The sequence below is a fragment of the uncultured Tateyamaria sp. genome, assembly GCF_947504105.1.
Classification (GTDB): domain Bacteria; phylum Pseudomonadota; class Alphaproteobacteria; order Rhodobacterales; family Rhodobacteraceae; genus Tateyamaria.
Window position 1 is genome coordinate 1 of the sequence record NZ_CANNGP010000004.1, and the last position, 55,686, is coordinate 55,686.

Consider the following 55,686-nt stretch of genomic DNA (forward strand, 5'->3'; position numbering starts at 1 on the left):
TTGGGGCTCACGCCACGCAACCATTCCAGTGGTGGCAAAGAACGGTTGGGCAAGATCACGAAGATGGGTGACAGGTATCCTTGTCGGACATCATAGCGAAGGGCGGCACCGCCGCGCGCTCGAACGGTCCCATGCGGCTATGGAACGAGGTGTAGAGGCGTCAAAGCGGGCGGATGAATTGCGCAGCCGTGCGGCCAGTGTCGGAAACGGAGGTATCAGCAGTGACGACCCCGACGCGTTGGACCTCCTGCGCGATAAGCTGGCAAACCTGAAACAGTCTCAAACCAACATGAAGAGAGCCAACAAGGTTGTGCGGAAGTGGCACAGGAAGGGTGTCACGCATGAGACCGAGGGCGAGCAGTTTGCAGCTTACTCCGCAGATTTAGAGGCCGTCGCACCGCACTACAGCGCAGCCCTTGCCCGCGAAATGCTGGTTCCGAAGTATGGCCGCGTCGTCGCCTTTGAAAGTTTCAGGCTGACCAACAATAACGCCCGGATCAAGGCCACAGAGCAACGCATCTCGCAGCTTGAACGGGGGGCAGAGGCAGAAACCACCGAACGTGAGATTTTCGAAGGCTGCACCATCGTTGAGAACACCGAGGAAAACCGGCTGCAAATCATCTTCGATGGGAAGCCCGCCCCGGAGGTTCGCACAATCCTGAAAAGCCATGCTTTCAAGTGGGCACCGAGCAAAGGCGCGTGGCAACGGCAGATGACCAATGCGGCCCGCTTAGCAGGCCAACAGGTCGAGCGGCAGCTAAAGGCGCTGAATAAATAAAGCGGCTTAGGTCAATTCGTGCTATCGGGCGCGGATTGACCATCCTCACAAAACAACCGAAAGAAAATACGGCAACGCCGTATTTATTGCTTGCAGAAGGTACGGCATTGCCGTATATTGAGACTATGCAAACCGTTGTATCAACATCCATGTTTCTGACGCAGGCAAAGCGATGTGGCCTGACCGATGACGAGCTACAAAGTATCGTTTCGGCTATCGCGTTTGACCCCGAGGCTGGGGCAATCATGCCGCAGACCGGTGGCGCGCGGAAGGTGCGTCACGCGCGGCAGGGACAGGGTAAAAGCGGTGGCTACAGAACCATTCACTACTTTGGCGGTGGTGACATCCCGGTTTTCATGCTGGCGATCTATGGAAAGAATGACAAAGCCAATCTGACGAAGGCAGAGCGCAACGAACTGGCCCGCATCTTGCCAAAACTGGCAGACGCTTATCGCAAGAGAAAGGATCAATCATGAGCTTTGGAAAAGAACTGATCGAGAGCGCCCAAGAGGCATTGCAAATCGCGGAAGGCAAGGCAGAACCTGCCGCCGTCTTTGTGCCCGAAGCCGTCGATGTGGCGGAAATTCGGAAAGCCCAAGGGCTGACACAAGCAGGGTTTGCCGAACGCTATGGACTTGCCGAAAGCGCCATTCGCGATTGGGAACAAAACCGGCGTCGCCCAGATCGGGCTGCTACACTTCTGTTGAAGGTCATTCAGCAGAAGCCGGAAGTCGTTGCCGAAGCCATCAGGGCATAGCTCGCACGTCCCGTCTTGCACAATGGAGTAGGAAGGAAAACGCAATGTCTATGCACTACAGATTGACCTACCTGGGCGCGTCGCAAGATGGCGAGAAAACAGAAATTGCCACCGTTAGAGAGGGGAGCGACCACCCGTTTCTGACGGTGATCGACGGAATGATTGCATCCGGCGCTTTCAAGTTCGACGACGATATCGAAGATTGGCAAGGCTTCCCAGACGGTGAAGGCTTTGCCAAGCCGTATCAGGCCGCACAACTCTTGGCCGTCACAAAGCAAATCGCAAAGACCGAACAGTTTGTGTTTCCAGAATTGTTTCGAGCTATGCAGGCTATGGACAGGGCCGCTTCAGGAGCGGGACGGATCTACATATCTTACTCCTAGGCGTGCAGCTTGACAGGTTGCGCGCAACGTCCAGTCAACGGGGACAGCCGCCCGCTGTCTTGCTCTGCAGAGTTGACGGGTTTCAATTTTTGGGTCATGAAGGAGGGGTAACCGGAACAAAACGATTACACCGACACGGTCGCCGAAGCTGTAACTTCTGCGGCCGTTTCTATTTTTCAGATCCATGTCATTTTGAGCCTCCGTTTTTGCCGAGGCGCAAAGGCATTCAATACTGGCCCCTCCCCTATCGGGGACCGCGCCCTAGGCTCCGGCCGACAAGCGGCCTCCGCCCCGAGCCCCCGCCCGCCACCAGCCTCCCCGATGGCCATCAAGGAAACCGACCGCCCCTATCTTCTCAGAGAATAAAACAGAGGCAATGGAATACGCATAACCTCGGGAGTTTGGGGGCAGAGCCCCCATTCCCAACACTGAATCGCGTCGCCGCAAGGCGCCCTTTGGATCAGCGCTCCGTCACTGCACGATAATCTCCGGCCCCATCATCAGGGTCGGCAACCAGATCGAAATGGCCGGGATATAGGTCACCATGATCAGGAACACGAAGAGCACGGCCAGGAACGGCAGTGCCGCCCGCACCACCCGCATCATCGGCATCCCCGCCACGCCTGAAGTGACAAACAGGTTCAGCCCCACAGGTGGTGTAATCATCCCGATCTCCATGTTCACCACCATGATGATGCCCAGGTGAATGGGGTCGATCCCCAGCTCAATCGCGATGGGGAACACCAGCGGTGCCACGATGACCAACAGGCCGGATGGCTCCATGAACTGACCGCCAATCAGCAGGATCACGTTCACGATGATAAGGAACACCACAGGGCCAAAACCCGCATCCAGCATCGCACCGGCAATCTGCTGCGGGATCTGCTCGTCCGTTAGAACATGCTTCAGGATCAAGGCATTTGCGATGATGAACATCAACGTAACGGTCAGCTTACCGGCTTCAAAAAAAGCGTGCTTCGTGTCGCGGTGCACCAGCGCCAGCGGCATCCGGGCAAAGTCAGTGGCAATGGAGACAGGGTTCAAATCCAACCCACGCACGATCCGCTCGGCCACCGCGCCCACGGCCGCCAGCGCAAAGCCAATCAGGACAGAGGTGGTCAGATCCAGACCTCCCGACACCAGCCAGATGACGATCCCAAGCGCCAACCCGCCCATCAGCGTGATGCCAGTGAAATTGCCCGCCCTCGGCGCAGCTTTCGAAAACGGCCCCATGTCGCGGTAGATGAAACTGGCGATCAGGAAGGAATAGACCGCGGCCACAGCCGCCGCCTCGGTCGGGGTAAAGATACCGCCATAGATACCGCCCAGAATAATGATGATCAGAAACAGACCGCCCGACGCCGCACCAGCAGAGGAGGCAACTTCGCCCCAGCCCAGCCAGTCGCCCTTGGGCAGGTTCTTGATCTTGGCGATGGCATAGATCGTGACCATCAGCATGGTGCCCGCCATCAGACCCGGAATGACGCCTGCAAGGAACATCCGCCCCACGGACACATCCGTGGCCGAGGCATAGACCACCATCACGATGGATGGTGGGATCAGGATGCCCAGCGTGCCCGCATTGGCGATAACGCCCGCCGCAAAATCCTTGGAATAGCCCACCTGCCGCATACCCGCGATCACGATAGAGCCGATGGCGACAACAGTAGCCGGCGATGATCCGGAGAGGGCCGCGAACATCATGCAGGCGAACACGCCCGCGATGGCCAGACCACCGGGGAAGTGGCCCACAACGGCGATGGAAAAGCGGATAATCCGTTTCGCCACCCCGCCCGTCGACATGAAGGTCGAGGCGAGGATGAAGAAAGGGATCGCGAGCAGCGTGTAGTGCCCCGCCATCGCCTGAAACAACGTCTGCGCAATTGAGGCGAGCGAGGTGTCACTCAGCACCAACAGGAACACGATGGACGACATGCCAAGGGCCACGGCAATCGGCACGCCGATCAGCATCATCCCCACGACGAGGGTAAAGAGAATTGCAACTTCCATGGTCTCAGTCGTCCCGGTTCAGATGTTTGACGTCTTCGATTGCCTCTTCGGCCTCGTGGCTGACAATCAGGCTGGTGGTTTGTCCCCGCCAGACCCGCACCGTCGCCTGCACGAAACGGAACAGCAGCAGACCCATGCCGAAAGGCAGAATGGCGTAGGGAATGAAGCGCGGGATTTTCTCGTAGGCTTCGCCCTCATTCATCAGCGGTTCGATCCATTTCAGCCAGACGGGATGCGGAATATCGACCGTCTCGTACCAACCACGATAGGACGAACGCTTCATCTCTTCGAACCCCGTGGGGAACCAGCGGCCCGTGGTTTGTGGCAGGTTGGCGAAGTTCGCCCAGTAGTCCCACGCGCCTTTGAAAACGAGAAAGGCGTAGGCGATGCAGATGACCCCGGCGACCAATGCGATGACACGACGGACCGGAGCAGAGAAAAGGTTGATGACGGCGTCAACGCCAAGGTTCGCGGTGATCTTGACCGCGTAACTGACCCCGAACAGGACCAGCCAGGCAAAGAGGAAGGTCACCATCTCGAGGCCCCAGATCAGGCCGGTGTTGTAGCCGTAGCGCAGCACCACGTTGATGAAGGTGATGAGTGTCATCAAGGCCAGCAGGATCGCGATGGCCGTTTCTTCGATTTCGTTGACCCAGCGGCCAAAGCCCGAGCCGGGATCATAAGCGCCTGCCATGGTCCTGCCCCCTTCCCCAAATTTTCAAGAAAAGATGGGCCCGGCGGATGTCCCCGCCGGGCCGCGTCGCGTGACCTTTAGTTGGTCGCGGCGTTGATGGCTTGCGCCGCGTCGATATTGTCCTGACCCACGTCGTCCTTGAACTGGTCCCAAACGGGTTTCATCACGGACACCCAGGCTTCGCGCTGTGCGGCGTCCAGCTGGCGCACAGTACCACCGGCGTCGATGATGGCCTGCTTGGCCTCTTCATTGACTTCGAAGGCTTGCGTGTTGCGCGTCGTGGTCACCTCTTCGACGATTGTGGCCAGCTGGGCACGTGCGTCGTCGGGCATGCTGTCCCAGAAATCCGTGGACGTCACGACGAGGTAGTCGATGATGCCGTGGTTCGTCTCGGTGATCCCATCCTGCACTTCAAAGAACTTCTTGCCGTAGATGTTGGACCAAGTGTTTTCCTGACCGTCCACAACGCCGGTTTGCAGCGCGCCATAGACTTCGGAAAAGGCCATGGGCTGGGGCGAGCCACCGATGGCTGCCATCTGCGCCTTGAGCACGTCGGAGTTCTGGACGCGGAACTTGAGGCCGTTGGCATCCGCAGGTGTCATCAGCGGCTTGTTGGCCGACATCTGCTTCATGCCGTTGTGCCAGAACGCCAGCCCTAGCAGACCGCGGCGGGTCATCGATTCCTTCATCGCCTGACCAGTTTCGGAGGCCTGGAATGCGTCAACGGCGTCGATGTCCTTGAACATGAACGGCAGGTCGAAGATGCGGAACTGCTTGGTGAACTGCTCGAACTTCGACAGCGACGGCGCGGCCATCTGAACGTCGCCCTGCAGCAGTGCTTCGAGCACCTGGTCGTCGTTGTAGAGGGTCGAGTTCGGGAACACTTCCATACAGGCGGTGCCGTTCATTTCCTCGTTCACGCGCTCTTGCAGCAGCGAGGCGGCGATGCCTTTGGGGTGTTTGTCAGTGTTGGTGACGTGGCTGAACTTGATGACGATTTCGCCATCGTCACAGGCAGCGGCCACGGCGCCTGCGCTGACGGTCAATGCCAGAGCGGCGGCGGTCAGGAATTTCATTGTCTGTCTCCTCCCAGAGATCGTGTTTTTGGTAGTGTCCCCGCGGGGACAGCGATTTCGATAAAAGCAGAGCGTACGGTGGGGTACATAGAAGGAAGTTCTTAACTTCTTTTTTGAGTTACTTATTTGTTTATTTTCAAAGCACTGGAGTACACAATGAAAGTGGTTTGAGTGTTGCGCCTCCATGGTATGTGCGGAATTTCGCACTGCACCATGCAACACTGTGTGGAAATCCACACAGTGTTAGCGCCGGTAGTCCTCGGGCCGAATCCCGTACTTCTTGAGCTTGTCGTAGAAGGTCTTGCGCGGAAGTCTCAGCGTTTCGGCAGCCGCGCTGGCATGCCCATTCTGTCGCCCAAGCGCCGCAACGAGCAATGATCGCTCAACCCGCGCCATCTGTTCGGCCAAGCCGAGATCAACGGCCTTGGACGCGTCCTCGGGCATGCCCAGCACAAATCGCATGGCGGCACTCATCAACGATCGCGCGTTGCCGGGCCAGTCCTGTGCCATCAGGGCGGCCATATGATCCGGGGCCAGTTCCGGCGGGGTCAGGCCCGCCTGCTCTGCCGCCTGGGCGACATAGTGGCGGAACAGGATGGGGATGTCCTCGGGACGTTCGCTCAGCGACGGAATGCGGATCGGGAACATCTCGATCTTGTAGTAGAGATCGGCGTTCAAGGCCCCCTCTTCCACGGCTGTGCCAAGGTTGCGCGTGCTGCCTGCGATCAGTCGCGGGCCTTCGCCCGCCTCAAGTGCTTCGAGCAGGGCGAGCTGGCTGGCATGGGGAAGCCCGGTGATTTCATCCAGAAACAGGCTGCCGCCCTTGGCCTTGTCCATCGCCTCGGCCAGAGCGTTCGGGCGCAGATCGGCGGCAGCGCGTTTGACAAAAGGCGCCTTGGACCGAAGAGAACTGAGGTGAATGACCTCGGCCACCTTTGAAATACCTGTGCCGGGCGCGCCGGTCACAAGCACCTCGGTTTCCAAAGGGGCCAGCAATCGGACGCGGTCGCGCAGGCCGTTGGCAAGATCGCTTTCGCCAAAGAGCATACGGGCAGCGGGGTCGCCGCTTTCCACCAGTTGGCGCAGGCGGCGGTTTTCCAGAACCAAGGCGCGGGTTTTCACGGCGCGCTCAAGAACGGCCAGCAACTCATTGGGTGCACAGGGTTTTTCGAGGAAGCCAAATGCACCGTCGCGCATCGCCTGCACGGCCATCGGAATGTCACCTTCACCCGTCAGCAGGATCACCGGCAGGTCCGGGTCGATCTTGCGCGTATGTGCCAACAGGTGGAACCCGTCACGCCCCGGCATGCGGATGTCCGACAGGATCACACCGTCAAAGTCGCGTGTGATGTGATCCTTGGCGACCACGAAAGAGCCCGCCGGGATCGGCTCAAGATCTGCAAGCTCCAACGTTTGGGCCAGCGCGTCACGCACGGCGGCGTCGTCATCGACAAGCAGCACCCGAGTGGTCATGCGGCCACCTCTTGCGTCCAGGGTTGCAGATCGACCGTGAACACGGCGCCGTCCGGACCATTTGCGCCATGGATTTCGCCCCCAAAGCTTTGCACGATGCCGTACGAGATCGAGAGACCGAGCCCCATCCCTTCGGATGCGCCGACCTCTTTGGTGGAATAGAACGGGTCGAACACCCGGTCCGGCGTTTCGATGCCGGGGCCAGTGTCGGAGATGATGACTGATGTGCTTTGGATGTCGATGGTCAGAGCGCGTGTGTCGCGCCCGGCCATGGCATCAACGGCATTCGAAATCAGGTTGACGAACACCTGACCCAGCCGCACCTCGCCCCCCGAAACCCAGACGGGTGCATCGGGCAGGTTGACCACAAGCGTAACATCCTCGTTCCTTATGCGGGGTGTGGTCAGTTCGACGGCGCTTTGCACCACTTCGACAAGATCCACGCGCAGCGCAGGTTCGCTTTCTTGCCGGGCAAAGGCGCGCAGGTTCTTGATGATGCGCCCCATGCGGCGGGCCATGTCGGCGATGCGGCCCAGATTATCCTCGGCCCGGTCGGGTTTGTCGCGCTGCAGGAAGGCTTGGGCGTTGTCTGCATAGGTCTGGATCGCCATGAGTGGTTGGTTGAGTTCATGGCTGAGCCCCGCGCTCATTTGCCCCAGCGCACTGAGTTTGCCCGCCTGGACAAGGTCAGCCTGCGCCTGTGCGAGGGCGGCTTGCGCCTCTTCCCGCTCCTCGGCCTCGCGCCGGAGCTGGGTGTTGGTGTCCGACAGCGCGGCGGTGCGTTCGGCAACCCGTTGTTCCAGTTGTGCGTTCGCTTCGGCCAGGGTGCGGCGGCGTTCAGTGGCAAGGAACAGAAGCGCACCGAAGGCAAGGCACAGCCCGGCCACCGCTGCGGCCTGCAGCGTTGCAAGACGGCGTGCCGGAGCGACGTCGACAAGCGCCTCGCCCGTCATGCCGATCACCGGCAAGGGCCGCACAAGGTGCAGGGCGTTTTGCGGCAGATACGGCCCCCAGCCCAGTTGCCAGACCTCGTGCCGGCCCAATTCGTAGCTGTCGAACGGCAGCGCGGGCCCGGTGGCTGGTTGTAGTCCGGGGCCCTCATCCGAGCGCTGCCAATAGACGATTTCGGAACGGTTGGTAATGAACACCCTGTCCCTTGCATCCGTGAAGAATACCGCCGGGTTCGACCCGACCCAATCCCATTCGATCCCGGCCAGGTCCGCCGTCACAACCACGATGCCAGTGATGCGGGATCGCGCATCAAATACGGGTGCGGCATAGGCAAAGACGCGGGTGCCTTGGGCCGTGCGCCCGTTGCCCCAGCCAAGCGCGCCTTGGGCCGCACGGGTCACAAGGGGCGCGATGTCGAGACCAGGCTGATCGGGGCGCGCGGCGGCCAGCACGAGGCCGTCTGCATTGGTCAGACGGATGTCCTGTGCCGCCGTTTTGTCCGCGATTTCAAGGAACAGCGCCTCGGCTTGACTGACATCTTCCCCGGCGAGTGCCGCGTTGACACGCGGGTGATCGGCCACCAGAACAGCCAGTTCACGGTAGCGCTGGAGCTGTCCGGTCAGCCGGTCCGAAGCCAGCGCAAGGTCCGATTGTCCCTGCCGGGCCAGCTGGTCAAGCGCCTGGAAATATCCGTAGCGCCACACGCCCATTGCCGCCGCCGCAACCAACGCAACAAAGCCCAGCACCACACTGATCCGTCTGAGGTATCCGTTTCCCATGACGGCCACATTATCCGCGTGCGTGAAGGCTTGCCAAGGCGCGTCCCGCCTGAGACATGTGCCCCATGTTGATCCAGTCCCCGCACGACCCCGCCTTTGTTCAAGACCCCTATGCCTTTTACGACCGTGCGCGAGCAGATGGCCCGGTGCTGTTCTGGCAGGACTATGGGATGCATGCAGCCTTTGACCACGCCACTGTGCACGCGCTGCTGCGGGACCGCCGCCTGGGGCGTGCTGTGCCGGGGCGCGGGGCGGCCCCCGCCCACCTGACAGATTTCGACGCGGTGGAACGCTATTCACTGCTGGAGTTGGAACCGCCTGAGCATACCCGCTTGCGGCGTCTGGTCCTGCACGCCTTTACCTCCCGCCGGATCGCGGGGTTGGAGGGGGATATCCGCGCCGTCTGCGCCGATGTGCTGGCGAGTTTGCCTGCGGGTACGTTTGATGTGATCCCCACCTATTGCCAGCTTGTGCCCGTGCGCGTAATTGCGCGCCTGCTGGGTGTGCCGGAGGAGATGGGCCCGGACCTGTTGCTGTGGTCTTCCGCGATGGTGGCGATGTATCAGGCGGGCCGTGATCGGGCTATCGAGGATGCGGCGAATACTGCTGCTGCGGAGTTCTCTGCGTTTCTGCGCAGCTATATCAAGGAGCGACGGAACGACCCGCGCGATGATCTGATCACCGAGTTGATCGCGGCCGAGGAAGACGGTCAGACGCTAAGTCACGACGAGATGATCGGAACGTGCATCCTTCTACTGAACGCAGGGCACGAGGCGACGGTGCATAGCTTGGGCAACGCCGTGAAGGCGCTGGTTGAGACCGGACAGACCGATGCACTGGCCCCGGGCCGCGTGGACAGGACGGTGGAAGAGGTCATGCGTTTTGACCCTCCGCTGCATATGTTCACACGCCACGTCTATGAGTCCATCGAAGTGGGTGGTCACAGCCTTGGCCCGGGTGACGAGATTGCCCTGATGCTCGGGGCAGCGGGCCGCGACCCGGCCGTGTTCGACGCGCCTGAGCAGTTCAATCCAGCGCGGGTCAAGAACACCCATGTCGCCTTTGGCGGCGGACTGCATTTCTGCGTGGGGGCACCGCTTGCGCGGCTCGAGATGCAAATCGCCCTGCCCATGTTGTTCGAAACGATGCCAAATCTGCGCATTACCGAAGCCCCGAAATACGCAGACAGCTACCACTTCCACAAGCTGGACCAGCTGATCGTCGCAGCGTGAGTCGGGACCGGGTCAAGGATGGCCGGAGGCCACCGCCAGAGGCGGCTTGTCCTTGATGCGGGTGCGACTCACATCACACTTGATCAGGTCGCTTAAGACGCAAAGCGCCTTAAGCGACCTCTCAGCAAAACTCCCAAACCTTTCAACCGCCACATCACCGAAGGTAAAGCGTCGCGTCTCCACTGGCAGAATATGAAATGCGCGGTAGCGCACATTTTTGAGGCACGCAGCGACGCGCGACTGGATCACGTTTCCAAAGGGAGCATCGTGGTGGATTTGATCTCTTCCATCGACAAGAGCGCCGTGACGTTGTGCACCCGCACCTCGGAAATCAGCGCCTGATAAAACGCATCATAGGCACGTGCGTTTTTCACTCGCACTTTCAATATATAATCGATGTCGCCCGCCAGCCGGTGTGCCTCCTGCACCTCCGGGCGCTCCTGAAGCGCACGCAGGAACTTGGCTTGCCAGTCCGCCTCATGCTCAGACGTGCGGATCAGGACAAAGAAACAAGCCTCGAACCCCAGCGCCTCTGCATCCAGCACAACGGTCTGCTGACCGACCACGCCCGCCTCGCGCAGCTTGCGAATCCGGTTCCAAACGGGGGTCTTCGAAGACCCCACTGCCTTGGCAATATCGTCCAGAGACTGGCTGGCATCGCGCTGCAGCTCGGCCAGAATTTTGCGATCCACCTCATCGATGCGAACAGACATTCCAAAGCGCTCCAAATCGGGAAACAGATGTTCTGCACCTGCACAGAGATAGAACAATCATCCTTATCTGCGCCGCTGTCTAGCAGAAAACCGGGATAATTTCCTATATTGGAGGTCAGTTTTACGGGATTGAGGCCGATATGAACCATTTCCCCATCTTCCTGAACACCGCCGGACGGCGGATCGTGCTGTCAGGCGGCGGCGATGCGGCGCTGGCCAAGCTGCGGCTCCTGATGAAGACAGCGGCCCATATTACCGTCTTTGCGCCAGACGCCGATAACCAGATCAAGGCATGGGCCCAGGACGGCAAATTGCGCCTGATCGACCGCGCCATGGAGCCCGGCGATGCGATGTGCGCAGCCCTCTTCTATGCCGCCGACGAAGATGAGGCGGAAGACAAGCGCACCGCCGCCATCGCCCATGCAGACGGCGCACTGGTCAATATCGTGGACAATCTGGCCGACAGCCAGTTCATCACCCCCGCCATCGTGGACCGCGACCCCGTGACCGTGGCCATCGGCACCGAAGGGGCCGCCCCGGTTCTGGCCCGTGCGATCAAGGCCGATCTGGAAGAGCGCTTGCCTACGTCCCTCGGCACCCTTGCCCGCATTGGCAAGGCATTCCGCAAGGCAGCAGATGTCCTGCCCTTTGGCCGCCCGCGCCGCGACTTCTGGCGCGACTACTATTTCAATGGCGGGCCCAAGGCGATGAGTGATGGCGAAGATGCCGTGCAGCCCGCCCTTGATGGTCTGCTGGCGGATCATCTGATGCGCGACACCCGCAAGGGCCATGTCGCCTTTGTCGGCGCTGGCCCCGGTGACCCGGAACTGCTGACCCTCAAAGCCCGAAAGGCCTTGGATGAGGCAGACGTGGTGATCTACGATCGCCTGATTTCAAAGGAAATCCTGGAACTGGCGCGCCGCGAAGCCACGATGATCGACGTGGGCAAAGAGGCCTTTGGCCCCTCGACCCCACAGGAGACCATCAACGATCTGATCGTGAAACATGGGCTGAAAGGTGCGCAGGTCGTACGCCTGAAATCCGGTGACGCCACTGTCTTTGGTCGTCTGGACGAAGAAATGGATGCAGTGACCGAGGCCGGTGTGGACTATCACATCGTACCGGGTATCACGGCGGCCTCGGCTGCTGTCGCTTCCATCGGTCAGTCGCTGACCAAGCGGGGCCGCAACTCCTCCGTCCGGTTCCTGACCGGCCACGACACCCGCGGCTTTGCCGATCACGATTGGAAGGCGTTGGCCCGCCCCGGTGAGGTGGCGGCCATCTACATGGGCAAGAAATCGGCCCGTTTCATTCAAGGTCGCCTAATGATGCATGGCATTGATCCGGCAACGCCCGTGACCTTCGTGGAAAACGCGAGCCGCGCCGATCAGCAGGTCCTCTCCACCACGGTGGCCGAGATGGAACCGACCCTCACCGAGGCCGGTCTGGGCGGCCCTGCCCTGACCTTTATTGGCCTTGCCCCATGTGCGGCCATCGCCGCCATCCCCGAGATCCCCATGCCCCACATGCAGGAGGCACACTGATGCCCAAAGCGTTCACCCCCAAAGTTGTCACCGCCAACCACTTGCTGGCAGGCGATGTGATCTACCAAACGGCTGATGGCTGGACCCGCAATTTGTCAGACGCCGAAGTGTTGACCGATGTGGCTGATGCCGACTTGCGCCTGATCGAAGCGTCGCAGCAAGTCGACGAGGTTGTAGGTGCTTACCTGGCCGATGTGGCGGTTGAGGACGGTGTGCCTGTTCCCACGCATTTCCGCGAAACCTTCCGGGCCACAGGCCCCAGCAACTACGCCCATGGCAAGCAAGTGGAGCTGTCCTGATGTATAGCTATTCCGAATTCGACACCGCCTTTCTGGCCGAGCGCAACCGCCAGTTCCGTGGGCAGGTGGAACGCCGCGTCTCGGGTGCACTGACCGAAGATGAGTTCAAGCCGCTGCGCTTGATGAACGGCCTCTATCTGCAACTGCACGCCTATATGCTGCGCGTCGCGATCCCCTATGGCACGCTCAACAGCGCCAAGATGCGCAAGCTGGCCGAGATCGGGGAGCGTTGGGACAAGGGCTATGGCCACTTCACCACGCGCCAGAACATTCAATACAACTGGCCCGAGCTGAAGGACGTGCCCGACATGCTGGACGCGCTGGCCGAGGTGGGCATGCACGCCATCCAGACTTCTGGCAACACAATCCGCAACGTGACGGCGGACCATTTCGCAGGCGCTGCGGCGGACGAGATTGCCGACCCGCGCCCCGTGGCCGAGCTGATGCGTCAGTGGTCCACAGATCACCCTGAGTTTCAGTTCATGCCGCGCAAGTTCAAGATCGCCATCACCGGGTCGCCCAATGACCGTGCCGTGACCAAAGCACACGACATCGGCATCCGCATGGTCGAGCGTGACGGTGCGCGCGGCTACGAAATTATCGTGGGCGGCGGTCTGGGCCGGACCCCGATGATTGGCAAAGTTATCAATGACTTCCTTCCCGAAGCTGATCTTCTGCCATATCTTGAAGCCATTGTGTCCGTCTGGAACCAGATCGGCCGCCGCGACAACAAGTACAAGGCGCGGATCAAGATCACTGTGCATGAACATGGCATTGATGAAATACGCCGCCTTGTGGACGAACGGTTCGAAGAGACGCGCAAGACGTTCTCGGGCGTGGACGTGCAGATGCTGCGCGAGATTGAAGAGCATTTCGCGGCGCCTGCGTTCGTTGCAAAGTCGGAGGCACCATTCAAAGACGCCTATCACAACGATCCCGTGTTCCGGTCATGGGCAGATATGAACCTGACGGCGCACAAGGCGGATGGGTACAAGATCGTGTCGATTTCGCTGAAGAAACATGGCGATACCCCCGGCGACGCCACGGCTGACCAAATGCGCCTGATGGCGGACCTTGCCGAAGAGTTCGCCCATGACGAGCTGCGCGTCAGCCACGAGCAAAACGTGATCCTGCCGCATGTGCATGTGTCCGACCTGCCCGCGATCCACGCGCGGCTGAAAGAAGCTGGCCTCGCCACTGCCAATATCGGTCTGATCAGCGACATCATCGCCTGCCCCGGCATGGATTATTGCGCGCTGGCCACCGCCCGCTCGATACCGATTGCGCAAGAGATTGCAACCGCCTTTGACGATCTGAAACGCGAGCACGAGATCGGCGCGCTGAAAATCAAGATCTCGGGCTGCATCAACGCCTGTGGCCACCACCATGTGGGCCATATCGGCATTCTGGGTCTCGACCGTGCAGGTGTAGAGAACTACCAGATCACGCTGGGTGGCGATCATACCGAACAGGCCAAGGTTGGCGATCGCGTCGGCCCCGGTTTCTCGGCTGATGACGTTGTGCCAGCGGTCGAGCGGATCGTGGACACATATCTCGACCTGCGCACCGACGAGACCGAGGAGTTCATCGACACCTACCGTCGCACCGGCCTCACACCCTTCAAGGCCGCTCTCTATCCCGAAACCAAGGTGGCAGCGGAATAATATCCCATGCTTCATCTTGCCAAGAAAACTCTCCCCGAAGGGCCCGCCCGCCCGGACGCCGCCGCGATGGTCAGCGCGCTGAATGCGCAACTGACCCATCACGGGGCAACGGACGTACTGCGCGCCGCGTTCGAGGTCGTGCCTGATCTGGCGCTGGTGTCGAGCTTCGGGGCGGAGTCGGTGGTGCTGCTGCATCTGGCGGCAATGGTGAAGCGGGACGTGCCGGTGATCTTTATCGACACCGAGATGCTGTTTGCCGAAACGCTGGTCTATCAGCAGGACGTGGCCGAGCGGCTGCGGCTGGAGAATGTGACCGTGATCCGAGCAGATGACATCCGTGCATATGACCCCGATGGCACGCTGCACCAGCGCGATACCGATGCCTGCTGCAGCTTGCGCAAGACCGTCCCGCTGCAAAAGATGCTGGCGCCATATGGCGGCTGGATGACCGGTCGGAAACGCTATCAATCAGGTACGCGCGCCAACCTTGAGTTCTTTGAAGCCGAAGTGGACACGGGTCGTATCAAGGTCAATCCGCTGGCCCGCTGGGCGCCGGAGGACGTGCGCGACTACATGGAAGAAAACCGCCTGCCCCGGCATCCGCTGGTGGCCAAGGGATATCCCAGCATCGGCTGTGCACCCTGCACGTCACCGGTGGCCAAAGGGGAGGACCCGCGCGCCGGGCGCTGGCGGGATCAGGACAAGGACGAATGTGGCATCCACTTCGTCGATGGAAAATTGGTGAGAACTGGAGCACCGACATGACGATCGTAGTGACAGACCAGGGCTTTGGGCCCGACACGTGGGACGGTGGCTATGCCCCGCTGGGCGAGGCTGCGAATGATGCCGCGGCGCTTGATGTGCCAAGCGACGCAGACCCCGAAAACATCCCCTTGAATGCGGATATCATCCGCGTGGACTTCCCCAGCTTTGCCGATGGGCGTGGGTTCACCATTGCCCGGATGCTGCGCCTGCGCGGCTATCAGGGCCGTTTGCGCGCCAAGGGGCACGTGATTTCGGACCAATACGCCATGGCGCGCCGGTCGGGCTTTGACGAGGTTGAGATCAGCCAGGCACTGGCCGCCCGTCAGCCCGAGGACCAATGGCAGTTCCGCAGCGACTGGCAAGCCCATGATTATCAGGCCCGGCTGCGCGGTGCGTCCAACCACTAAAGCCCCGTCATCTGACCCAGATCAAGGCGCGCGACCTTTCGCGCACTTACCCAGCTACAAAATTCTTCCCAAATAGAGAGGCGCGGGTGTAAACCCGCGTTGACATATACATGACCGAGCAAACACCCGTGAACGAGACAACCGCCGTCAAGGCAACCCCCACCCTGCCCGACGCCCAGACGGTGACAGAGATCGAGCATTACACCGATCGCCTGTTCCGCTTCCGGTGCACGCGCCCCGCATCCTTGCGCTTCCGCTCGGGTGAGTTCGTGATGATCGGCTTGATGGGTGATCCGCACCCCGAGACCGGCAAACAGAAGCCGCTGTTGCGAGCCTACTCCATCGCGTCGCCATCCTGGGACGAGGAACTGGAATTCTATTCCATCAAGGTACAGGACGGCCCGCTGACCTCGAAGCTGCAGCACATCCAGCCGGGCGACGAAATCATCCTGCGCCCCAAGCCCGTGGGCACACTGGTGCATGACGCCTTGCTGCCCGGCAAGCGTATCTGGTTCTTTGCCACCGGCACCGGCTTTGCGCCTTTCGCGAGCCTGCTGCGCGAGCCGCAGACCTATGAGGATTATGACGAGGTCATCATCACCCACACCTGCCGCGAGGTGGGCGAGCTGACCTATGGCCGCGACCTGATCGAGAGCCTAAAGCACGATGAGTTGTTGAACGAGGTCATTGGCGAAGGGTTCTGGAAGAAGATCAAGTACTACCCCACCACCACCCGCGAAGAGAGCCCCAAGATGGGCCGCATCACCGACCTGATGAAATCCGGTGAAGCCTTCAAGGATCTGGGCGTGGAACCGCTGAACCCTGAAAGCGATCGCGCGATGATTTGCGGCAATCTGGCCTTCAACCTCGAACTGAAAGAGATGTTCGAGGAGTATGGGCTGGAAGAAGGCGCCAATTCCAAGCCGGCGCATTACGTCGTTGAAAAAGCGTTCCTCGACTGACGCAAGTGCACCCTTTGCATCAGCTATCCTGATCCTGTGCAATCAGGGTCAGGAACGTATCGATCAGCGTCATGTCTTTGGACACTGCGGGGCCGAACACGCCTTTGTGGGTCCAGCTGAGCGACAGGGCGCCGTAAGCAGCGGCCCATGACAGCAGATGGGTTTGCGAGACATTTAGCGCGGCGGACCACTGCACCGCCCGGCGCAGGATCACGGCCGGGTCAGAAAAAATCGCATCCGATCCAAGCGGGTTTCGGAACGCGTTTGCGAGTTCGTATGTCGCCTCACCCAACACACCCTTGGCGTCAAAGGCCAGAAAGCCGCGGTCGCTGCCCCGCACGTTGTCGTGGTGCAGGTCACCGTGCAACGGGCGGATATTCGTTTGATTGGTTAGCAGCGGCTGCGCCAGTTGGCGCGCGGCCTGCACCGTTGCCCGCACACTAGAAGGACAATCCGGGGTGAAGCTCACGGCAAAGAGCGCCTCGAACCTATGCGGCAACGGATCAAGGCTGGGCGGCGGATCTATCCGGCTTTGGTGCAATTGCTGTGCGACATCACCGAGGATTTTAGTTGCCTGCGCATCGTCACCCTGACGCACCATGTCACCCAGCGACGGGCCGTCCAACCATTCCATCAGAATGGCCGCCCCGTTCCTCTCAAAGACGCGCGCCGCACCCTGCCCGTCCAAGGCGTTGAGCAAGTCGAACCCCGGGGCCTCGTCCCGCAGATCGTCATCTGTGTAGCACTTCAAGCAGGCTGTGGTGCCGTCCGCACGTTTGACCCGCCAGAGCGAGGCAATGGGCGTGTCCGCCAGGTGTTGCGCCTGTGTGATTTGGAAGGCGGTCAGTAAGCTGGTGTCAGGTTGCATGTCGCATGGGTATTGTTCCTGCTTCGACATGTCCAATGCCCGATCAGGTGGGCCAGAAAAAGGCCGCGCCCCAAGGGGTGGGACGCGGCCATATCACCGTTTGCTGGCAGCTTGGATCAGAGACCCATCGCCTGTTTCAGCTGGTCCAGAAGGCCTTCCAGCACTTCGGGATTGTTTTGCGCCTGTTCGATCCCGGCTTTGAGCGTTGTTTTCTGCACGACGCTCAGTACTTCGGAGTTGTCGATAATCTCGGCGACCTTGTCGAACTCGAAGCCATCGACGGTCAGCAGGTCAGCGACGCCGCCATCTGTGGCCACATCTGTCGCGGCTTCGCCTGTGGTTTCGGTTGCAGTGTCAGTTGCTTCGGTTGCGGCGTCTTCCACCGCTTCGGTCGCAGCATCTGCAGAATCGGTTGTAGTATCCGTTGCCGTCTCTGTCGCATCCGTTGTCGCATCGACTGTGCCTGTTGCACCTTCGACAGCGTCTGTCGCTGCATCGGTTGCAGCGTCCGTTGCATCAGTTGCGGTTTCGGTTGCCGCATCCACCGCTTCGGATGCCGCATCAGCTGTATCCTCGGCCAGGCTTTGAACACCCTCGACAGCGTCTGCCGCCACGTCTGCTGCGCCTTCCGCCGCTTGTGTGGCGGTGTCGGTTGCTGCATCGGCCGCAGCCTCTGCACCTTCTGCCACCGCTTCGCCCGCGTCTGTTGCTGCATCCACGGCCTCTTCCACAGCGTTTTCCGTCGCCTCGGCCACGTCACCGACGGCGTCGCTTGCACTTTCAAGCGCCTCAGGCGCATTCACGGCATCCGCTGCTTGCGTTGCCACATCCTGAGGGGTCTGGCCCGAGTACAGCAGATACGCCCCACCCGCGATCACGACCGCCACGATAATCCAAATTAAATTCCTCATCACCCACTCCTTTTTTGCACAGCGGTCAACATAGTGACCCTGTCTTTGGTTCCGGGTGTCAGATGCGCAGGCTTAAGAAAAGGTGCAAGGGGGAAATTCGCAGTTTTCGGCACAGTATGGCCGATTCTGTGGGTTGAAGAAAACCAGGCCAAAGGCTACGTTCTGGCCTCACATTTTTGGAACGATCAAAGGACGACCACCATCGCTCGCAGACCTCACAACGCGCCGCCGCAACGCGACACCGGCCCGCGCGTCAACGACAAGATTCGTGCATCTGAAATCCGCCTGATCGGCGCCGACGGAGAAAACGTCGGTGTTGTAACGCCCGCCCGCGCCATGGATATGGCCGAGGATGTCGGGCTGGACCTTGTCGAAATCTCGCCCAACGCCAGCCCGCCCGTGTGCAAGATCATGGATTTCGGCAAGTTCAAGTACGAGACGCAAAAGCGCGAAGCCGAGGCCCGCAAGAAGCAGAAAATCATCGAAGTCAAAGAGGTCAAATTCCGGCCCAATACAGACACAAATGATTACGATGTGAAGATGCGCAATGTCTTCAAGTTCCTGGAGAACGGGGACAAGGTGAAGGTCACCTTGCGCTTTCGCGGTCGCGAGATGGCACACCAGAATCTGGGCCGCGAGTTGCTGGAACGGGTGGCCGAGGACACCAAGGAAATCGGCAAGGTGGAAAACTTCCCAAGAATGGAAGGCCGCCAGATGGTCATGATGATCGGTCCGCTTCCGCAGAAGTGACGCGGGATACCATCCGAACGATAAAAGGGCGTTGCAGAAGCAGCGCCCTTTCAATTTCGCCCCTGTAGACCGCCATTCCAAGCCGTAGGCCGCTATACGCTCAGACGTTTACGTTATCGCTGGGACCTTCGTCATCCTCGGACGTCTCGAACAGTTTCGAGCTGAGTTCGATCATCTTGCCCGTTTCCGCTGCATATTGGTCCATCGCCTTTTGTAAGAACGCCATCTGTGCGTTTTGCAACTCATCCGGAGTCTTGGCATGCAAAATCGAGTGTTGCAGGGCCACATCCTCGCGCACACGTTCGGCGACGAATGTCATCCACTCGGCCCCCATGTCGCTCATCCGTTCGATGGTGGACGCCCCGAACCAGTTCAGCGTTCCCAAGCCCACCGCCTGAACGTTGCTCATAGCGCCGACTGTGTCGTGTTGGTTGGATATGGGACCTTTGGACTGTGGTGATTTGGCCATTGTGTGTCTCCTCCGCTGCCGGGAGCAGCGTAACATGATTGCCACCAATCTTCCTTGATCCTGCGCAAGCAATGCCCCTTCCAGCGGTCCGTTGCTGACACATTGTGCAAAAGACCGTGACTTGACGTCACCGGATCGAGGCAAGACAACGTGGCATCCCGGAACAAGAGGTGACCCACGCCAGATTTTGCCCGCTACCCCAGTCTTCAAGACACCACCGTTCTGGTCACCGGCGGCGCATCAGGTATCGGGCGGTTGACGGTCGAGGCCTTTGCCGAGCAAGGCGCCGAGGTCGCGTTTCTGGACCGGGATGCAGACGCATCGGCCCAGGTGACCGACGCGACCGGTGCCCCCCATGCGCTGTGCGATCTGCGCGACATTGCTGCCACGCAGGAGGCGATCGCGAAGCTGGCCAACCAGAACGGACCCTTCTCAGTGCTGGTCAACAACGCGGCCCGCGACGATCGGCACAACTGGCAGGACGTGACCCCGGAATACTGGGACGAACGGATGCAGACGAACCTGCGCCACATGTTTTTCGCCATCCAGGCCGTGGCCCCCGGCATGATCGAGGCTGGGGGTGGGTCCATCATCAACCTTGGTTCCAACTCGTGGTGGGAAGCCTGTGGCGGCTTCCCCGCCTATACGACAGCCAAGGCCGCAGTGCATGGGCTGACCCGCACCATGGCCCGCGATCTGGGCGATCACCGCATTCGGGTCAACACGGTCGTGCCCGGTTGGATCATGACTGACCGCCAGAAAGAGCTTTGGGCCACGCCCGAGGCTTTGGAAGCGCACCGCGCGCGGCAATGCCTGCCCGACCTGATCGACCCAGTATATGTGGCGCGGATGGTTCTGTGGCTGGCGTCGGACGACAGCGCGATGTGCACGGCCAACAATTTCATGGTTGAAGCGGGCTCGATCTAGGGAAGCGTGACGCCAGCGGCGTTTGCAATATTGAAAAGCGCGCGCAGATGGCCGAACTCAGCCACCAGGGTGCAACGCGCGCGGTTCGTATCTACGCTGTAGCGGGCCGCGCACAAGGTGTCTGACGCATCTCGCGGCACTTCGATTTCCAACAGAGGTTCAAGCTGTTCCGCATAGCGCTGCATGGTCAGTGTCAGGTCATCAAAACACGATTGGGCTGGCCCGCTGTCGGGCCCTTCGCACTTCGCGATAGCAAGCGCGAGACAGTGGGATTGCATAGGCGCGCGCAGCGTGTCCCCAAGGCTGTTCACCGCCTTGGCGCACCCAACAATATTCGCGCGCTGATATTGTACATCCTCAGCACGCGGGTTGCCGGGAAAATGCAAAAGGGCCGCCATGAGGCAGCCCTTACATACATGATCAAAGGCGCGGCTCACGCCGCTGCAGCAACGGCCCGCTTGGTCATCACAGCGCAAAGATGCGCGCGATACTCACCCGTTCCGTGCAGATCGCTAATCATATCGCCATCAGGCAGGCTCAATCCGTCGAGGGCAGCCGCCGAGAAGTTCGACGACAGTGCCGCCTCGGCCTCGGTCCAGCGGAAAACGCCGTCATTGCTGGCCCCCGTGATCGCAACGCGGACGCCGTCGGCATACTTCGCCACGAACACCCCAACGAGCGCAAAGCGCGACGCAGGTTGCAGGAACTTCTGATAGTTTGCCCTTTCTGGAACGGGGAACCTGACCTCGGTGATGATCTCTCCCTCGTCCAGTGCGGTCGCAAACATGCCCTGGAAATAATCGTCTGCCGCGATCTCGCGCGTGTTGGTCTTGATCGTGGCGCCAGAGGCGAGCGCTGCTGCAGGGTAGCAGGCTGACGGGTCATTATTGGCCAAAGACCCGCCAATGGTGCCGCGATTGCGCACTGCCGGGTCCCCGATATGCGCGGCGGTCGCCGCCAATGCGGGATAATCGCCTGCCTCTGCGGCAACCGTTGCGTGATTGGTCGCGCCGCCAATGCAGATTGATCCATCATCGCCCTTGCAGACGCCCTGCATCTCGTCGATGGCTGACAGGCTCACCAGCTTGTCCGGGCTTGCCAAGCGTTGCTTCAGGGTCGGGATCAGGGTCTGTCCGCCACCCAAGGGCTGACTTTCGGTGCTGTCCGAAAGCTCCTTGACCGCATCCGCGATCCGGGTCGGTTTCACGACATCAAAGTTGTACATCTTCGGTCCTTTCTGTCGGCAAAACGCTCATCTTCATCTTGCCAAGTAAACTCCGGGGGTCCGGGGGCTGGCCCCCGGTCCTGCCCATTTCACCTATTGCATCGCCGCCCAGACACGATCCGGCGACAGGGGCATGTCGACATGCATCACATCCTTGCCTGCCGATTGCAGCGCATCCACCACCGCGTTCACCACCGCAGGAGGAGACCCAATGGCCCCTGCCTCGCCGCAGCCCTTCACCCCAAGGGGGTTGTGGGTGCAGGGTGTCTGGCTGGAATGATCCACATCGAACATCGGCAGATCATCGGCGCGCGGCATGGCGTAGTCCATGTAGGACGCACTCAGCAGCTGGCCGTTTTCGTCATAGGCGCAGTTTTCAAGCAGCGCCTGCCCGATCCCTTGCGCAATCCCGCCATGGACCTGACCGGTCACGATCATTGGGTTGATGATGTTGCCGAAGTCGTCAGCCGCCGCAAACCGTTCGATTGTCACCTTTCCTGTGTCCGGGTCTACTTCAACTTCACAAGCATAAGCCCCTGATGGATATGTGAAATTCGCCGGGTCGTAGAAGGCCGTTTCCTCAAGTCCCGGCTCGATGTCCTCAAGCGGGTAGTTGTGCGGCACATAGGCCGCGAGGGTTACATCCCCCCAGGCGACCGACTTGTCGGTCCCCGCAACAGAGAAAGCGCCGTCCTTCAACTCAATGTCGGCCTCGGACGCTTCCAGAAGGTGGGACGCGATCTTCTTGGCCTTGTTGATGATCTTTTCCGTCGCGCGCACCATGGCCGAACCACCCACTGCGATTGAACGCGAGCCATAGGTGCCCATGCCCATCGGCGTGTTGGCCGTGTCACCATGCACGATCTCGACCATGTTTTCGTCGATACCGATCATCTCGGCCACCACTTGGGCAAAGGACGTCTCGTGCCCCTGCCCGTGGCTGTGCGAGCCGGTCATCACAACCAGACCGCCCGTGGCGTTCACGCGCACCGTGGCGCTTTCATACAAACCCGCACGCGCGCCCAATTGCCCCACAAGGTTCGATGGCGCGATGCCGCAGGCCTCAATGTAGCAGTTGACCCCAAGCCCGCGCAGTTTGCCGTTTTTCTCGCTTTCCGCACGGCGGGCCGCGAACCCGGCGAAGTCGCCCATCTCTTCGAGCTTGTCCATGGTGCCGTGATAGTCGCCGGTGTCGTATTCGACAGCGACCGGTGTGGCATAGGGGAACTCGGTGATGAAGTTCTGGCGGCGCAGCGCGATAGGATCAACGCCCAACTCCCGCGCGGCCTTGTCCACGACGCGTTCCAACTGGAAAGTCGCCTCGGGACGCCCTGCACCGCGATAGGCATCGACGGGCACAGTGTTGGTGAAGACCGCCTTGACGTTCACGTAAATCAGCGGGGTTTTGTAGTTCCCGGCCATCAGCGTGCCGTGCAGCCATGTCGGGATCGACGGCGCGAAGGTCGACAGATACGCGCCCATATTGGCATGGGTTTCCGTGCGCAGCGCGGTAAAGTTGTTGTCTGCGTCCAGTGCCAATTCGATCTTGGTCACGTGGTCACGCCCATGGGCGTCCGAGATAAATGCCTCGCTGCGCGACGACGTCCACTTGACCGGACGGTTGCAGGCTTTGGCCGCGAACGTACAGAACGCTTCTTCCTGGTAGTGGAAAATCTTGGTGCCGAAACCGCCGCCCACATCCGGGGCCACAACGCGTAGTTTGTGCTCGGGGATGCCGAGGACGAATGCGCCCATGAGCAGCCGGATCACGTGCGGGTTCTGCGATGTCGTATAAAGCGTGCTGTCGTCAGTGCCGCGGGCATAATCACCCAACGCCACGCGCGGCTCCATCGGGTTGGCAACAAGGCGATTGTTGACCAGTTCGAGCGAGGTCACATGTGCCGCGTTTTCGAACGCTTTGTTCACGGCGTCCTTGTTCTCTTCCACAAAGCCCCAGTCGTAGCAGAGGTTGTCGTTGAGATCGTCATGCACCTTGGTGGATCCGTCCGCAAGGGCAGCTTTCATGTCCACCACGGCGGGCAGTTCATCAATGTCCAGTGCGATGGCCTCGGCAGCATCACGCGCCTGTTCGAGGGTGTCGGCCACAACCGCTGCTACAGGTTCGCCCACGTGCCGGACCTTGCCTTGGGCCAGGATCGGGTGGGCCGGTTCCTGCATGGGCTGGCCGTGCTTGTCCGTGACCTGCCAGCCGCAGGGCATGCCCCCCACCCCTTCGAAATCCGAACCGGTGAAGATGCGCACAACGCCGGGCATGGCCGCAGCGGCGCCGGTATCAATGCTTTTGATCGTCCCGTGGGCGATGTCCGAGCGCAAGAAATGCACATAGGCCTGGCCACGGATGTTGATGTCGTCGGTGTAGTTTCCGGCCCCTGTCAGGAACCGCACGTCCTCGCGCCGCTTGCTGCTGGCACCGATGCCTCCGTCTTTTGGCATGTTATTATTCCTCCCTGTTGGCGTGGCGCGCCTCCCCGCGCGCCTGCTGACTGACAGCCCAGAAGGATATCCGGGCTGCGGAATCCCTGTTATTCGGCGGCGATGGCCGATACGTCCTGACCACTGGCCGCCATGATCGATTTGACGATGTTGTGGTAGCCCGTGCAGCGGCAGATATTGCCTTCCAGATATTCACGCACATCTTGCTCGGACGGTTTAGGGTTGTCCTTGAGCAATGCCGCCGCCGACATCACCATGCCGGGTGTGCAGAAGCCGCATTGCAGGCCGTGATGGTCCTGGAATGCCTGCTGGATCACGTTAAGTGAGCCGTCGGCATTCGCCTGCCCTTCGATCGTCGCAACCTCGGCCCCTTCGGCCTCTACTGCGAGCATCGTGCAGGATTTGACCGCCTGCCCATCGACATGAACGACGCAGGCGCCGCATTGCGACGTGTCGCAGCCCACGTGGGTTCCGGTCAGCATCAGCTGGTCGCGCAAGAAGGACGACAGCAATGTGCGCCCCTCGACCTCGCCAGACGCAGCCTTTCCGTTCACGGTCATCGAGACCTGTGCCATGGCATCCTCCCTTTTGGCATTCTTGTTGAGCTCAAGTTAAGCATGGGTGGTGGCGCTTGAGAACAGAAATCTTCGCCGCATCCGCGAAATCGCAAGATCACGCAGTGCCTTAGCACGGCCTGCGCCCTAGCTCTCTCGCGGTCGGGGCCGGGTGGGAATTTCCTTGAGCAAGCCACCGACCCCCATCTGCGCGATGTCCTGCCGCGTAAGGGTTACGCCACAGATCAGCCGTTCAAGCACCCAGTCTGCGCCATTGAGGGCTGGCGACCGCGCACATCCCGGCAGGCCGATCACCGGCTTGTCGCCATGCGTTCCGAAAAAGAGCAGATTGCCTGGGTCCACCGGCATACCATAGGCGATGACGTTTCCCCCCGCCGCGCGCACCGCTGACGGTGCGACGTCGTGCGTGTCCGACGTCGCGGATGCAGTCAGAACAAAAACAAACTCGCCTTCCGCGTCGGCCACGGCTTGAGCCAGCGGGGCGTCCTGATGCGGCACAACGACCCGAGGCGTCAGCGACACGTTCAAGCGGTCAAGCCGCCCGGTCAAAGCAGCGCGGCCCTTGGACGACGGTTCGGCGTTGCCGACCTGTGTTTCGATCAACGTTGCCGTTGAATATTGTGGGCTCAGGATACGGATTGCGTTGGCCGCATCTGCTGTTGCCGTGTCCAGTGCGTCCTGCGACACGGCGTAGGATATGATCTTGATCGTGGCGACCATGGTGCGCGCATCGACGCGATGGAATGGCGGCACCGTGGCGATGGTGATCATAGGATCAACCGCATTAATGCGCGAGAGCCGATCCACATCAATCGCGACGACACCCGGACCTGTCGCGTAGAGGTTCACGCGCCCTGCCCCTGCCGCAGTGATACGCAGGCCTTGTTTCTCGGGCGTTGGCACGACGGCCGCGGCGAGAGCTTCGGCGGCACTGTTTTCTTCTATGTCGCCTGGGGCGAGCGTCGCGACCGTCAGCGTGTCGTGACCTGCCGCAGTCAGTTCTGCAATGTCGTCATCTGTCAGGACGGTTCCCTTGGACACGCGACGGGACTGACCCGCTAATGAATGGGCGAGCGTCGCGCCAAGTGCATCCGCTGCGGGCCTTGGGCCGAACTTCATGCGCCTTGCCTGAGTGTTGCGACCATCTGCGCCAGGATGGACACCGCGATCTCTGGCGGGCTTGCCGCACCGATGTCGAGTCCAATGGGCCCCTTGATCCGCGCGATCTGGTCTGAGGTGAACCCCGCCTCTTCCAGCCGGGCCAAGCGTTTGGCATGGGTGCGCGTCGAACCGAGCGCGCCGATGTAGAACGCCTCGGACTTCAACGCGATATGGAGCGCCGGATCATCCAGTTTCGGGTCATGTGTCAGCAATACAAGGGCTGTGCGAGCATCCACATCAATCTCAGCCAGCGCTTCGTCCGGCCAGTCATTGATCACGCGTTCTCCCGGGAAACGGGCCGCCGAACCGAAGGCTTCACGCGGGTCGATGATGTAAGGATCATAGCCCGCCAGTTTCGCCATGGGCACTAGGGCTTGCGCGATGTGCACACCGCCAACGATCGCCAGCCGCAAAGGCGGGTTGTGAATGGCGACAAAGGTCTTGCCATCCTCCTCCATCCCTGTGCGGTCCTTGGCAAAGCGTGCCGCATGCCCGTCGTAGTCCAGCCGTCTGTCCCAGCTTTCAGTGTCGACCACATAGGCTGCCTGTCGGCGCGTCGCGCGGGCCGTAACAAGCGCATCAAGCGTGTCTTCGGGCATCGCCGACCCCACCGGCTCAACGAGGATTTTGATCGTGCCGCCGCAGGCCAGCCCCACTGCAAAGGCGTCCCCATCGCTGATCCCGTATTCAAGCAGACGCGGGGTGCCATTTTCGAGCGTTTCCATCGCCTCGACCACGACGGCCCCTTCGACGCAGCCGCCCGAGACGGAGCCCATCATATCGCCGTCAGCCGACACGACCATCTGCGCGCCAGCGCGGCGCGGCGCGCTGCCCCATGTTTCGATCACGGTCGCAAGGGCCGCGCCCTTGCCTGCTTTGATCCATTCCAGCGCTTGCTCCGGCGCGGTTTCAACCGACGACATGCGATCCGTCCATTTTTGCTGGTTCCATCCCACGCAAAGCGTATGCGGTGACTTTGCGGGAACACAACCCTGACTTAAGCACAGGTTGTTGCGCGCGCTTATGCTTGCGCGTACCCCGCCTGCGGCCTACATCCGTAAGCAAGACCAGCCGGAGACCAGCCAGATGCCCATGCAAGCCCAAGAGATCGAAGACCTGATCCGCGAGAGCTTTCCCGACGCCAAGATCACGATCACGGACCTAGCGGGTGACGGAAACCACTATTCGGCCGAGGTGATCGACGCGTCATTTTCCGGCATGAACCGCGTGCAGCAGCACCGGGCCGTCACCAAGGCGCTGAAGGGCAAGATGGATGGCAGCCATGGAGAGTTGCACGCATTGGCCTTGACGACAAAGGCACCCTGATGACTGCCTTCTGGCATATTGTCACCATGCCGTTTCGGCGGGCACCGCGGCGTCCTTTGTCGGCACGCCGTCCTGATCGTGACGAGATGGGTCAGACCAAGGTCGTACCGTTGGGTATGGAAGCGACTGATCTGACGCTTGTGAACAAGGTCAACCGACGCAACGACGCTTTGGAGCGTGTAAACCAGATCAGAACGGATGGAACCGCGAAAAAGAGCGGCTACATGGCAGAAGCCAGCACACATGTCCAAGCGATGCCCGAAGATGAAACCTATGCCGCGCGGTTTCACCGCGCTTTCCACAAGAAAGGCAAATAGAATGAGCAACGCCGCAAGTCGGATCACCGAAACCATCAATGCAAACCCCGTCGTGCTGTACATGAAGGGCACCAAGTCGATGCCACAATGCGGCTTTTCCAGCCGCGTGGCCGGTGTGCTGAACTACATGGGCGTGGATTTCGCCGACGTGAACGTTCTGGCCGATGAAGACATCCGCCAGGGCATCAAGGATTTTTCGGATTGGCCGACCATCCCGCAGCTGTACGTCAAAGGCGAGTTTGTCGGCGGGTGTGACATCATCACCGAGATGACTCTTTCGGGCGAATTGGACACGCTGTTTGATGAAAGCGGCGTAACCTATGACAAAGACGCGGCGGACAAGATCCGCGAAGCGAACGGGTAACAACCGGGCGCACGACACGTGCGTCTTACGGTTCAAAGAGAAAAGGCGTGCCGGGTTGGCACGCCTTCTTTCTGTTTCGCGGGAATACGCAGCAAGCTGCGTCTTACGCCGTTTTCTCTTCCACTTCCGCGGCAAGTGCTTCGGCCCGAGCGGCCAACTCTGCCAGCGTGTCAGTTACCGCCTGCGGCACGACAGGCACCTCAATCCGTTCAGGCTCTGGCGCGCCCATGGTGCGCAACCCCTCAAGTTCCGCCTCACGCTCGGCCAGTTGGGCTTCTACCTCGGTCACGCGGTCTTCGACACTTGCCGTCTTGTCAGCCAGCATCAGGCCCGCCATCAGCAGCATCCGCGCTTCGGGCATGCGCCCAGCCTGATCGGCCAGCACCTGCGCTTCATCATCCAGCATCTTGGCGGCAGAATGCAGATAGCTTTCCTCGCCCTCCTGGCAGGCAACCTGAAACGGGCGTCCGCCGATGTTGATTGTGACCTCAGGCATCTGCATCCTCCTCTTCCGGAGCTTCCAGCTGGTCGAGCAGCGGGGTCAACGCACCAATGATACTACTTGCTTCGGCCACATCCGCGGCCCGTGCAGCGCGCAGCCCTTCAAGCTCTGCCATCATGGATTTGTTGATTAGATGCGGCTCGCCCACCCCTTCTTCGTTCGCTGTGCGCAAGGCGGCATTTGACTCGCGCAATTGTTCGTTGGCCTTGCGCAAGCGTTGCAATTCAAGGTCCAGCTCCTCTACCCGGGCCTGCGCAGCATCTGCAGCAGCCTTGACATCAGACGTGGCCGCATCCTGCCGCTCGGACAGCTTGCGCACCCGTTCGGTCAGCTGTGCGTTTGCCACGCGTTCATCATCAAGGGCCGTCTGCAAGGCTGCGGTGTCTTCGCCCCCCGCCGTGTCCAGGCCGTCAAGGCCCGTGGCGATCCTGTCCATCGCAGCGGTCAACCGCTGTTGCAATCCGTCGATATCGCTCATCTTACGTGCCTGTCCCCTTTTTCTTGGCGCCTTGGAGCATTGGTTCCATCCGCCCGGACTGTTCGAATCGATTTACCGTCCGGTTGCGCCCAAGTGTAGCCAAAGAGGTAGAGAAATGCGCCCCCCTTTGCGATCAACCACTTGCGGGGCGGCTTTGATGTAGCAAAACGTCGCCTGTCGCCTCATGCCCCGATTTGCATGAGCACAGCGCCTTGATCTTTGGTCTTTGCCTGATATGCAGCCTCAAACCAAATGCCAAAGGACGAGCAATTCCGTGGATCTGACAGCCCTTCGCACCGCCCATCCCGACCACTGGTCCAAGGCCACCGCCATCCGTGCCTTGACCCTTGATGCCGTCGCTGCGGCCAATTCCGGCCACTCAGGCATGCCCATGGGGATGGCCGATATGGCCACCGTCCTGTTCGAAAAGCACCTGAAATTCGACGCCAAGGCACCGGACTGGCCCGACCGTGACAGGTTCATCCTGTCTGCCGGTCACGGCTCAATGCTGCTTTATTCCCTGCTGCACCTGACCGGGTACGAGGATATGACCCTTGAGCAGGTCAAGAACTTCCGCCAGTGGGGCGCGATCACTGCAGGCCACCCGGAATATGGCCACGCCAAGGGGATCGAGACCACCACTGGCCCACTAGGCCAAGGCGTTTCGAACGCTGTGGGCTTTGCCATGGCCGAGGAAATCCTGCGCGCCCAATACGGCAAGAAGGTTGTCGATCACTATACCTATGCCATCGCAGGGGATGGATGCCTGATGGAAGGTGTCAGCCAGGAAGCCATCACGCTTGCTGGCCGTCACCAACTGGGCAAGCTGATTGTCTTCTGGGACAACAACAACATCACGATTGATGGGCCGCTGTCACTGGCAGACAACACCGACCAGCCGCAGCGCTTCAAGTCTGCGGGCTGGGCCGTGATCGAGATTGACGGCCACGATCCGGAGGCAATTGACGCCGCGATCACCAAGGCAAAGACACAGAAAAAGCCCACCATGATTGCCTGCAAGACGCATATTGCACTGGGTCATGCGGCACAGGATACGTCCAAGGGCCACGGCGCGCTGACCGATCAGACGCAGCTGCAAGACGCCAAGGCCGCCTATGGCTGGACCACGGGACCGTTTGACGTGCCCGTCGATGTCAAAGCCGCTTGGGAGGCTATTGGCACTCGCGGCGCTGAAGCCCGCGCGGCATGGGACGAACGGTTTGCGTCCATCTCAGGCTCCAAGCAAGCGCAGTTCAACCGGACCCTCGCCCGCGAGGTGCCTAGGAAACTGTCGGCCACCGTCAAGGCCTTCAAAAAACAGATGTCGGAAAGCGCGCCCAAGTTGGCGACACGCGCTGCATCTGAAAAGGCGCTGGAGGTCATCAACCCGGTGATGCCCGAGACTGTAGGTGGATCGGCTGACCTGACCGGCTCGAACAACACCAAGACGGGTGATTTGGGCGTGTTCGACACGGACAACCGTGGCGGCCGCTATGTGTACTGGGGCATTCGCGAGCACGGCATGGCCGCGGCCATGAACGGCATGGCCCTCCACGGTGGCATTCGCCCCTATGGCGGCACGTTCATGTGCTTTACCGACTATGCCCGCCCCGCCATGCGTCTGGCAGCCCTGATGAAAATCCCCACGGTGTTTGTCATGACCCATGACAGTATCGGTCTGGGCGAAGATGGTCCGACCCACCAACCGGTCGAGCATCTGGCGATCAGCCGTGCGACACCGAACACCATGGTGTTCCGCCCTGCCGATGCGGTGGAAACCGCTGAAAGCTGGGAACTTGCGCTGTCATCCACTGAAACGCCGTCGGTCCTGTCCCTGACCCGTCAGGGCCTGCCGACAGTACGCACAGAGCACAAGCTGAAGAACCTGACGGCCCAGGGCGCCTATGTTCTGGCCGAGGCCGAGGGCAAGCGTCAGGTCATCCTGATCGCCTCCGGGTCTGAAGTGTCCATCGCGATGGATGCCCGTGCCAAGCTGCAAGATGCCGGGATCGGCTGCCGCGTCGTCTCGATGCCCTGCATGGAACTGTTCGCGCAGCAGGACGAAAGCTATCGCCGCAAGGTCCTGCCTGCCGGTCCTGTCCGCATTGGAATCGAAGCAGCCGTGCGCCAGGGTTGGGATCGGTGGCTGCTGGGTGAGCGTGGAAAGGCGAATAAAGCTGATTTTATAGGCATGGACGACTTTGGCGCCTCTGCGCCAGCGAACATCTTGTTCGAAAAGTTTGGAATCACTGCACAAGCAGTGGTCGAAAAGGCCAACTTGCTTATATGATTGAGCAGGGGGTGCGACGTCCCCTGCTAAAAACCAGTGTATTTAAAGAGTGCCACCGTTTCGGGAATTGGTAAAAGCTTCAATGGGGAGCGAAGGGAAACCAAAGGCCGCACGTGCTTGGTATATTGATCATTGCCACCATTCTGGCCGCCGTAGCAGCGGCTGTGGCGTTGCTTCTGGGCAGCGGTTGGTGGATGGCACTGATCATTTATGCGTTTGGCGGGGCGATCATTGCGTTCATGTTGGCATTGGTTATCGCGATACGGCCCGGGGCGCCCTTGTCGCCCCCTGAATGCCCGTCCACAGACGATCAGACTGAAGATGGCGCTGATGAAAGCGCCACAAACGGCGCGAAACCGCATGCGGAAACGGTTGGGTAACTGAAGCTAAACCCGGGTACGACCAAGCCGAGCAGAGATCAGGAGCGTGCAAGCTTTGACGATACGCCGCGCCAGATCGGCGTAATCACTTTCTCACCAACTGGGATCAACACGAACCCCAGGGCAAGGCCCAGCACGCCATCAACAGCTGCCTTGGTGATCCACGAGGCAAAGCCCGACGCCGCCTCGAACATCGCACCAACAGACTTGCCAAGGCCATAGATCACCTCTTCGGGTCCGTGCCAGCCCATCTCGGCAAGCCCATGCACGATGATGGATCCACCAACCCAGAGCATGGCCGCCGTCCCCACGATGGTCAGCAGCTTCATAAAGCCCGGCATGATCTTGACCAGTCCGCGCCCCAGTGCACGTGTCAAGCCAAAGCGCCCCCGGTCGGCCATTGCAAGGCCGGCATCGTCCGCTTTCACGATCAGCGCCACAGATCCGTAGACCGCTACCGTGATCATGATGGCAACGGCGGCCAGTGTGGCCGCCTCCATCCAGAAATTGCTTGGGGGAATCGCGGCCAGAGAGATGGTCATGATTTCCGCCGACAGGATGAAATCCGTCTTGATGGCGCCTTGGGCTTTCTGTTCCTCAAGATGCGCAGGGTCCTGTACTTCTGCTTCCTTGCCTGCGTAGTCCTCGTGCCCGTGACCCCAGCCCAAAACGTGCGCCACCTTCTCTGCCCCTTCGAAGCAGAGATAGGCGCCTCCCAGCATCAACAGCGGTGGAATCGCCCACGGTGCAAAGTTTGAAAGAGCCAGCCCGATGGGCAGCAGAAAGACGAGCTTGTTCTTGAATGACCCTTTGGCGATGCGCCAGATGATCGGCAATTCGCGATCAGCCGCGAACCCATGCACATATTTTGGCGTCACTGCGGCATCATCAATAACGGCCCCGGCCGCCTTGGCACCCGCCTTGGTTGCCTGTCCGATCACATCATCCACCGATGCGGCCGCCACTTTGGCGATTCCCGCAACGTCGTCCAAAAGAGCCAAAAGTCCGCTCATTTCGCCCGTTCCCTCGTTTTGTCCTTCCGTTAGCGCATAACACAGTGTTGCGGTTCCGCATACTGTTAGCGCGAACTGCATACAATGGAACACGGTTATCGCTAACACTCTGATTATTAGTCTCTTTTCCCCTTCTCACGCCGCAATGCAGCAGCTATCACGCTGACGACATTCATGCTGCCCCAGCGGAAGGACAACCAGAACCATGACCATCAAAGTCGGCATTAACGGGTTTGGACGCATCGGGCGCTGCACCCTCAGCCATATCGCAACCTCGCTGCGCAACGACATCGACGTGGTCGCTGTGAACGCGACCGGCCCGCTGGAAACGGCAGCCCACCTGATCAAGTATGACAGCGTGCATGGCCGTTTCCCGAACGAGGTCAAACTGACCAATGACTCGATGGATCTGGGCCGCGGCCCGATACGCATGATGTCGACCTATGACATGAACGACTTGGACTGGACCGGCGTTGACGTGGTGCTGGAATGCACAGGCCAGTTCAACGACGGCGAAAAGGCCAAGGTGCATATGGAACGCGGTGCCAAGAAGGTATTGCTGTCCGCTCCTGGCAAGAATGTAGATAAGACGGTTGTCTTCGGCGTGAACGACGAGCAGTTGGCCGCCAATGACCGTATGATCTCGAACGGGTCGTGCACAACGAACTGCCTTGCCCCTTTGGCCAAGGTTTTGGACCGCGCCTTTGGTATCGAGCGCGGCGTGATGACCACCATTCACAGTTACACGGGCGACCAACCAACGCTCGACCGTCGGCACAGTGATCTCTACCGGGCACGTGCGGCGGCCATGGCTTTGATCCCGACCTCAACCGGTGCGGCCAAGGCTCTGGGCGAAGTGCTGCCCAACCTCGCTGGCAAGCTGGACGGTACCGCCATGCGCGTGCCAACCCCGAATGTCAGCGCCGTAGACCTGACATTCGAAGCAAGCCGCGACGTGACCATCGAAGAGGTCAACGCTGCCGTGGCCGAGGCCGCCGCTGGCCCCATGGGCCGCGTGCTGGCCTATGATGATGAGCACAAGGTCAGCATCGACTTCAACCACACCGAACACTCGTCCATCTTTGCCCCCGACCAGACCAAGGTGGTGGGCAACCGGATGGTGCGGGTTCTGGCTTGGTACGATAACGAGTGGGCGTTCTCGGTTCGCATGGCCGACGTGGCTGTTGCCATGGGCCGCCTGACCTGAACAACGCCACAGGTTGCAAGCATCGGGTGGGGCTGTCACAACGGCCCTGCCCTTTTTCTTTGTGACGCATCCTCATGACCAACCGCATCGCTTTTCTCCTCGCCCTGCTGATCGTCGGTGCGATTGCCGTGGATGTCTTCCTCTACGGCATGCAGCACCTGATTTTCCTGGGTAAGAAATTCGCGGAGCTTCTGGAATGGATCGCCTTCTGGCGATGACTTGCGCTGCATGCGTCGCACAGATTTGACCGGCATCCCCGGTTGACAAACGCGCTGCTTTGCATTTGTTAGCGGTAACGGCGCAGCCCCGATCCCTGGGACCGCGTTCAGACATCACTCTGACACCAGACATGGGGGATACCATGGCCATCAAAGTTGCAATCAACGGATTCGGACGCATCGGGCGCAACGTGCTACGCGCGATCGTCGAAAGCGGTCGGACAGATATCGAAGTGGTCGCGATCAACGACCTTGGACCAGTCGAGACGAACGCCCACCTGCTGCAGTACGACAGCGTGCATGGCCGCTTCCCGGCGACCGTGAAAGTCTCTGGCGACAGCATCGATGTGGGCCATGGCCCAATCAAGGTCACGGCAGAGCGCAACCCGGCTGACCTGCCTTGGGCTCACGTGGACATCGTGCTGGAATGCACCGGCATCTTCACCTCGAAAGAGGCGTGTCAGGCCCATCTTGAAAACGGGTCCAGCCGCGTGCTGATCTCGGCCCCCGGCAAGAGTGCCGACAAGACAATTGTATATGGCGTGAACCATGACACATTGTCGGGCGACGATGTGATCGTATCGAATGCGTCCTGCACCACAAACTGCCTGACGCCCGTCGCCAAGGTGCTGCACGACCAGTTCGGCATCAAGCGTGGCTTCATGACCACCGTTCACAGCTATACCGGCGATCAGCCGACGCTCGATACGATGCACAAGGATCTCTACCGCGCCCGTGCTGCGGCATTGTCGATGATCCCAACCTCGACCGGTGCGGCCAAGGCCGTGGGTCTTGTGATGCCCGAATTGAACGGAAAGCTGGACGGTGTGGCCATCCGTGTACCCACACCCAACGTGTCGTGCGTCGATCTGACCATCGAAGTGAATGGTGACGTGACCGTTGAGCAGATCAACGCCGCCATGACTACCGCCGCCGCCTCCGGCCCGCTTCAGGGCGTGTTGGGTGTGACCGACGCGAAACTGGTGTCGATGGACTTCAACCACGACCCGCATTCATCGATCTTTGCCACAGACCAGACCAAGGTCATGGACGGCAACATGGTTCGTATCCTCAGCTGGTACGACAACGAATGGGGCTTTTCAAACCGCATGGGCGACACGGCTGTGGAAATGGGCAAGTACCTGTAACGGCATTTCAAAGTCGAATTGGAAAAGGCGCTCGCAAGGGCGCCTTTTTGTTTGAAGCGCCAGAGCCGGGGGTGGTGTTGCAAAGGGCGTAGATCGGTGGCCGCTCTGAGCCCCATTTTACAATGCTGCAACCTGTTCGAATGGCCACCCATCGCTCAGACGCTTGTCAGTAAAATGCTCGTCTCGCTGGTTTCAATATTGTTGATCTGCCGAACCTCTCGCAGCGTTCGGTCAAATTCTGCCAGGGTCTGGACACGGATTTCCGCGACCAGATCCCACTTCCCGCTGGTCGTATGAACGCGACGCAGCTCCGGCAAACGACGCAGGTTTGCAATGACCTGCGTGGTGCTTTTTCCGGATATCTTGATCATCATCATCGCATTGATCTGGCCGTCTTCGTAGTCTTCACGCACCCGCGCGGTGAAGCCAAGCAATGCACCGGACTGCAACATGCGGTCGAGGCGGTTTTGCACCGTGCTACGCGACACATTCAAAATATCCGCCAGCTTCGCAACCGGCGCACGCCCATCACGCATGAGCAGCGCAACCAGTCGGCGGTCAAGATCATCAAATCTGTATTTTTCAGGCTTATCGGGTTCCATGAATCCACAAAAGTTAGGATTGCTTCATGCATTTTGCATGAATACCTAGCAAAAAGACATCTATTTGAGCGTTGCCACCGCATTATGAAGAGTAAAAACACCGGTCATCTGACAGGAGAAACCCCGTGACCATTTCCAAGAGCCTACAAGCGCCATCATCTGTTGTGATGGTGCGCCCTCATCATTTCGCTGTAAACTCGGAAACATTCGACAATGCCTTCCAGTCTGCAATTCCGTCCTCAGCCGACGATGCGAACAGGGCATATCAGGAACTGACGCAAGCAGCAGATACGTTACGATCCCATGGGGTCGATGTGCATCTGTTCGACGGAGATGACCCCAGAACACCCGACTGCGTGTTTCCGAACAATTGGTTTTCCACCCATGTTGGCGGTCAAATCGCGGTCTACCCCATGATGGCCCCGAACCGTAGGTTGGAACGCCGCTCTGACATCTTGGACATGCTTAAGACCAAATTCCGTGTGCAGGATATATTGGATTACTCCGGACTAGAACATGATGGGCTTTACCTTGAAGGCACAGGAGCGATGGTTCTCGATCACGTAGACAGGATTGCCTATGCGGTTAAATCAGACCGGACCAGCCAGATCGCGCTGGAACGATTTTGCACACATTTCAACTATGAGCCGATGGCATTTCACGCAGCTGATGCACAAGGTCGGGCCGTGTATCATACCAATGTGTTGATGTGCATCGCGACCGAATTCGCAATGATCGGAAGCTGCATGATCAAAGACAGCGCACGTCGAGATGAGGTGCTGCATCGTCTAGGCCAATCAAGCCGTATCATCATCGAATTAAGCGACGATCAGATCAGCAAGTTCGCGGGGAATGCCATTGAGCTGCAAGGTTCTGCAGGCCGCGTTCTCGCTCTCTCTGAGACGGCGTTGAACGCATTGACCCCAAATCAAAAGGCCCAGATTTCCAATAGCGCGACGTTGGTTGCGCTGAAGATACCAACTATTGAGCTCTCAGGAGGCTCGGTGCGCTGCACCATCGCGGGAATACATTTGACACCACGTGATTAGCAGACATTGGAGGGATGTTATCAAACGTATATTTCGTTCCACATGGCCGCCACTCTCACACGTCTGACAATGGTCCCTAGCCAAACCGCTCTTTCAAAGCGTCATTGACAAGCGGGGTCACGAACTTGCTGACGTCGCCGCCAAGTCGCGCGATCTCTTTCACCAGCTTCGATGCAATCGCCTGATGTTCGGCCTCGGCCATCAGGAATACGGTTTCGATGCTGTCATCAAGCTTGCGGTTCATGCCAACCATTTGAAATTCGTACTCAAAATCGGCCACAGCCCGTAGACCGCGGATGATCAGCTGCGCGCCCACATCCCGGGCGCAATCGATAAGTAGGTTTTCAAAGGGGTGGACCACGATCTCGGTGCCGGTTTGCGCACTCAGTTTGGCGCATTCCGCCTCGATCATGGCAACGCGCTCTTCCAACTGAAACAGCGGGCCCTTGTCGCGGTTGATGGCAACGCCGATCACCAACCTGTCGACCATGGGGCTCGCCCGCCGAATGATGTCGATATGCCCCAGCGTGATGGGATCAAAGGTGCCAGGGTAAAGGCCGATGCGCATGGGCGGCTCCGTCAGTCGTCTTGGCCGCAATGCAGCATTTCAGACACGCGATTGCAAGCAAACAGGACGCAAGCGTCTGGTCAATGACCCATAATCATACCTTGAAGCGCTTCCTTCTCCATCGCCAATTCGGTCAGTCGCGCCTTGACCACGTCACCCAGCGTGATCAGCCCGACCAATTGACCGTCCTCGACGACGGGCATGTGGCGAAATCGACCTTCGGTCATCTGGGCCAAGATATCATCCGCCTTGTCGTCGCGCTGGCATGTCACCAGCTTCGACGTCATGAAGTTGTCCACCGGCTCGTTCAGGATGGCGCCACCCCGCTTGGCCAGAACCCGCACGATGTCGCGCTCCGACAGGATACCCTCGGCCGTTAGCCCATCTGTTGAGATGACGACTGTCCCGATCCTGCGCTCGGCAAGGATCTTGGCCGCTTCGGACACCTGCGTTCCGGGTTGAACCGTGACAACGGCATCGTCGGATTTGGACTTGAGAATCTGGTGCACAAGCATGGGTCTGGACCTCGTCAATACTGCGGCATAACTCAGCGTCTGCCGCCAAGGCCCTGTCTGTCAAGTGTACGAACGTCGCCCGGCGATCCACTGCCGGTTGAAATGCTGCGATAGCTACGTCCAATCGACATGAGTATCAAACATGAAGATAGCCTCCCAATACCTTGATCTTAATTTATAATACCCTCAAGCTTCGTGATTTCAGCACGGACCCCCTGCACCAGAAGCTCGGCAAACTGGTTCAACCTTCGGTCACGCGTGTCCGACTGGTGCCGGATCAGGAAAAAGCTGCGTGACAGCGACATCTCGGTCTGGAGCACGCGACGAAGACCAGGGGCGAACGGCAATGCAAAGTCATGCACCACGCCTATGCCTGCGCTGCGCCGTAACAGATTCAGCTGCACCGCAACCGAATTCGAGGCCAGTGCCACCCGTGCGACTCCGGCATCCGCCAAATAGTCCAGTTCTCGGTCAAAGATCATGTCAGGGATGTACCCAACGATCCGATGTGCATGCAGATCCGCCATGGTTTTTAGGCTGGGGGCACTGGCCAGGTAGGTATCGCTTGCAGCAAGATGCAGACGGTACTGCGTAATGCGCTGGACCGTCAGTTGCCCCGCAGTGGGGGCGCTGACACCTATGGCAAGGTCGGCTTCACGTCTGGACAGGTTGAACACGCGTGGCAAGGCAATGATCTGAATATCAAGCGCCGGATGCGTCTGGCCCAATGCAGCGCAGACCTGCGGCAGGACGTAATTCGCACACCCGTCCGGTGCCCCGATACGCACTTGTCCTGTCAGCCCCGTCTCTGCCTTCGCGTGCCCTGCCCCCGATATTCCTTCTGTCGCTGCACGCATGGCAGCCTCGGCAGCCTCTGCCCGTTCAAGCAACTGCGCCCCCACATCGGTCAGCGCATATCCCTGAGGCGATTTGCGAAACAGGACCACGTCAAGATCCTGTTCCAGCCGCGCCACACGTCGACCAAGCGTGGCAGCATCCTTGCGCACATCCTTGGCCGCCGCCGAAAGCGTTTCGGCGCGCGCCACCGCCAAAAATAAGCGCAGGTCGTCCCAGTGTGGCAGCATAAAAACCCCTTTGGTCTGCAAAAATGCAAAATGGTTTTGCCCACTTGCCTCTTTTGCAGGATATTTTGCAAGACTATCCTGCTGCCAACACCAAAACATCATCCACCCCCGGAGGACGCAAATGCAAGAATTGACCCACTACATTGATGGTGCCCACGTCAAAGGAACATCGGGCCGTTTTGCTGACGTCATGAACCCGGCCACGGGTGAGGTACAGGCCACGGTGCCGCTCGCCTCGACAAGCGAATTGGCTCATGCAGTTGACGTTGCCACCAAGGCACAACCGGCCTGGGCGGCGACCAACCCACAGCGACGCGCGCGCGTCTTGATGAAATTCGTGGATCTGCTCAATCGTGACATGGACAAGCTGGCCGAGGTGCTGAGCCGCGAACACGGCAAGACTCTCCCGGATGCCGCCGGCGATGTGCAGCGCGGACTTGAAGTTGTGGAATACTGCATCGGCGCGCCGCATCTGCTGAAAGGCGAATACACTGACAGCGCGGGTCCCGGCATCGACATGTATTCCATGCGCCAGGCCCTTGGCGTCACGGCGGGCATCACGCCGTTCAACTTCCCCGCGATGATCCCGATGTGGATGTTCGCGCCCGCCATTGCCTGCGGCAATGCTTTTATTCTCAAACCGTCCGAACGTGATCCGTCAGTCCCGCTGATGCTGGCCGAACTGATTGAGGAGGCCGGCCTGCCCAAGGGCATCCTGCAAGTGGTTAATGGGGACAAGGAGGCGGTGGACGCAATCCTGCACCACGATGTGATCCAGTCCGTAGGCTTCGTGGGATCGACCCCGATCGCCGAATACATCTATGCCACCGGCTGCGCAAACGGGAAGCGTGTTCAGTGCTTTGGTGGGGCCAAGAACCACATGATCGTCATGCCGGATGCTGACATGGATCAGGCGGCCGATGCACTGGTTGGCGCAGGATACGGTGCCGCAGGCGAACGCTGCATGGCGATCTCGGTCGCGGTGCCCGTGGGCGATGAGACGGCTGATCGCCTGATCGAGAAACTGGTGCCCCGGATCGAGAAGCTGAAGGTTGGCCCTTACACTGCTGGCAATGACGTGGACTACGGCCCCGTCGTGACCGCTGCCGCCAAGGCCAATATCGAACGGCTGGTGCAGACCGGCATCGATCAAGGCGCCGAATTGGTTGTCGATGGGCGTGATTTCAAATTGCAGGGCTACGAAGAAGGGTACTTTTTGGGCCCACACCTCTTTGATCGTGCGACCAAGGACATGGACATCTACAAGCAGGAGATCTTTGGACCTGTCCTGACAACCGTCCGCGCGCAGACTTACGAAGAAGCTATCGGCCTTGCCATGGACCACGAATACGGCAACGGCACCGCCATCTTCACCCGTGACGGCGATACGGCCCGCGATTTTGCGAACCGAATCAATATTGGTATGGTCGGAATCAACGTGCCTATTCCGGTGCCACTTGCCTATCATACGTTCGGCGGTTGGAAAAAATCCGTATTTGGGGACCTGAATCAACATGGTCCTGACGCATTTAAGTTCTATACGCGTACGAAGACAGTGACGGCACGCTGGCCGTCCGGCATTAAGGAAGGCGGAGAATTCTTAATCCCCGTAATGGAGTAAGATGCCCATACAGTTTCGTATCCTTCCGGATCGCGGCCTTGTCGTGGTCCGGTATACTGGCCACGTTGCCATTGATGACACGTTGGACGCGACCCGCGTCTACTTGGCAGACCCCGACTATGCGCCCGGTCAAAAACAGCTCGTCGATTTCAGCACGATCACCGGGTACGAAAAGGATTATGTCCGTTTCATGCAGATGCAGGCCAACAAAGCGGGACGCTTTGCGAACGCAGGCGTTCAATCACTGGTCGTCTACATCGCGCCGACCCCAATCAGCCGGGAACTCAGCACTCTGTTCATCAAGTCCTGGGACGATGTGGATGCCGTAGTGCCCATGGTCCAGCAGTCCGAGGCCGAAGCACTGACCCTTCTCGGTCAGCCCGAAACAACGGTGGAAATGCTCTTGGCCCCAGCGGGTGGACGGGCCTTGCAATAGTCTTGCAAACATCGGAATTTAACGTGCGTTCAATTCAAGCCATCGCGTAAGGGGAGGCAGCATGGACTTCGCACTGACCGAAGAACAAACAGCAATTTTCGACATGGCCCATGCCTTTGGCCAGGCAGAAATTGCACCCCACGCCCGCGACTGGGAAGCCGCCGGCACCATCCCCAAAGATCTGTGGCCCAAGGTGGGCGAACTTGGCTTTGCCTCCCTCTATATCTCGGGGGACGCGGGTGGCGCGGGCCTGTCGCGGCTCGACGCAACACTGGTGTTCGAAGCGCTCAGTATGGCCTGTCCTTCCGTCGTGGCCTTCCTGTCGATCCACAACATGTGCGCAAAGATGCTTGACAGTTTTGCGGATGACGATCTGAAGGCACGCGTGATGCCCGACGTGCTGAGTATGAACACAGTCCTCAGCTACTGCCTGACCGAACCCGGCTCAGGCTCGGATGCCGCCGCCCTGCGCACGCGGGCGGATCGGACGAACGAAGGGTACTCCCTGAACGGAACCAAGGCATTTATCTCGGGCGGTGGATACTCCGACGCCTATGTCTGCATGGTCCGCACGGGCGAGGATGGACCCAAGGGCGTCTCTACCGTCTATGTGGAAGACGGAACCGATGGGCTTTCCTTTGGCGGATTGGAAGACAAGATGGGCTGGCGCAGCCAACCCACCGCGCAGGTTCAGTTCGACAATTGCAATATCCCCAGCGGCAATCTGGTTGGGGAAGAAGGTCAGGGTTTCAAATACGCAATGATGGGGTTGGATGGCGGCCGCCTGAACATAGCCGCCTGTTCTCTCGGCGCTGCACAGACGGCTTTGAATGTGACGCTGGCCTATATGGGCGAGCGCAAGGCGTTTGGTCAGCCCATCGACCAGTTCCAGGGCCTGCAATTCCGCCTCGCGGATATGGAGATCGAACTGCAAGCCGCCCGCACCTTCCTGCGCCAAGCCGCATGGAAGCTCGACAACGGCGCGCCTGATGCCACCAAATTCTGCGCCATGGCCAAGAAGTTCGTAACCGACGCTGGGTCCAAGGTCGTTGACCAATGCCTGCAATTGCACGGCGGTTATGGCTATCTGGCGGATTACGGTATCGAAAAATTGGTCCGCGATTTGCGCGTGCATCAGATCCTCGAAGGTACCAACGAAATCATGCGTGTGATCGTGGCGCGCGACATGTTGAAGAACCGATGACCGGCATCAAGCGCTTCGACACGGACAAACGGATGAGCCAGGCGGTTGTGCACAGTCAAACCGCTTATCTTGCCGGGCAATGTGGTACCGCCTTTGCACCGATCCAGACCCAAACTCGCGAAGCGCTGGCCAAGGTCGATCATCACCTTGCCGCCATAGGCACTGACAAAACCCGATTGCTGTCCGTGACCATCTGGCTCGCCTCCATATCCGACTATGACGCCATCAACGAGGTTTGGGACGCATGGGTGCCCGCTGGTACGGCCCCCGCCCGGTCGTGCGGAGAGGTACAGATTGGTGGCGAAGGCTACGACATCGAAATCATCTGCACGGCGGCCCTGCCATGACCGACATCTCCATCCGCATCACCGGGCGCGCGGGCCGGATCACCCTGCGGCGTCCCCAAGCGCTCAACGCGATGACCTATGAGATGTGCCTCGCCATCGAAGCGGCATTGGACGCATGGCGCAGCGATGACAGTGTCGAAGTGGTGGTGTTCGACGCGATCGGCGACCGCGCCTTCTGTTCGGGCGGTGACATTGCCGAACTCTACGAAACTGGGACCAAGGGCGACTATGCCTACGGCCAGAAATTCTGGGCCGACGAATACCGCCTGAACCACAAAATCTTTCACTACCCCAAGCCGGTGGTCAGCTTCCTGCCAGGGTTCACCATGGGCGGCGGCGTCGGCATCGGCTGCCACGGGTCGCACCGCGTCGTGGGCGACAGCAGCCAGATCGCCATGCCCGAATGCGGCATCGGACTTGTTCCGGATGTGGGCGGGTCGCTAATGCTTGCCCTCGCCCCGGGTCGCCTGGGGGAGTACCTGGGCACGACCGCCGCGCGGATGAATGCAAGCGACGCGATCTTCGCTGGCTTCGCCGACCACTACGTGGCCGAAGCACATTGGCCCACCCTGATTGCCACGCTTGAGGCGACGGGCGACACATCCTGTATCGCTGCCGCCGCCACGGACCCCGCCCCCGGACCGCTTCAACAAGCAATGCCTGACATCGACAAGCACTTTCATGGCGCGTCCCTCAACGATGTGCTGACCACGCTGCGGGACGAGGACAGCGACTTTGCCCGCGGTACACGCAAGCGCATGGGCCGCAACAGCCCCCTCTCCATGGCGTGCACCATCGAAGCCCTGCACCGCCTGCGCGGTCCATCGCTGACCTTGGACAAGGCGCTGGACCTTGAATACCGTTTCACCGCCCGAGCAATGGAGCATGGTGACTTCCTTGAAGGGATCAGGGCGGCCATCATAGACAAGGACCGCACACCGAAATGGCAATACGCCGACGGCACGGTCCCGCCCACAGCGGTCAGCAAGATGCTGATGCCGCTTGGGGACATGGCACTCAAACTGGGAGGAACGGGCATGAAGATCGGATTTGTTGGGCTGGGCAATATGGGTGCCCCGATGGCCGCGAACCTTGCCAAGGCCGGGCATACGGTGACCGGGTTCGACGTGGCCGGAACCACGGCCGAAGGGGTCACGAACGCCTCAAGCGCAGCAGAGGCGGCCGCTGATCAGGACATTGTCATCACGATGCTGCCGAACGGAAACATCCTGCGCGCGGTAGCCGCCGACGTGATCCCGGCGATGAAAGCGGGCGCCACGCTGATCGACTGTTCGACCGTTGATGTGGAAAGCGCGCGTGCGGTCGCCGAACAGGCGGATGCTGCCGGGCTGGGCTGTGTCGATGCGCCGGTGTCAGGTGGCATTGGCGGCGCTGCCGGTGGAACGCTCACCTTCATGGCGGGCGGCAGCACCGCGGCTTTCGAAGCCGCCAAGCCCCTCTTCGACATCATGGGCCAGAAGGCCGTGCATTGCGGTGACGCAGGTGCAGGTCAGGCGGCCAAGATCTGCAACAACATGATCCTGGGCGCCACCATGATCGCCACCTGCGAAGCCTTTGCACTGGCCGACAAGCTGGGGCTGGATCGGCAAAAGATGTTCGACGTGGTCAGCACATCATCGGGCTATTCATGGACGATGAACGCCTATTGCCCTGCCCCGGGCGTTGGCCCGCAAAGCCCCGCGGACAATGGCTACACCCCCGGCTTCGCAGCAGAACTGATGCTGAAAGACCTCGGGCTGAGCCAGCAGGCGGCTGAGGCTGTCGACGCGGACACGCCGATGGGGCAACGCGCGCTTGAACTCTACCGCCAGTTTGTCGAAAATGAAGGTGGGCTGGGTAAGGATTTCAGCGCAATGCTACCCCGGTTCGAAACCCGGGGGCGCGACTGACCCCTATTTCCCGACGGTGATCAGCAGCAAGACCCCGAACATCACGGGCACCAGACACAAGGCGACGACGATCAGGGCGGATAGTCCCATGTCGCGATGGCCAGCCCCCACGCGACGACCAACGCCAGTATGACCAACAGAACACGAAGTTCCGGGCCAACCACGGCAGACAACATGGTGGCGCGGCCTCGGATATCCTCCGCATCCCGGTCCGCAGAAAACGCGACGGCGGCGTCGGGTTGGTGGTTGTCGTGGTCATGTTTGTGTGGCTCCATCAACGGTTTCCCATCAGATAAGAGGCAACAGACCGCTTTAAATGTGGCATTCTGACCAAAACAATCAGACTTTTTTTAAGATGTCTCTATTGCGGCTGCTACAGGGTGCACATCGGTGATGTACATTGTCCCAAGCCGCGCATCCGCCCTGCCCTTCGAACACTCATCCAAAGGTCAACCACGCCGGTGTTCAGGACCCCGGCAAACTCACTTGTCCGCCCGAGCTTTCCTTGACTTTGACATCCATCGGCGCGCCTTCGACATCTATGTCACCGCCACTGGATGCCCTTGCAAACAGGGCGCCAGAGACATGAATCTCGATATCCGATCCACTGGAGGCTCTTGCATGTGCGTCCCGGCATTCAAGGTCTTCGGCGTCGATATTCGACCCGCTGGAGGCCTCGACCACAAGGGATCCGCAGGAGCCGCGCACGTCCAGGTCCGAGCCCGAGCTGGCCTTGAGGAACACCGTTTCGGTGTCCAACCCGTCAACATCGACATCGGCACCACTGCTGCTCATTGCTTCGAACGCATCGGTAAACGTGCCTGATACTTCGACATCAACCCCGCGACTGCCAATGATCGACGTCAACTCTGGCATATGCACCGTGACGGTATAGTAATCGGCCATCCCCATGAGGATCATCGACGATCCACCCTGGCGCTTGATCGACAACGTATCGCCATCCTGTTCCACGAACAAGCGGCGTTCACGCGCAGTGCCAGAGACATCGGACACAACGCGGTAGTCCGAGCCTGAAAACACCCGGACCGTCACACCATCAGCGGCGATTATCTTGGTAAAACCTGAAAAGTCATGAATTGTTTCGCGAGCGGCCAGCGGGGTCGCCAAGGCAACCGCACAGACAGCCGACACGACGTACAAAGGTCGCCTCATCTTCACTCTCCCGATATGAATACGAAGATGAGATGGTGTTAATCAGATTAACATTCAAGACGCTTGGGGATATTTCACTCCGCCGCGACCTTGCGCGGTGCCAACATCGGTTTGAGGTAATGGCCCGTGTGGCTCTCAGCCACCTCGGCGACCTCTTCCGGCGTCCCTGTCGCAACCACCTGCCCGCCGCCATCGCCACCCTCGGGTCCGATATCGATGATGTGGTCGGCGGTCTTCACGACATCCAGATTGTGTTCGATCACTACGACCGAGTTGCCCTGATCCACCAATTCATGCAGCACTTCCAACAGCTTGCGTACATCTTCGAAGTGCAGCCCTGTGGTTGGCTCATCGAGGATATAGAGCGTCCGGCCAGTCGACCGTTTCGAAAGCTCTTTCGACAACTTCACCCGCTGCGCCTCGCCCCCCGACAAGGTCGTCGCCTGCTGTCCCACCTTGATGTAACCAAGGCCCACACGCATCAGCGCATCCATCTTTTCGCGGATCGACGGGACCGCCTGGAAAAACCCCTGCGCATCCTCGACCGTCATACCCAGCACATCAGCAATGGACTTGCCCTTGAACTTGATCTCTAGCGTTTCACGGTTGTACCGCGCGCCTTTGCACGTCTCGCACTCGACATAAACATCCGGCAGAAAGTGCATCTCGATCTTGATGACACCATCACCCTGACAGGCCTCGCACCGCCCGCCCTTCACGTTGAAGGAAAAACGTCCCGGCTTATAGCCGCGGGCCTTGGCCTCCGGCAGCCCCGCAAACCAGTCGCGAATGGGCGTGAAGGCCCCGGTATAGGTCGCCGGGTTCGAACGTGGGGTGCGCCCGATGGGCCGTTGGTCTATGTCGATCACCTTGTCCAGATGCTCTAGCCCCTTGATCGTCTCGCAGGGCGCAGATGTCTGGCGCGAACCGTTCAGTGCCATCGATGCCGTCTTGAACAGCGTTTCAATCGTCAGAGTGGACTTGCCCCCACCCGACACGCCCGTCACACAGACAAATTTGCCCAGTGGGAAATCGACAGTCACGTTTTGCAAGTTATTGCCCGTCGCCTTGACGACTGTGACCTTCTTCTTGCCCTTCTTACCCTTGCGACGCTCTGTCGGCACCGCGATCTCTCGCTTACCAGACAGATAGTCGCCCGTAATGGACCCGCTGGCGGCCAGCACATCCGGCGTCCCATGCGCTACGACCTGCCCACCATGCACACCGGCACCCGGACCAATGTCGAAGACATAGTCCGCCTCGCGAATGGCCTCCTCGTCATGCTCAACGACAATGACGGTGTTGCCTTGGTCCCGCAGGTTCTTGAGCGTACCCAAAAGCCTGTCGTTGTCTCGCTGATGCAGACCAATCGACGGCTCATCCAACACATAGAGAACACCGGTCAAACCGGACCCGATTTGCGAGGCCAGCCGAATGCGTTGACTTTCGCCACCACTTAACGTGCCACTTGAGCGTGACATCGTAAGATACTCAAGACCCACATTATTCAGGAACCCAAGCCGCTCGCGGATCTCCTTCAGAATGGCGCGCGCAATCTCGTTGTTCTGGTCTGTCAGATGCTCCGGCACAGTCTGACACCAGTCAAAGGCCTCGCGGATCGACATCTCGACCACCTGGCCGACGTGCAGCAGCCGATCCGGCTCGTCTCGTGGCCCAATCTTCACCGCCAACGCTTCGGGCCGCAGGCGGAACCCGCCACAATCGCCACAAGGACGGTTGTTCTGGTAGCGCTCGAATTCCTCGCGGATCCAGTTGGAATCCGTCTCGCGATAGCGGCGCTCCATATTGGGGATCACCCCCTCGAACACGCGCGTCACCTGATAAACGCGCCCGCCCTCGTCATACCGGAACGGGATCTCCTCATCACCGGAGCCGTACAGGAACACCTGCTTCACATGCGCTGGCAGGTCCTTCCACTTGGTCTGCGGGTCGAACTCGTAGTGGGCCGCAATCGCCTCAATGGTCTGCAGGAAGTACGGAGACTTCCCCTTGCGCCATGGCGCCAATGCTCCGTCATAGACCTTCAGCGTCTGGTCCGGCACCACCAACCGCTCGTCAAAGAACAACTCATGCCCCAACCCGTCGCAGGACGGGCACGCCCCAAACGGCGCGTTGAACGAGAACAGGCGTGGTTCAATCTCGGGGATCGTGAAGCCACTCACCGGACAGGCGAATTTCTCGGAAAAAGTCGTACGCTCCGGTTCACCTTCGCTCGGAGCCGTCTCAAGGATCGCAATCCCATCGGCCAAATCCAGCGCCGTCCGCAGCGAATCTGCTAAACGCGTTTCCAGCCCCTCGCGCACAACGATCCGGTCTACCACCACGTCAATGTCATGGCGGAACTTCTTGTCCAGCGTCGGCGGCTCGTCCAGTTCATAGAATTCGCCATCGACCTTCACACGCTGAAAGCCCTGCTTGCGCAGCTCCAGGAACTCCTTGCGGTACTCACCCTTCCGGTCGCGGATGATGGGGGCCAGAAGATAGGCGCGCGTCCCCTCCTCCATCGTCATGATGCGGTCCACCATGTCCTGCACCTGCTGCGCCTCGATCGGCTTGCCAGTGGCAGGCGAATAGGGTGTACCCACGCGGGCAAAGAGCAGACGCATGTAGTCGTAGATTTCAGTCACAGTGCCAACAGTCGATCGAGGATTCTTCGACGTCGTCTTCTGCTCAATCGAAATCGCGGGACTCAGGCCTGAAATGTGATCCACATCCGGCTTCTGCATCATGTCCAGGAACTGACGCGCATAGGCCGATAGTGATTCCACGTAGCGGCGCTGCCCCTCGGCATATATCGTATCGAAGGCCAGCGATGACTTGCCCGACCCGGAAAGCCCAGTGATCACAACCAGTTGGTCGCGCGGGATATCCACGTCGATGGACTTGAGGTTGTGCTCGCGCGCGCCGCGTACCTCGATATTCTTCTGCTCGGCCATATCAGCCCCCCGGATTAACGGTTTGTACATAGGTCAGATGGCCGAAACAGCCAATGAAAAAATGAGAACATGTCGTGAACATGTCGTTTGCTGACGGATGATGTCAGTACGCCGCCGCACAGCCATCCACGCATGGACCGCAATTCCGCATCCAAAGACGGCAATACAGGTCCAGACAAGCCCCGGAAAGCCCGCAACACCCAACACGACAAGCAACACAGGCGTGCCCAGCGTGTTGCCCAGATTGCCCGTCTGCGCCAGCCCTCCATAGGCCTGTGATTGATGCGCTGCCGTCTCGTTCAACTGGGGCACAGCCGCAAAACTTGCGCCTTGCACAAGACCCAAGGCCCCCGCCAGCGCCAGACAGGCCACGGGCAATCCGGGCGCTGCCCAAAGCCACAAAAGCGAGATGATGCACAGAACGAATCCGATCTGCACAAGCATCACCGCTGACATGAACCGCATCGCAAAGACCCCAAGCGTCAGCGATACGGCAATCGAGGTCAGCGGCATCGCCCCCATGACCCAGGCGCGCCATTCAAGTGCTATGTAGGGCGGCAGCACCGTCAGGATCGCAAGGAAGCAAAACGTATAGAACATCCAACCTGCCCCCGGCGCGGCAATGCTGGGCGATCGATAGATCGCAACGTGATCCCGCATGATACCATGCAGGGATAGCGCGCCCTCTGGCGGCACCTCAAGCGGGCGCAGGAACACACCAAGGATAACCGCGAAGACGGCCAGCCAAATGGAATGAGCAACGAACAGCGCAGGCACACCCATCGCATCCACAAGCGGCAGGCCAAGGGCGACCAATAGGGTGAAGGCAACAGAAAAGAACGTGCTCCACAGTGTCAGGGTAAAGCCGCGATGCCGCTCGGCACTCAGCTGCGCGATAAGCGTAGGCGCGGCAACAACCATCGCCAGATGCGACACGCCCTCAAGCGCACGGCTCACCAGCATCAAGGGCAAGCTCGGCAATGTCGCCTGATAAAGTGACAGCGCCGCACCCGCCCAAAGCGCCCACAGCATCGCCCGCCGATACCGGATACGAGCGACAACAAGGCCCGCAACAACCCCCAGAAGAATACCAAGCAACCCAACAAGGGACACGGTGAACCCCAGCGCCGCACCCGCGTCGGGATAAACAGCAGGCAGCTTGTCAAAGATCACAGATATCTTGGCATATTGTCCCGCTGCACCCAGCCCCGCCCCCCACAGGGCAAAGACAAGGGGGAATGAAGTGCGGTCGCTCATCTGTCCGGGCTACGCCTGAACGTCAGGGGCTGCAAGGCCACTTTCTGTGCATCGTGCGCGACCTGCATGTGTGGGCTGGTCCCGGCCTCAGCCTGCGCCTTCGGCGACCAGAACCAGCGTTGGTATTCCACCAGACCCAAAGACGCGGACATGGACGTATTTGCTGCCATATTGCGCCAGCGAAGACGGCAGATATTCCGAGCCCGCTGCCAATTGACAGGTCGTCGCAATGCGCGCACGCGCCACCCGATCTGCAAAGATCGGATCCCAATCATCCCCATCATGACGAATGCCAAAACGGTGGTAGTTGGCGCGGTCCTGCTGAACGACCGCGCAGAAATCACCAAGTGGTACGCCACGCGAATTGCTCAGATCAGCACCCACCAGCATCGTGTAATATTCGGCGATAAGCTGCTGTGCTTTGGAAGGAACTGCAGAGGTAAACACGGAAGCGGCCGCGATCAAAAGACTTGCGCAAAAAAGCTTCATATCAATCTTCCCAAAATAGAATGGCCGCAGAATAGCGGCCATTCGTGATTACGGAAAGTCGCAGTGCCTTACATGTGGATCACACGATCATAGGCGTCGAGCACGCTCTCGTGCATCATCTCTGACAGCGTCGGGTGCGGGAAGACGGCGTGCATCAGGTCTTCTTCCGTCGTCTCAAGCGCCTGCCCAACAACGTAGCCCTGGATCAGCTCGGTCACCTCGGCACCGATCATATGTGCACCCAGCAATTCACCCGTTTTGGCGTCGAAAACGGTCTTGATCATGCCCTCGGGCTCGCCCAGGGCGATCGCCTTGCCGTTGCCGATGAAAGGGAACTTACCGACCTTCAACGTATAGCCCGCCTCTTTGGCCGCTGCTTCGGTCAGGCCGACGCTTGCCACCTGTGGATGACAATAGGTGCAGCCCGCGATGGAGTTGGGTTTGATCGGATGAACGTCGTTCTTGCCAGCGATCAGCTCGGCCACCATGACGCCTTCATGCGACGCCTTGTGCGCCAACCACGGGGCACCCGCGATATCGCCGATGGCGTACACGCCTTCCACGCCCGTGCGACAGTATTCGTCCGTCACCACATGGGTGCGGTCCACTTTCACGCCAAGCTTCTCAAGTCCCAGCCCCTCGACATTGCCGACAATACCAACAGCGGAAATCACGGTGTCAAAGTCATGCTTTTCGACCTTGCCGCCCACCTCAATATGGGCCGTCACCTTACCCTTGGCGCGATCCAACTGCTTGACCATGGCTTTCTGCATGATCTTCATGCCCTGCTTTTCAAAGGCCTTCTTGGCAAAGGCCGAAATCTCGGCATCCTCGACTGGCAACACACGGTCCATAACCTCGACCACCGTCGTGTCAGCGCCCAACGTGTTGTAGAAACTGGCAAACTCGATCCCGATGGCGCCCGACCCGATCACCAGCAGCTTCTTCGGCATCCGCTTCGGCGTCAGCGCCGCCCGGTAGGTCCAGACCAGATCGCCATCCGCCTCGAGCCCCGGCAATTCCCGCGCCCGCGCACCGGTCGCAAGGATGATGCTCTTGGCCGTCAATTCCTCGGTTCCCTTGTCGGTCTTGACGCTGACCTTGCCTTTGGACGGAACCGTGCCCTCACCCATGATGACGGTCACCTTGTTTTTCTTCAGCAGATGTTGAACACCGCCGGACAGCTGCCCCGCCACCTTGCGGGAGCGTTCAACAACAGCGGGCAGATCATAGTCCACACCAGTCGCCTTCAGGCCAAACTCCTTGGCGCGGTGCATCAGGTGAAACACTTCCGAGCTGCGCAACATCGCCTTGGTTGGGATGCAACCCCAGTTCAGACAGATACCGCCAAGATTCTCGCGCTCCACAACGCAGGTGTTCAGCCCCAGTTGGGCTGCACGAATGGCCGCCACATACCCGCCAGGGCCGGACCCGACCACCACCACGTCAAAGGATTTCGCCGCCATTTCAATGCCCTCGCCAAACGTTGTGCCAAATTTAGTTTACCGTTAAACTACTTCTGGAAACTTCACAACGAAAGCATGGCGCGACAAATCGCCTGACGCAAGGGAAGCCTTGCGCCATTCACTCACTTAAGTGGCGGAAAGAGGATCAGGCGGCCTTGTCGGTCTGCAAACCGCGCAACACGGCGCCGTAACCACCCGCATCCAAATGCGCTTTCTCGGCCACTGTCGTGGCCCGACCCAAGACGGTATTGCGGTGAGGAAAACGACCGAACTGACGGATCACCTCGCGATGGGCACGGGCGTGCAGAAGGAACTCGTCATCCTGCAACCGCTCGCAGATCAGGCGCACAGCGCGATCCTGGTCACACAGGTTTTCAGAATGCTCAAGCGGCATGTAGAAGAATTGCCGTGCCGGCGCATCGATCCGCATGTCCCACCCTTTGGCAATTGCGGATTTTGCTGCCGCAAGTGCTGCCTTGTCCGTGGAAAAGGCGGCAGCATCATCGCGAAACATATTGCGTGGAAACTGATCGGTCAGAATGACATAGGCCAGCGCACCGGACGGATATGTCAACCACAAGGCAAACTTGCCCTCGGTCGCAGCCTTCCATGCCTCACCAAAACGGTCACGTATGGACTGATCCAATGCTGCGTCGGTTTTGAACCATGCCTCCGGTGTGCACTCATCTAACCAGAACCGTAATACTTCGTCCGGACCAACCATGGTTTATCTCCCGCTTCCCATGCCCCGTAATCAGATCGTTACATAAGTTTTCCACAGACCCCAATCACGAAATACGACAGGTGCGACACATTGCAGGTCAAGATGCCGCTTGAGCCTCATCTTCTGCCTCCAAATCAGCCTCAATGGCGTATTCTTGCGCGATCTCCATAGCCACTGGCGTGGCCGTGGCCTGGGACATAACAACATATGATCCAGTCTCTTCCACCGGCACCGCGGCACGCTGCGTCCGTCGGTAAGCGGCATAGGCAACCAGCGCTGCGAACAACACGCCTGTGAACATGTAAAACCCCGATGACCCAACGCTTTCCATCAACTCGCCAACGATCAGGGGACCGAATACGGCACCCAGACCGTTGATGAACACCAGCCCACCCGAGGCAGCCGCCATATCATCGTGATCAAGAAAGTCGTTCGTGTGGGCCAAAAGCAGAGAATAAAGCGGGTTTGACATGCCTCCGACCACAAATGCCGACACTAGCAGCATTGCAAAATTGCCACCCAGAATCAGGCCAATCACCGATCCGACCCCGCCCAGCGCCGCAACAACCAGGATCAGCGCCCGGCGATCCATCCGGTCGGAAATCCAGCCGATGGGATATTGCAGCAGCATCGCGCCGATAAAGAAAGTCGACACAAAGGCAGAAATCTGGGCGACGGACAGTCCCACCTGCGTCCCGTACACCGCCGACATCCCGAACTGCGCGGCAAAGACTCCGCCCAGCAAGAACATACCCACACAGCCCAGCGGCGAGGTCGCGACAAGCGCCCGCAGCGACATCGGCTTGGTTGTTTCAAACGCCGGCACCGGGCTGATCGACAACAAGATCGGCGTAATGGCAAGCGACACAAGCACCGACGGGATGACAAACAGGATAAAGCCCGAGGGATCCGCCGTCAGCAGCAAGTACTGGCTCACGACAATGCCAAAGGTTTGCACGATCATGTACAGCGACAGGGCCTTGCCCCGGTTCGAATTGTCGGCGGCATCGTTCAACCAGCTTTCTGCAGTGACATAGACAGCCGAAAAGCAGAACCCGATCACCACGCGTGCCACGGTCCAGACCCAGGGATCAGCAAAGGTCGGGTATAGGATCATGACGGCTGAGATCAGGGATGCCAGCGCCGCAAAGACACGCACGTGCCCGACGCGCTGGATCATACGGGGGGCCATGCGGCTGCCCCCCAGAAATCCAAGGAAATAGGCCGACATGACAATCGACATCTCGGCAGTTGAAAATCCTTCAATCTCCCCCCGGATACCCAGCAACGTGCCTTGCATCCCATTGCCAACCATCAACAGCCCCATGCCAAACAGCAGGGCCCAGGCGCTGGTCAGAACTTGGAACATGGTGCGGAACTCCTTGTCCGGGTGGGGGCACCCTGCCCTGCCACTGCGGTCCGTGTCTCAGATATGTGCGACTATTACGTGTCGGTTTCCGGTGTCACGTTTGCGGCAACAAAAGCGACGCGTCCCCGTACGAAAAGAAGCGGTATTCCGACTGCACCGCGTGGTCATAGATGGCGCGAATGCGATCCTGCCCCATCAATGCCGATACCAGCATCATCAATGTCGACTTGGGCAGGTGAAAATTGGTCATCAACCCGTCTGCCACACCAAAGGTGAAACCGGGGTAGATGAAGATGTCTGTGTCGCCCTCCCACGGGGCGATGCCGCGATCACGGGCCATCGTTTCGATCAGTCTCAGGGCCGTCGTACCAACGGGAATCACCCGGCTGCCGCGCGCCTTGGCCGCCGCAATGTCTTGTGCGGCGCGGTCCGACACCTGTCCCCATTCTGCATGCATCTTGTGCTGGGTCACATCATCTACCTTGACCGGCAGAAATGTGCCTGCACCGACGTGCAATGTCACATGGGTCGTCTCGACCCCGTGCGCGGCCAGCGCCTGCATCAACGTTTCGTCGAAATGCAGCGAGGCCGTTGGTGCCGCCACAGCGCCACTGTGCTTGGCCCAGATCGTTTGGTAATCGGTCTTGTCCTGCGCGTCTGCAGGACGTTTGGCGGCGATATAAGGCGGCAGCGGCATCGCTCCGGCCTCAGCCAGGGCGGCGTCAAAATCGTCGCCCACAAGATTGAACCGCAAGTGCCCCTGTCCGTCGGCGCTGCCCTCTAGCGTGGCCGACAGATCATCCGAAAAGCGGATCGCCTCTCCCGGCTTCACCTTTTTCAGCGGTTTGACCAGCGCTGACCACGCCCCGTCAGCGCGGGGCTCAAGCAAGGTCACCTCGATGCGCGCTTCGGTCAGGCCCTGTGCACTTTCCCTTGCACGCGTGCCGAAAAGGCGCGCCGGGATCACGCGCGTGTCGTTCAGAACCAGCAAGTCACCCGGTCGCAACCACGATACAAGGTTCGTGACCACGTTGTCGTAAATCATGTCGCCTTCGGCCACCAGCAATCTCGCCGACGACCGCGGTGACGCAGGGCGGGTGGCAATCAGCGCCTCGGGCAGATCAAAATCGAAATCATCCAGTTTCATGCGCGCCACGTAGCGACGCAATCATCGTTCATCAATGCGTTTTTGCCGTTCAATCCGTCTTTGTTCGGCCTCACTGGGTCCTGTGTCCTCTGGCACAAACGCTTCAGGCACCACGGGGGGTTGGCTCTCGCCTTCGACGCGCGGTACATCGGGTGCCGGAGCGCGAAAAATCTCGCGGAACATGCCCGGCGTCAGCGCCGACAGCGGGTTGACCTGCACACGCGGGTTCGCCGCCGGACCGCGCAGCCGGTAGTTGAAGCCGATCAACCCCTCGCCCCGCCGGGTAAAGATGCTGCCGATCCCGTTGATTAGAAACAGCGGAGAGATCACGCCCTGCATATTCAAACGCCCGCCCGCCACGTCATAAACACCATCCATGGACAGCCCCATCGACGGACCTGTCGCACTGGCCTGCGTCAGCGTCATCGTGGACGGGGTCAGACGAAACGATGCCTCGACGTTCTGAAAGTGAATGCCGCTGCCGCTCATCTGCTCCAACAAGCCGACGATACTCAGGGCGTTCAAAAGGGCAGCTATGGCAGGCGCGTCCTGCACCCGCGTCTCTGTCACGTTCAGCGTGCCGTCAAAGCTCGCGGCTCCCACGGGCAAAAGGGTCAGGGACAGCGCCCCGCCTCGCGCCTGTTTCAGAATGCCCGCCGATGCAGCCACACCGCCCGCATCGTCCGCGGTGATGCGG

The 55,686-nt window shown here is 59.7% G+C and carries 59 protein-coding genes and 2 pseudogenes (1 of these 61 only partly in view); 29 read left to right on the plus strand and 32 right to left on the minus strand.

Going from position 1 to position 55,686, the window contains the following annotated elements:
• The 5 genes and pseudogenes from Q1A75_RS03685 to Q1A75_RS03705 all read left to right on the plus strand — a co-directional run.
• Positions 1–75: pseudogene (locus Q1A75_RS03685) on the plus strand (transposase); the annotation flags it as partial.
• Positions 68–778 (plus strand): DUF3560 domain-containing protein, encoded by a 711-nt coding sequence (locus tag Q1A75_RS03690; RefSeq protein ID WP_299549118.1) that lies wholly within the window; start codon positions 68–70, stop codon positions 776–778. The pseudogene Q1A75_RS03685 and the gene Q1A75_RS03690, both read left to right, overlap by 8 nt.
• Before the next feature lie 125 nt (positions 779–903).
• Positions 904–1,254, plus strand: a complete 351-nt coding sequence (locus Q1A75_RS03695) for a type II toxin-antitoxin system RelE/ParE family toxin (protein ID WP_299549121.1) — start codon at positions 904–906, stop codon at positions 1,252–1,254.
• Complete coding sequence (locus Q1A75_RS03700) at positions 1,251–1,535, plus strand: helix-turn-helix domain-containing protein (RefSeq protein WP_299549124.1); 285 nt, start codon at positions 1,251–1,253, stop codon at positions 1,533–1,535. The genes Q1A75_RS03695 and Q1A75_RS03700 overlap by 4 nt, the downstream gene beginning before the upstream one ends.
• 50 nt (positions 1,536–1,585) lie before the next feature.
• Positions 1,586–1,918, plus strand: coding sequence for a hypothetical protein (locus tag Q1A75_RS03705; RefSeq protein ID WP_299549127.1), 333 nt, complete (start codon positions 1,586–1,588; stop codon positions 1,916–1,918).
• Between the two features lie 471 nt (positions 1,919–2,389).
• Here Q1A75_RS03705 and Q1A75_RS03710 read toward each other — a convergent pair whose 3' ends face one another.
• The 5 genes from Q1A75_RS03710 to Q1A75_RS03730 form a co-directional block, all read right to left on the minus strand.
• Entirely contained in the window at positions 2,390–3,928 is a 1,539-nt protein-coding gene (locus tag Q1A75_RS03710) for a TRAP transporter large permease (RefSeq protein ID WP_299549130.1), read from the minus strand.
• 4 nt (positions 3,929–3,932) lie between these two features.
• Entirely contained in the window at positions 3,933–4,622 is a 690-nt protein-coding gene (locus tag Q1A75_RS03715) for a TRAP transporter small permease (protein WP_299549133.1), read from the minus strand.
• A gap of 77 nt (positions 4,623–4,699) precedes the next feature.
• Complete coding sequence (locus Q1A75_RS03720; RefSeq protein ID WP_299206436.1) at positions 4,700–5,698, minus strand: DctP family TRAP transporter solute-binding subunit; 999 nt, start codon at positions 5,696–5,698, stop codon at positions 4,700–4,702.
• Between the two features lie 243 nt (positions 5,699–5,941).
• Positions 5,942–7,171 (minus strand): sigma-54 dependent transcriptional regulator, encoded by a 1,230-nt coding sequence (locus Q1A75_RS03725; protein WP_299549137.1) that lies wholly within the window; start codon positions 7,169–7,171, stop codon positions 5,942–5,944.
• Positions 7,168–8,901: an ATP-binding protein gene (locus Q1A75_RS03730; protein WP_299549139.1), complete on the minus strand. Its 1,734-nt coding sequence runs from the start codon at positions 8,899–8,901 to the stop codon at positions 7,168–7,170. Before Q1A75_RS03730 ends, Q1A75_RS03725 begins: the two co-directional genes overlap by 4 nt.
• A 65-nt stretch (positions 8,902–8,966) precedes the next feature.
• Between Q1A75_RS03730 and Q1A75_RS03735 the strand changes: the two genes are divergently transcribed.
• Entirely contained in the window at positions 8,967–10,133 is a 1,167-nt protein-coding gene (locus Q1A75_RS03735; protein WP_299549140.1) for a cytochrome P450, read from the plus strand.
• 245 nt (positions 10,134–10,378) lie between these two features.
• Here the strand turns inward: Q1A75_RS03735 and Q1A75_RS03740 are convergent, their stop codons facing one another.
• Positions 10,379–10,846: an Lrp/AsnC family transcriptional regulator gene (locus tag Q1A75_RS03740; RefSeq protein ID WP_299549142.1), complete on the minus strand. Its 468-nt coding sequence runs from the start codon at positions 10,844–10,846 to the stop codon at positions 10,379–10,381.
• 140 nt (positions 10,847–10,986) lie between these two features.
• Between Q1A75_RS03740 and cysG the strand changes: the two genes are divergently transcribed.
• The 6 genes from cysG to Q1A75_RS03770 all read left to right on the plus strand — a co-directional run bounded on the left by cysG (position 10,987) and on the right by Q1A75_RS03770 (position 16,487).
• Entirely contained in the window at positions 10,987–12,390 is a 1,404-nt protein-coding gene (cysG, locus tag Q1A75_RS03745) for a siroheme synthase CysG (protein WP_299549144.1), read from the plus strand.
• The gene (locus Q1A75_RS03750) at positions 12,390–12,689 is read left to right on the plus strand and encodes a DUF2849 domain-containing protein (protein WP_299549146.1); all 300 of its coding nucleotides are present in this window, start codon (positions 12,390–12,392) and stop codon (positions 12,687–12,689) included. The genes cysG and Q1A75_RS03750 overlap by 1 nt, the downstream gene beginning before the upstream one ends.
• Positions 12,689–14,353 carry a nitrite/sulfite reductase gene (locus tag Q1A75_RS03755; protein ID WP_299549148.1) on the plus strand — a complete coding sequence of 555 codons (1,665 nt, stop codon included), beginning with the start codon at positions 12,689–12,691 and terminating at the stop codon, positions 14,351–14,353. The genes Q1A75_RS03750 and Q1A75_RS03755 overlap by 1 nt, the downstream gene beginning before the upstream one ends.
• A 66-nt stretch (positions 14,354–14,419) precedes the next feature.
• Complete coding sequence (locus Q1A75_RS03760; protein ID WP_299549589.1) at positions 14,420–15,118, plus strand: phosphoadenylyl-sulfate reductase; 699 nt, start codon at positions 14,420–14,422, stop codon at positions 15,116–15,118.
• On the plus strand, positions 15,115–15,525 hold the full coding sequence (locus Q1A75_RS03765) for a DUF934 domain-containing protein (RefSeq protein WP_299549150.1): 411 nt from the start codon (positions 15,115–15,117) through the stop codon (positions 15,523–15,525). The genes Q1A75_RS03760 and Q1A75_RS03765 overlap by 4 nt, the downstream gene beginning before the upstream one ends.
• A gap of 110 nt (positions 15,526–15,635) precedes the next feature.
• Entirely contained in the window at positions 15,636–16,487 is an 852-nt protein-coding gene (locus tag Q1A75_RS03770) for a ferredoxin--NADP reductase (RefSeq protein WP_299549152.1), read from the plus strand.
• A 19-nt stretch (positions 16,488–16,506) separates the two neighbouring features.
• Here Q1A75_RS03770 and Q1A75_RS03775 read toward each other — a convergent pair whose 3' ends face one another.
• Positions 16,507–17,355, minus strand: coding sequence for an aminoglycoside phosphotransferase family protein (locus Q1A75_RS03775; RefSeq protein ID WP_299549154.1), 849 nt, complete (start codon positions 17,353–17,355; stop codon positions 16,507–16,509).
• 116 nt (positions 17,356–17,471) lie between these two features.
• The gene (locus Q1A75_RS03780; protein WP_299549156.1) at positions 17,472–18,266 is read right to left on the minus strand and encodes a translation initiation factor 3; all 795 of its coding nucleotides are present in this window, start codon (positions 18,264–18,266) and stop codon (positions 17,472–17,474) included.
• A gap of 201 nt (positions 18,267–18,467) precedes the next feature.
• Here Q1A75_RS03780 and infC point away from each other — a divergent pair, with 201 nt between their 5' ends.
• Complete coding sequence (gene infC, locus Q1A75_RS03785) at positions 18,468–19,016, plus strand: translation initiation factor IF-3 (RefSeq protein ID WP_366142174.1); 549 nt, start codon at positions 18,468–18,470, stop codon at positions 19,014–19,016.
• Between the two features lie 100 nt (positions 19,017–19,116).
• Here infC and Q1A75_RS03790 read toward each other — a convergent pair whose 3' ends face one another.
• Positions 19,117–19,485, minus strand: coding sequence for a phasin family protein (locus Q1A75_RS03790; RefSeq protein ID WP_299549160.1), 369 nt, complete (start codon positions 19,483–19,485; stop codon positions 19,117–19,119).
• Between the two features lie 222 nt (positions 19,486–19,707).
• On the opposite strand from Q1A75_RS03790, the gene Q1A75_RS03795 reads away from it, so the two are divergent.
• Positions 19,708–20,412: an SDR family oxidoreductase gene (locus Q1A75_RS03795; RefSeq protein ID WP_299549592.1), complete on the plus strand. Its 705-nt coding sequence runs from the start codon at positions 19,708–19,710 to the stop codon at positions 20,410–20,412.
• On the opposite strand, the gene Q1A75_RS03800 is transcribed toward Q1A75_RS03795, so the two are convergent.
• The 6 genes from Q1A75_RS03800 to Q1A75_RS03825 all read right to left on the minus strand — a co-directional run bounded on the left by Q1A75_RS03800 (position 20,409) and on the right by Q1A75_RS03825 (position 26,750).
• Positions 20,409–20,810 (minus strand): hypothetical protein, encoded by a 402-nt coding sequence (locus tag Q1A75_RS03800; RefSeq protein ID WP_299549162.1) that lies wholly within the window; start codon positions 20,808–20,810, stop codon positions 20,409–20,411. The two genes, Q1A75_RS03795 and Q1A75_RS03800, sit on opposite strands and share 4 nt — an antisense overlap.
• Positions 20,811–20,845: 35 nt before the next feature.
• Positions 20,846–21,637 (minus strand): xanthine dehydrogenase family protein subunit M, encoded by a 792-nt coding sequence (locus Q1A75_RS03805; protein ID WP_299549164.1) that lies wholly within the window; start codon positions 21,635–21,637, stop codon positions 20,846–20,848.
• A gap of 93 nt (positions 21,638–21,730) precedes the next feature.
• Complete coding sequence (locus tag Q1A75_RS03810) at positions 21,731–24,091, minus strand: xanthine dehydrogenase family protein molybdopterin-binding subunit (protein WP_299549166.1); 2,361 nt, start codon at positions 24,089–24,091, stop codon at positions 21,731–21,733.
• 89 nt (positions 24,092–24,180) lie between these two features.
• Entirely contained in the window at positions 24,181–24,666 is a 486-nt protein-coding gene (locus Q1A75_RS03815) for a (2Fe-2S)-binding protein (protein ID WP_299549168.1), read from the minus strand.
• Between the two features lie 126 nt (positions 24,667–24,792).
• Positions 24,793–25,785: a molybdopterin-binding protein gene (locus tag Q1A75_RS03820; RefSeq protein ID WP_299549170.1), complete on the minus strand. Its 993-nt coding sequence runs from the start codon at positions 25,783–25,785 to the stop codon at positions 24,793–24,795.
• A complete protein-coding gene (locus Q1A75_RS03825) occupies positions 25,782–26,750 on the minus strand; it encodes an XdhC family protein (RefSeq protein ID WP_299549172.1) in 969 nt (322 codons plus the stop codon). The genes Q1A75_RS03820 and Q1A75_RS03825 overlap by 4 nt, the downstream gene beginning before the upstream one ends.
• Positions 26,751–26,913: 163 nt before the next feature.
• On the opposite strand from Q1A75_RS03825, the gene Q1A75_RS03830 reads away from it, so the two are divergent.
• The 3 genes from Q1A75_RS03830 to grxD are packed head-to-tail and all read left to right on the plus strand — an operon-like array spanning position 26,914 to position 27,834.
• Complete coding sequence (locus Q1A75_RS03830) at positions 26,914–27,153, plus strand: BolA/IbaG family iron-sulfur metabolism protein (RefSeq protein ID WP_299549595.1); 240 nt, start codon at positions 26,914–26,916, stop codon at positions 27,151–27,153.
• Positions 27,153–27,470 carry a hypothetical protein gene (locus tag Q1A75_RS03835; protein ID WP_299549174.1) on the plus strand — a complete coding sequence of 106 codons (318 nt, stop codon included), beginning with the start codon at positions 27,153–27,155 and terminating at the stop codon, positions 27,468–27,470. The genes Q1A75_RS03830 and Q1A75_RS03835 overlap by 1 nt, the downstream gene beginning before the upstream one ends.
• Position 27,471: 1 nt before the next feature.
• The gene (gene grxD, locus Q1A75_RS03840) at positions 27,472–27,834 is read left to right on the plus strand and encodes a Grx4 family monothiol glutaredoxin (protein WP_299549176.1); all 363 of its coding nucleotides are present in this window, start codon (positions 27,472–27,474) and stop codon (positions 27,832–27,834) included.
• Positions 27,835–27,937: 103 nt separating this feature from the next.
• On the opposite strand, the gene Q1A75_RS03845 is transcribed toward grxD, so the two are convergent.
• Entirely contained in the window at positions 27,938–28,330 is a 393-nt protein-coding gene (locus tag Q1A75_RS03845; protein ID WP_299549179.1) for a cell division protein ZapA, read from the minus strand.
• Positions 28,323–28,814 (minus strand): hypothetical protein, encoded by a 492-nt coding sequence (locus Q1A75_RS03850; protein ID WP_299549182.1) that lies wholly within the window; start codon positions 28,812–28,814, stop codon positions 28,323–28,325. The genes Q1A75_RS03845 and Q1A75_RS03850 overlap by 8 nt, the downstream gene beginning before the upstream one ends.
• A 274-nt stretch (positions 28,815–29,088) precedes the next feature.
• Between Q1A75_RS03850 and tkt the strand changes: the two genes are divergently transcribed.
• Both tkt and Q1A75_RS03860 read left to right on the plus strand, forming a co-directional pair.
• Positions 29,089–31,104 carry a transketolase gene (tkt, locus tag Q1A75_RS03855; RefSeq protein WP_299549185.1) on the plus strand — a complete coding sequence of 672 codons (2,016 nt, stop codon included), beginning with the start codon at positions 29,089–29,091 and terminating at the stop codon, positions 31,102–31,104.
• Positions 31,105–31,217: 113 nt separating this feature from the next.
• Positions 31,218–31,484, plus strand: a complete 267-nt coding sequence (locus tag Q1A75_RS03860) for a hypothetical protein (protein ID WP_299549187.1) — start codon at positions 31,218–31,220, stop codon at positions 31,482–31,484.
• A gap of 38 nt (positions 31,485–31,522) precedes the next feature.
• Here Q1A75_RS03860 and Q1A75_RS03865 read toward each other — a convergent pair whose 3' ends face one another.
• Positions 31,523–32,497 (minus strand): DUF808 domain-containing protein, encoded by a 975-nt coding sequence (locus tag Q1A75_RS03865; protein ID WP_299549190.1) that lies wholly within the window; start codon positions 32,495–32,497, stop codon positions 31,523–31,525.
• A gap of 205 nt (positions 32,498–32,702) precedes the next feature.
• Between Q1A75_RS03865 and gap (Q1A75_RS03870) the strand changes: the two genes are divergently transcribed.
• From gap (Q1A75_RS03870) to gap (Q1A75_RS03880), 3 genes are all read left to right on the plus strand, one after another.
• Positions 32,703–33,704, plus strand: coding sequence for a type I glyceraldehyde-3-phosphate dehydrogenase (gap, locus tag Q1A75_RS03870; protein WP_299549193.1), 1,002 nt, complete (start codon positions 32,703–32,705; stop codon positions 33,702–33,704).
• 74 nt (positions 33,705–33,778) lie between these two features.
• Entirely contained in the window at positions 33,779–33,922 is a 144-nt protein-coding gene (locus Q1A75_RS03875; RefSeq protein ID WP_299549196.1) for a hypothetical protein, read from the plus strand.
• 143 nt (positions 33,923–34,065) lie between these two features.
• Positions 34,066–35,070 carry a type I glyceraldehyde-3-phosphate dehydrogenase gene (gene gap / locus Q1A75_RS03880; RefSeq protein ID WP_299549199.1) on the plus strand — a complete coding sequence of 335 codons (1,005 nt, stop codon included), beginning with the start codon at positions 34,066–34,068 and terminating at the stop codon, positions 35,068–35,070.
• Positions 35,071–35,225: 155 nt separating this feature from the next.
• Here the strand turns inward: gap (Q1A75_RS03880) and Q1A75_RS03885 are convergent, their stop codons facing one another.
• Entirely contained in the window at positions 35,226–35,672 is a 447-nt protein-coding gene (locus Q1A75_RS03885) for an Lrp/AsnC family transcriptional regulator (protein ID WP_299549202.1), read from the minus strand.
• Between the two features lie 167 nt (positions 35,673–35,839).
• Between Q1A75_RS03885 and ctlX the strand changes: the two genes are divergently transcribed.
• Positions 35,840–36,721 carry a citrulline utilization hydrolase CtlX gene (gene ctlX / locus Q1A75_RS03890; RefSeq protein WP_299549598.1) on the plus strand — a complete coding sequence of 294 codons (882 nt, stop codon included), beginning with the start codon at positions 35,840–35,842 and terminating at the stop codon, positions 36,719–36,721.
• Positions 36,722–36,797: 76 nt separating this feature from the next.
• On the opposite strand, the gene coaD is transcribed toward ctlX, so the two are convergent.
• The 3 genes from coaD to Q1A75_RS03905 form a co-directional block, all read right to left on the minus strand.
• Complete coding sequence (coaD, locus tag Q1A75_RS03895; protein WP_299549204.1) at positions 36,798–37,289, minus strand: pantetheine-phosphate adenylyltransferase; 492 nt, start codon at positions 37,287–37,289, stop codon at positions 36,798–36,800.
• A gap of 80 nt (positions 37,290–37,369) precedes the next feature.
• A complete protein-coding gene (locus Q1A75_RS03900) occupies positions 37,370–37,804 on the minus strand; it encodes a CBS domain-containing protein (RefSeq protein WP_299549207.1) in 435 nt (144 codons plus the stop codon).
• A 170-nt stretch (positions 37,805–37,974) separates the two neighbouring features.
• Positions 37,975–38,889, minus strand: a complete 915-nt coding sequence (locus Q1A75_RS03905; RefSeq protein WP_299549209.1) for a LysR family transcriptional regulator — start codon at positions 38,887–38,889, stop codon at positions 37,975–37,977.
• A 121-nt stretch (positions 38,890–39,010) separates the two neighbouring features.
• Here Q1A75_RS03905 and Q1A75_RS03910 point away from each other — a divergent pair, with 121 nt between their 5' ends.
• The 6 genes and pseudogenes from Q1A75_RS03910 (at position 39,011) to mmsB (ending at position 44,407) form a co-directional block, all read left to right on the plus strand.
• Positions 39,011–40,510 carry a CoA-acylating methylmalonate-semialdehyde dehydrogenase gene (locus Q1A75_RS03910; RefSeq protein WP_299549211.1) on the plus strand — a complete coding sequence of 500 codons (1,500 nt, stop codon included), beginning with the start codon at positions 39,011–39,013 and terminating at the stop codon, positions 40,508–40,510.
• A gap of 1 nt (position 40,511) precedes the next feature.
• On the plus strand, positions 40,512–40,946 hold the full coding sequence (locus tag Q1A75_RS03915; protein ID WP_299549214.1) for a hypothetical protein: 435 nt from the start codon (positions 40,512–40,514) through the stop codon (positions 40,944–40,946).
• Positions 40,947–41,007: 61 nt separating this feature from the next.
• On the plus strand, positions 41,008–42,150 hold the full coding sequence (locus Q1A75_RS03920) for an acyl-CoA dehydrogenase family protein (protein ID WP_299549217.1): 1,143 nt from the start codon (positions 41,008–41,010) through the stop codon (positions 42,148–42,150).
• On the plus strand, positions 42,147–42,497 hold the full coding sequence (locus tag Q1A75_RS03925) for a RidA family protein (protein ID WP_299549220.1): 351 nt from the start codon (positions 42,147–42,149) through the stop codon (positions 42,495–42,497). Before Q1A75_RS03920 ends, Q1A75_RS03925 begins: the two co-directional genes overlap by 4 nt.
• A pseudogene (locus Q1A75_RS24245) lies at positions 42,494–43,492 on the plus strand (enoyl-CoA hydratase/isomerase family protein); the annotation flags it as partial. The gene Q1A75_RS03925 and the pseudogene Q1A75_RS24245, both read left to right, overlap by 4 nt.
• Before the next feature lie 42 nt (positions 43,493–43,534).
• Positions 43,535–44,407, plus strand: a complete 873-nt coding sequence (gene mmsB / locus Q1A75_RS24250) for a 3-hydroxyisobutyrate dehydrogenase (RefSeq protein WP_366142175.1) — start codon at positions 43,535–43,537, stop codon at positions 44,405–44,407.
• 71 nt (positions 44,408–44,478) lie between these two features.
• Here mmsB and Q1A75_RS03935 read toward each other — a convergent pair whose 3' ends face one another.
• From Q1A75_RS03935 to Q1A75_RS03980, 10 genes are all read right to left on the minus strand, one after another.
• Positions 44,479–44,682 (minus strand): hypothetical protein, encoded by a 204-nt coding sequence (locus Q1A75_RS03935; protein WP_299549226.1) that lies wholly within the window; start codon positions 44,680–44,682, stop codon positions 44,479–44,481.
• Between the two features lie 190 nt (positions 44,683–44,872).
• Entirely contained in the window at positions 44,873–45,580 is a 708-nt protein-coding gene (locus Q1A75_RS03940; RefSeq protein WP_299549229.1) for a head GIN domain-containing protein, read from the minus strand.
• Positions 45,581–45,654: 74 nt separating this feature from the next.
• The gene (uvrA, locus tag Q1A75_RS03945; protein ID WP_299549232.1) at positions 45,655–48,537 is read right to left on the minus strand and encodes an excinuclease ABC subunit UvrA; all 2,883 of its coding nucleotides are present in this window, start codon (positions 48,535–48,537) and stop codon (positions 45,655–45,657) included.
• Positions 48,538–48,570: 33 nt separating this feature from the next.
• Positions 48,571–49,794: an MFS transporter gene (locus Q1A75_RS03950; protein ID WP_299549235.1), complete on the minus strand. Its 1,224-nt coding sequence runs from the start codon at positions 49,792–49,794 to the stop codon at positions 48,571–48,573.
• An 87-nt stretch (positions 49,795–49,881) separates the two neighbouring features.
• A complete protein-coding gene (locus Q1A75_RS03955) occupies positions 49,882–50,283 on the minus strand; it encodes a hypothetical protein (RefSeq protein WP_299549238.1) in 402 nt (133 codons plus the stop codon).
• 68 nt (positions 50,284–50,351) lie between these two features.
• Complete coding sequence (gene lpdA, locus Q1A75_RS03960; RefSeq protein ID WP_299549241.1) at positions 50,352–51,749, minus strand: dihydrolipoyl dehydrogenase; 1,398 nt, start codon at positions 51,747–51,749, stop codon at positions 50,352–50,354.
• Positions 51,750–51,894: 145 nt separating this feature from the next.
• Positions 51,895–52,473 (minus strand): DUF924 family protein, encoded by a 579-nt coding sequence (locus Q1A75_RS03965; protein WP_299549244.1) that lies wholly within the window; start codon positions 52,471–52,473, stop codon positions 51,895–51,897.
• Between the two features lie 97 nt (positions 52,474–52,570).
• A complete protein-coding gene (locus tag Q1A75_RS03970) occupies positions 52,571–53,842 on the minus strand; it encodes an MFS transporter (RefSeq protein ID WP_299549247.1) in 1,272 nt (423 codons plus the stop codon).
• A 94-nt stretch (positions 53,843–53,936) separates the two neighbouring features.
• The gene (queA, locus tag Q1A75_RS03975) at positions 53,937–54,989 is read right to left on the minus strand and encodes a tRNA preQ1(34) S-adenosylmethionine ribosyltransferase-isomerase QueA (RefSeq protein WP_299549250.1); all 1,053 of its coding nucleotides are present in this window, start codon (positions 54,987–54,989) and stop codon (positions 53,937–53,939) included.
• Between the two features lie 21 nt (positions 54,990–55,010).
• Positions 55,011–55,686, minus strand: partial view of a hypothetical protein gene (locus Q1A75_RS03980; protein ID WP_299549253.1) — the end only. It continues 2,741 nt past the right edge of the window; 676 of the gene's 3,417 nt are visible here — the last part of the coding sequence; the start codon falls outside the window, past its right edge; its stop codon occupies positions 55,011–55,013.

Bases quoted from the DNA above. Each gene is read 5' to 3' on its own strand.
- Q1A75_RS03700 (WP_299549124.1), top strand. From the start codon at position 1,251: ATGAGCTTTGGAAAAGAACTGATCGAGAGCGCCCAAGAGGCATTGCAA.
- Q1A75_RS03725 (WP_299549137.1), bottom strand. From the start codon at position 7,171: ATGACCACTCGGGTGCTGCTTGTCGATGACGACGCCGCCGTGCGTGAC.
- Q1A75_RS03935 (WP_299549226.1), bottom strand. From the start codon at position 44,682: ATGGAGCCACACAAACATGACCACGACAACCACCAACCCGACGCCGCC.
- grxD (WP_299549176.1), top strand. From the start codon at position 27,472: ATGAGCAACGCCGCAAGTCGGATCACCGAAACCATCAATGCAAACCCC.
- Q1A75_RS03915 (WP_299549214.1), top strand. From the start codon at position 40,512: ATGCCCATACAGTTTCGTATCCTTCCGGATCGCGGCCTTGTCGTGGTC.
- Q1A75_RS03950 (WP_299549235.1), bottom strand. From the start codon at position 49,794: ATGAGCGACCGCACTTCATTCCCCCTTGTCTTTGCCCTGTGGGGGGCG.
- Q1A75_RS03865 (WP_299549190.1), bottom strand. From the start codon at position 32,497: ATGAGCGGACTTTTGGCTCTTTTGGACGACGTTGCGGGAATCGCCAAA.
- Q1A75_RS03695 (WP_299549121.1), top strand. From the start codon at position 904: ATGCAAACCGTTGTATCAACATCCATGTTTCTGACGCAGGCAAAGCGA.
- Q1A75_RS03740 (WP_299549142.1), bottom strand. From the start codon at position 10,846: ATGTCTGTTCGCATCGATGAGGTGGATCGCAAAATTCTGGCCGAGCTG.
- Q1A75_RS03850 (WP_299549182.1), bottom strand. From the start codon at position 28,814: ATGAGCGATATCGACGGATTGCAACAGCGGTTGACCGCTGCGATGGAC.
- gap (WP_299549193.1), top strand. From the start codon at position 32,703: ATGACCATCAAAGTCGGCATTAACGGGTTTGGACGCATCGGGCGCTGC.
- Q1A75_RS03970 (WP_299549247.1), bottom strand. From the start codon at position 53,842: ATGTTCCAAGTTCTGACCAGCGCCTGGGCCCTGCTGTTTGGCATGGGG.
- Q1A75_RS03730 (WP_299549139.1), bottom strand. From the start codon at position 8,901: ATGGGAAACGGATACCTCAGACGGATCAGTGTGGTGCTGGGCTTTGTT.
- coaD (WP_299549204.1), bottom strand. From the start codon at position 37,289: ATGCGCATCGGCCTTTACCCTGGCACCTTTGATCCCATCACGCTGGGG.
- Q1A75_RS03940 (WP_299549229.1), bottom strand. From the start codon at position 45,580: ATGAGGCGACCTTTGTACGTCGTGTCGGCTGTCTGTGCGGTTGCCTTG.
- Q1A75_RS03830 (WP_299549595.1), top strand. From the start codon at position 26,914: ATGCCCATGCAAGCCCAAGAGATCGAAGACCTGATCCGCGAGAGCTTT.
- queA (WP_299549250.1), bottom strand. From the start codon at position 54,989: ATGAAACTGGATGATTTCGATTTTGATCTGCCCGAGGCGCTGATTGCC.
- Q1A75_RS03925 (WP_299549220.1), top strand. From the start codon at position 42,147: ATGACCGGCATCAAGCGCTTCGACACGGACAAACGGATGAGCCAGGCG.
- Q1A75_RS03715 (WP_299549133.1), bottom strand. From the start codon at position 4,622: ATGGCAGGCGCTTATGATCCCGGCTCGGGCTTTGGCCGCTGGGTCAAC.
- ctlX (WP_299549598.1), top strand. From the start codon at position 35,840: ATGGTGCGCCCTCATCATTTCGCTGTAAACTCGGAAACATTCGACAAT.
- Q1A75_RS03735 (WP_299549140.1), top strand. From the start codon at position 8,967: ATGTTGATCCAGTCCCCGCACGACCCCGCCTTTGTTCAAGACCCCTAT.
- gap (WP_299549199.1), top strand. From the start codon at position 34,066: ATGGCCATCAAAGTTGCAATCAACGGATTCGGACGCATCGGGCGCAAC.
- Q1A75_RS03765 (WP_299549150.1), top strand. From the start codon at position 15,115: ATGACGATCGTAGTGACAGACCAGGGCTTTGGGCCCGACACGTGGGAC.
- Q1A75_RS03800 (WP_299549162.1), bottom strand. From the start codon at position 20,810: ATGGCGGCCCTTTTGCATTTTCCCGGCAACCCGCGTGCTGAGGATGTA.
- Q1A75_RS03920 (WP_299549217.1), top strand. From the start codon at position 41,008: ATGGACTTCGCACTGACCGAAGAACAAACAGCAATTTTCGACATGGCC.
- Q1A75_RS03835 (WP_299549174.1), top strand. From the start codon at position 27,153: ATGACTGCCTTCTGGCATATTGTCACCATGCCGTTTCGGCGGGCACCG.
- Q1A75_RS03955 (WP_299549238.1), bottom strand. From the start codon at position 50,283: ATGAAGCTTTTTTGCGCAAGTCTTTTGATCGCGGCCGCTTCCGTGTTT.
- Q1A75_RS03790 (WP_299549160.1), bottom strand. From the start codon at position 19,485: ATGGCCAAATCACCACAGTCCAAAGGTCCCATATCCAACCAACACGAC.
- Q1A75_RS03875 (WP_299549196.1), top strand. From the start codon at position 33,779: ATGACCAACCGCATCGCTTTTCTCCTCGCCCTGCTGATCGTCGGTGCG.
- Q1A75_RS03845 (WP_299549179.1), bottom strand. From the start codon at position 28,330: ATGCCTGAGGTCACAATCAACATCGGCGGACGCCCGTTTCAGGTTGCC.
- Q1A75_RS03805 (WP_299549164.1), bottom strand. From the start codon at position 21,637: ATGTACAACTTTGATGTCGTGAAACCGACCCGGATCGCGGATGCGGTC.
- Q1A75_RS03710 (WP_299549130.1), bottom strand. From the start codon at position 3,928: ATGGAAGTTGCAATTCTCTTTACCCTCGTCGTGGGGATGATGCTGATC.
- lpdA (WP_299549241.1), bottom strand. From the start codon at position 51,749: ATGGCGGCGAAATCCTTTGACGTGGTGGTGGTCGGGTCCGGCCCTGGC.
- uvrA (WP_299549232.1), bottom strand. From the start codon at position 48,537: ATGGCCGAGCAGAAGAATATCGAGGTACGCGGCGCGCGCGAGCACAAC.
- Q1A75_RS03720 (WP_299206436.1), bottom strand. From the start codon at position 5,698: ATGAAATTCCTGACCGCCGCCGCTCTGGCATTGACCGTCAGCGCAGGC.
- Q1A75_RS03815 (WP_299549168.1), bottom strand. From the start codon at position 24,666: ATGGCACAGGTCTCGATGACCGTGAACGGAAAGGCTGCGTCTGGCGAG.
- Q1A75_RS03965 (WP_299549244.1), bottom strand. From the start codon at position 52,473: ATGGTTGGTCCGGACGAAGTATTACGGTTCTGGTTAGATGAGTGCACA.
- Q1A75_RS03825 (WP_299549172.1), bottom strand. From the start codon at position 26,750: ATGTCGTCGGTTGAAACCGCGCCGGAGCAAGCGCTGGAATGGATCAAA.
- Q1A75_RS03755 (WP_299549148.1), top strand. From the start codon at position 12,689: ATGTATAGCTATTCCGAATTCGACACCGCCTTTCTGGCCGAGCGCAAC.
- Q1A75_RS03750 (WP_299549146.1), top strand. From the start codon at position 12,390: ATGCCCAAAGCGTTCACCCCCAAAGTTGTCACCGCCAACCACTTGCTG.
- Q1A75_RS03775 (WP_299549154.1), bottom strand. From the start codon at position 17,355: ATGCAACCTGACACCAGCTTACTGACCGCCTTCCAAATCACACAGGCG.
- Q1A75_RS03900 (WP_299549207.1), bottom strand. From the start codon at position 37,804: ATGCTTGTGCACCAGATTCTCAAGTCCAAATCCGACGATGCCGTTGTC.
- Q1A75_RS03905 (WP_299549209.1), bottom strand. From the start codon at position 38,889: ATGCTGCCACACTGGGACGACCTGCGCTTATTTTTGGCGGTGGCGCGC.
- Q1A75_RS03820 (WP_299549170.1), bottom strand. From the start codon at position 25,785: ATGAAGTTCGGCCCAAGGCCCGCAGCGGATGCACTTGGCGCGACGCTC.
- Q1A75_RS03810 (WP_299549166.1), bottom strand. From the start codon at position 24,091: ATGCCAAAAGACGGAGGCATCGGTGCCAGCAGCAAGCGGCGCGAGGAC.
- Q1A75_RS03910 (WP_299549211.1), top strand. From the start codon at position 39,011: ATGCAAGAATTGACCCACTACATTGATGGTGCCCACGTCAAAGGAACA.
- Q1A75_RS03780 (WP_299549156.1), bottom strand. From the start codon at position 18,266: ATGAGGAATTTAATTTGGATTATCGTGGCGGTCGTGATCGCGGGTGGG.
- Q1A75_RS03705 (WP_299549127.1), top strand. From the start codon at position 1,586: ATGCACTACAGATTGACCTACCTGGGCGCGTCGCAAGATGGCGAGAAA.
- Q1A75_RS03760 (WP_299549589.1), top strand. From the start codon at position 14,420: ATGGTCAGCGCGCTGAATGCGCAACTGACCCATCACGGGGCAACGGAC.
- cysG (WP_299549144.1), top strand. From the start codon at position 10,987: ATGAACCATTTCCCCATCTTCCTGAACACCGCCGGACGGCGGATCGTG.
- Q1A75_RS03885 (WP_299549202.1), bottom strand. From the start codon at position 35,672: ATGGAACCCGATAAGCCTGAAAAATACAGATTTGATGATCTTGACCGC.
- mmsB (WP_366142175.1), top strand. From the start codon at position 43,535: ATGAAGATCGGATTTGTTGGGCTGGGCAATATGGGTGCCCCGATGGCC.
- Q1A75_RS03770 (WP_299549152.1), top strand. From the start codon at position 15,636: ATGACCGAGCAAACACCCGTGAACGAGACAACCGCCGTCAAGGCAACC.